This window comes from Halorubrum sp. Hd13, assembly GCF_002252755.1.
Lineage (GTDB): Archaea > Halobacteriota > Halobacteria > Halobacteriales > Haloferacaceae > Halorubrum.
In genome coordinates, this window is sequence record NZ_NHOY01000043.1 from 1 (window position 1) to 57,671 (window position 57,671).

44 protein-coding genes and 1 tRNA gene (1 of these 45 running past the window's edge) are annotated in these 57,671 nt (G+C 68.0%); 16 read left to right on the forward strand and 29 right to left on the reverse strand.

Annotation, left to right across the window (positions count from 1 at the left end; all coding sequences use genetic code 11):
• From DJ81_RS06005 to DJ81_RS06020, 5 genes are all read right to left on the reverse strand, one after another.
• The coding region (locus tag DJ81_RS06005; RefSeq protein WP_094588959.1) for a type II secretion system F family protein at positions 1-1,432 on the reverse strand (1,432 nt) is incomplete at its 3' end.
• Between the two features lie 27 nt (positions 1,433-1,459).
• Entirely contained in the window at positions 1,460-5,245 is a 3,786-nt protein-coding gene (locus DJ81_RS06010; protein WP_094588961.1) for an ATPase, T2SS/T4P/T4SS family, read from the reverse strand.
• 192 nt (positions 5,246-5,437) lie between these two features.
• Complete coding sequence (gene gdhB, locus DJ81_RS06015; RefSeq protein ID WP_394338289.1) at positions 5,438-6,781, reverse strand: glutamate dehydrogenase GdhB; 1,344 nt, start codon at positions 6,779-6,781, stop codon at positions 5,438-5,440.
• Positions 6,778-6,921: a rubrerythrin-like domain-containing protein gene (locus DJ81_RS18730; RefSeq protein ID WP_141212022.1), complete on the reverse strand. Its 144-nt coding sequence runs from the start codon at positions 6,919-6,921 to the stop codon at positions 6,778-6,780. The genes gdhB and DJ81_RS18730 overlap by 4 nt, the downstream gene beginning before the upstream one ends.
• 149 nt (positions 6,922-7,070) lie before the next feature.
• The gene (locus tag DJ81_RS06020; RefSeq protein ID WP_094588963.1) at positions 7,071-9,944 is read right to left on the reverse strand and encodes a bacterio-opsin activator domain-containing protein; all 2,874 of its coding nucleotides are present in this window, start codon (positions 9,942-9,944) and stop codon (positions 7,071-7,073) included.
• A gap of 197 nt (positions 9,945-10,141) precedes the next feature.
• Here DJ81_RS06020 and DJ81_RS06025 point away from each other — a divergent pair, with 197 nt between their 5' ends.
• Together DJ81_RS06025 and DJ81_RS06030 are read left to right on the forward strand one after the other, a co-directional pair.
• Complete coding sequence (locus DJ81_RS06025) at positions 10,142-10,846, forward strand: DUF1405 domain-containing protein (protein ID WP_094558485.1); 705 nt, start codon at positions 10,142-10,144, stop codon at positions 10,844-10,846.
• Positions 10,847-11,062: 216 nt separating this feature from the next.
• Positions 11,063-12,307, forward strand: a complete 1,245-nt coding sequence (locus DJ81_RS06030) for a nitrate/nitrite transporter (RefSeq protein ID WP_241881496.1) — start codon at positions 11,063-11,065, stop codon at positions 12,305-12,307.
• A gap of 415 nt (positions 12,308-12,722) precedes the next feature.
• Here the strand turns inward: DJ81_RS06030 and DJ81_RS06035 are convergent.
• Together DJ81_RS06035 and DJ81_RS06040 are read right to left on the reverse strand one after the other, a co-directional pair.
• Positions 12,723-12,795 (reverse strand) — tRNA-Arg (locus DJ81_RS06035).
• 53 nt (positions 12,796-12,848) lie between these two features.
• Positions 12,849-13,130: a twin-arginine translocase TatA/TatE family subunit gene (locus DJ81_RS06040; protein ID WP_094526592.1), complete on the reverse strand. Its 282-nt coding sequence runs from the start codon at positions 13,128-13,130 to the stop codon at positions 12,849-12,851.
• Between the two features lie 160 nt (positions 13,131-13,290).
• On the opposite strand from DJ81_RS06040, the gene DJ81_RS06045 reads away from it, so the two are divergent.
• Entirely contained in the window at positions 13,291-13,758 is a 468-nt protein-coding gene (locus DJ81_RS06045; protein ID WP_094526593.1) for a redoxin domain-containing protein, read from the forward strand.
• 6 nt (positions 13,759-13,764) lie between these two features.
• Here the strand turns inward: DJ81_RS06045 and DJ81_RS06050 are convergent, their stop codons facing one another.
• The 5 genes from DJ81_RS06050 to DJ81_RS06070 form a co-directional block, all read right to left on the reverse strand.
• Positions 13,765-15,843: an AMP-binding protein gene (locus tag DJ81_RS06050; protein WP_094588988.1), complete on the reverse strand. Its 2,079-nt coding sequence runs from the start codon at positions 15,841-15,843 to the stop codon at positions 13,765-13,767.
• Positions 15,844-16,099: 256 nt separating this feature from the next.
• The gene (gene gyrA / locus DJ81_RS06055; RefSeq protein WP_094524534.1) at positions 16,100-18,616 is read right to left on the reverse strand and encodes a DNA gyrase subunit A; all 2,517 of its coding nucleotides are present in this window, start codon (positions 18,614-18,616) and stop codon (positions 16,100-16,102) included.
• The gene (gyrB, locus tag DJ81_RS06060; RefSeq protein ID WP_094526594.1) at positions 18,613-21,852 is read right to left on the reverse strand and encodes a DNA topoisomerase (ATP-hydrolyzing) subunit B; all 3,240 of its coding nucleotides are present in this window, start codon (positions 21,850-21,852) and stop codon (positions 18,613-18,615) included. Before gyrB ends, gyrA begins: the two co-directional genes overlap by 4 nt.
• 199 nt (positions 21,853-22,051) lie before the next feature.
• Positions 22,052-23,377, reverse strand: a complete 1,326-nt coding sequence (locus DJ81_RS06065; protein ID WP_094588965.1) for an RNA-guided endonuclease TnpB family protein — start codon at positions 23,375-23,377, stop codon at positions 22,052-22,054.
• A gap of 252 nt (positions 23,378-23,629) precedes the next feature.
• Positions 23,630-24,580 carry a hypothetical protein gene (locus tag DJ81_RS06070; RefSeq protein ID WP_094588967.1) on the reverse strand — a complete coding sequence of 317 codons (951 nt, stop codon included), beginning with the start codon at positions 24,578-24,580 and terminating at the stop codon, positions 23,630-23,632.
• Between the two features lie 153 nt (positions 24,581-24,733).
• On the opposite strand from DJ81_RS06070, the gene DJ81_RS06075 reads away from it, so the two are divergent.
• On the forward strand, positions 24,734-25,945 hold the full coding sequence (locus DJ81_RS06075; protein ID WP_094526597.1) for an iron-containing alcohol dehydrogenase family protein: 1,212 nt from the start codon (positions 24,734-24,736) through the stop codon (positions 25,943-25,945).
• A gap of 66 nt (positions 25,946-26,011) precedes the next feature.
• On the opposite strand, the gene DJ81_RS06080 is transcribed toward DJ81_RS06075, so the two are convergent.
• On the reverse strand, positions 26,012-27,253 hold the full coding sequence (locus DJ81_RS06080) for a carboxypeptidase-like regulatory domain-containing protein (RefSeq protein ID WP_094588969.1): 1,242 nt from the start codon (positions 27,251-27,253) through the stop codon (positions 26,012-26,014).
• A 216-nt stretch (positions 27,254-27,469) separates the two neighbouring features.
• Here DJ81_RS06080 and ileS point away from each other — a divergent pair, with 216 nt between their 5' ends.
• The 3 genes from ileS (at position 27,470) to DJ81_RS06095 (ending at position 31,782) form a co-directional block, all read left to right on the forward strand.
• Positions 27,470-30,619, forward strand: a complete 3,150-nt coding sequence (ileS, locus tag DJ81_RS06085) for an isoleucine--tRNA ligase (RefSeq protein WP_094588971.1) — start codon at positions 27,470-27,472, stop codon at positions 30,617-30,619.
• A gap of 144 nt (positions 30,620-30,763) precedes the next feature.
• Positions 30,764-31,234, forward strand: a complete 471-nt coding sequence (locus tag DJ81_RS06090; protein ID WP_094524541.1) for a GNAT family N-acetyltransferase — start codon at positions 30,764-30,766, stop codon at positions 31,232-31,234.
• A gap of 53 nt (positions 31,235-31,287) precedes the next feature.
• Positions 31,288-31,782, forward strand: coding sequence for a hypothetical protein (locus tag DJ81_RS06095; RefSeq protein WP_094526600.1), 495 nt, complete (start codon positions 31,288-31,290; stop codon positions 31,780-31,782).
• Positions 31,783-31,820: 38 nt separating this feature from the next.
• Here DJ81_RS06095 and lrpA1 read toward each other — a convergent pair whose 3' ends face one another.
• From lrpA1 to DJ81_RS06110, 3 genes are all read right to left on the reverse strand, one after another.
• Positions 31,821-32,249 carry an HTH-type transcriptional regulator LrpA1 gene (lrpA1, locus tag DJ81_RS06100; protein ID WP_094524543.1) on the reverse strand — a complete coding sequence of 143 codons (429 nt, stop codon included), beginning with the start codon at positions 32,247-32,249 and terminating at the stop codon, positions 31,821-31,823.
• Between the two features lie 107 nt (positions 32,250-32,356).
• Positions 32,357-33,295, reverse strand: a complete 939-nt coding sequence (locus tag DJ81_RS06105; protein ID WP_094526601.1) for a thiamine pyrophosphate-dependent enzyme — start codon at positions 33,293-33,295, stop codon at positions 32,357-32,359.
• 3 nt (positions 33,296-33,298) lie between these two features.
• Positions 33,299-35,194: a 2-oxoacid:acceptor oxidoreductase subunit alpha gene (locus DJ81_RS06110; protein WP_094588973.1), complete on the reverse strand. Its 1,896-nt coding sequence runs from the start codon at positions 35,192-35,194 to the stop codon at positions 33,299-33,301.
• 172 nt (positions 35,195-35,366) lie between these two features.
• Here DJ81_RS06110 and dph5 point away from each other — a divergent pair, with 172 nt between their 5' ends.
• Both dph5 and DJ81_RS06120 read left to right on the forward strand, forming a co-directional pair.
• The gene (dph5, locus tag DJ81_RS06115) at positions 35,367-36,164 is read left to right on the forward strand and encodes a diphthine synthase (RefSeq protein WP_094526603.1); all 798 of its coding nucleotides are present in this window, start codon (positions 35,367-35,369) and stop codon (positions 36,162-36,164) included.
• 60 nt (positions 36,165-36,224) lie between these two features.
• Positions 36,225-36,608 (forward strand): CBS domain-containing protein, encoded by a 384-nt coding sequence (locus DJ81_RS06120; RefSeq protein ID WP_094526604.1) that lies wholly within the window; start codon positions 36,225-36,227, stop codon positions 36,606-36,608.
• Between the two features lie 81 nt (positions 36,609-36,689).
• Here DJ81_RS06120 and DJ81_RS06125 read toward each other — a convergent pair whose 3' ends face one another.
• Both DJ81_RS06125 and DJ81_RS06130 read right to left on the reverse strand, forming a co-directional pair.
• Positions 36,690-36,917, reverse strand: a complete 228-nt coding sequence (locus DJ81_RS06125) for a hypothetical protein (RefSeq protein ID WP_094524548.1) — start codon at positions 36,915-36,917, stop codon at positions 36,690-36,692.
• On the reverse strand, positions 36,907-37,164 hold the full coding sequence (locus tag DJ81_RS06130; protein WP_094524549.1) for a hypothetical protein: 258 nt from the start codon (positions 37,162-37,164) through the stop codon (positions 36,907-36,909). Before DJ81_RS06130 ends, DJ81_RS06125 begins: the two co-directional genes overlap by 11 nt.
• Positions 37,165-37,313: 149 nt before the next feature.
• Here DJ81_RS06130 and DJ81_RS06135 point away from each other — a divergent pair, with 149 nt between their 5' ends.
• On the forward strand, positions 37,314-37,688 hold the full coding sequence (locus tag DJ81_RS06135; protein WP_094524550.1) for a CBS domain-containing protein: 375 nt from the start codon (positions 37,314-37,316) through the stop codon (positions 37,686-37,688).
• Between the two features lie 34 nt (positions 37,689-37,722).
• Here the strand turns inward: DJ81_RS06135 and DJ81_RS06140 are convergent, their stop codons facing one another.
• The 9 genes from DJ81_RS06140 to DJ81_RS06180 form a co-directional block, all read right to left on the reverse strand.
• Positions 37,723-38,970 (reverse strand): MgtC/SapB family protein, encoded by a 1,248-nt coding sequence (locus tag DJ81_RS06140; RefSeq protein ID WP_094526605.1) that lies wholly within the window; start codon positions 38,968-38,970, stop codon positions 37,723-37,725.
• Between the two features lie 118 nt (positions 38,971-39,088).
• Positions 39,089-40,051 (reverse strand): archaeosortase A, encoded by a 963-nt coding sequence (gene artA / locus DJ81_RS06145; RefSeq protein ID WP_094526606.1) that lies wholly within the window; start codon positions 40,049-40,051, stop codon positions 39,089-39,091.
• 136 nt (positions 40,052-40,187) lie between these two features.
• Positions 40,188-40,640, reverse strand: a complete 453-nt coding sequence (locus DJ81_RS06150; RefSeq protein ID WP_094524553.1) for a transcription elongation factor Spt5 — start codon at positions 40,638-40,640, stop codon at positions 40,188-40,190.
• Positions 40,640-40,816 carry a protein translocase SEC61 complex subunit gamma gene (locus DJ81_RS06155; RefSeq protein WP_092566712.1) on the reverse strand — a complete coding sequence of 59 codons (177 nt, stop codon included), beginning with the start codon at positions 40,814-40,816 and terminating at the stop codon, positions 40,640-40,642. The genes DJ81_RS06150 and DJ81_RS06155 overlap by 1 nt, the downstream gene beginning before the upstream one ends.
• Positions 40,817-40,928: 112 nt before the next feature.
• A complete protein-coding gene (gene ftsZ / locus DJ81_RS06160) occupies positions 40,929-42,083 on the reverse strand; it encodes a cell division protein FtsZ (RefSeq protein ID WP_094524554.1) in 1,155 nt (384 codons plus the stop codon).
• 101 nt (positions 42,084-42,184) lie between these two features.
• On the reverse strand, positions 42,185-43,753 hold the full coding sequence (locus tag DJ81_RS06165) for a D-aminoacyl-tRNA deacylase (RefSeq protein ID WP_094588975.1): 1,569 nt from the start codon (positions 43,751-43,753) through the stop codon (positions 42,185-42,187).
• Between the two features lie 158 nt (positions 43,754-43,911).
• Positions 43,912-44,862, reverse strand: a complete 951-nt coding sequence (locus DJ81_RS06170) for a calcium/sodium antiporter (RefSeq protein ID WP_094588977.1) — start codon at positions 44,860-44,862, stop codon at positions 43,912-43,914.
• A 79-nt stretch (positions 44,863-44,941) separates the two neighbouring features.
• Positions 44,942-45,136 (reverse strand): hypothetical protein, encoded by a 195-nt coding sequence (locus tag DJ81_RS06175; RefSeq protein WP_094524557.1) that lies wholly within the window; start codon positions 45,134-45,136, stop codon positions 44,942-44,944.
• A 133-nt stretch (positions 45,137-45,269) separates the two neighbouring features.
• The gene (locus tag DJ81_RS06180; protein WP_094588979.1) at positions 45,270-46,187 is read right to left on the reverse strand and encodes a PhzF family phenazine biosynthesis protein; all 918 of its coding nucleotides are present in this window, start codon (positions 46,185-46,187) and stop codon (positions 45,270-45,272) included.
• A gap of 89 nt (positions 46,188-46,276) precedes the next feature.
• Here DJ81_RS06180 and DJ81_RS06185 point away from each other — a divergent pair, with 89 nt between their 5' ends.
• Together DJ81_RS06185 and DJ81_RS06190 are read left to right on the forward strand one after the other, a co-directional pair.
• Positions 46,277-47,623, forward strand: coding sequence for an alkaline phosphatase family protein (locus DJ81_RS06185; protein ID WP_094588981.1), 1,347 nt, complete (start codon positions 46,277-46,279; stop codon positions 47,621-47,623).
• A 1-nt stretch (position 47,624) separates the two neighbouring features.
• Positions 47,625-48,200 (forward strand): hypothetical protein, encoded by a 576-nt coding sequence (locus DJ81_RS06190; protein ID WP_094526609.1) that lies wholly within the window; start codon positions 47,625-47,627, stop codon positions 48,198-48,200.
• Between the two features lie 79 nt (positions 48,201-48,279).
• Here DJ81_RS06190 and DJ81_RS06195 read toward each other — a convergent pair whose 3' ends face one another.
• Positions 48,280-48,786, reverse strand: a complete 507-nt coding sequence (locus DJ81_RS06195) for a peroxiredoxin (RefSeq protein WP_094524561.1) — start codon at positions 48,784-48,786, stop codon at positions 48,280-48,282.
• A gap of 201 nt (positions 48,787-48,987) precedes the next feature.
• Positions 48,988-49,728 (reverse strand): hypothetical protein, encoded by a 741-nt coding sequence (locus DJ81_RS06200; RefSeq protein WP_094588991.1) that lies wholly within the window; start codon positions 49,726-49,728, stop codon positions 48,988-48,990.
• A gap of 198 nt (positions 49,729-49,926) precedes the next feature.
• Between DJ81_RS06200 and DJ81_RS06205 the strand changes: the two genes are divergently transcribed.
• From DJ81_RS06205 to gltB, 4 genes are all read left to right on the forward strand, one after another.
• Entirely contained in the window at positions 49,927-50,595 is a 669-nt protein-coding gene (locus DJ81_RS06205; RefSeq protein WP_094588983.1) for a DUF6517 family protein, read from the forward strand.
• A gap of 1,738 nt (positions 50,596-52,333) precedes the next feature.
• Positions 52,334-53,692, forward strand: coding sequence for a PGF-CTERM sorting domain-containing protein (locus DJ81_RS06210; protein ID WP_249269091.1), 1,359 nt, complete (start codon positions 52,334-52,336; stop codon positions 53,690-53,692).
• 61 nt (positions 53,693-53,753) lie between these two features.
• Complete coding sequence (locus tag DJ81_RS19115; protein ID WP_170938259.1) at positions 53,754-53,921, forward strand: HEWD family protein; 168 nt, start codon at positions 53,754-53,756, stop codon at positions 53,919-53,921.
• A gap of 286 nt (positions 53,922-54,207) precedes the next feature.
• On the forward strand, positions 54,208-57,671 hold the 5' portion of the coding sequence (gene gltB, locus DJ81_RS06215; RefSeq protein ID WP_094588986.1) for a glutamate synthase large subunit. The gene runs 1,201 nt beyond the window's last position; the window shows 3,464 of its 4,665 coding nt (coding positions 1-3,464); the start codon lies at positions 54,208-54,210; its stop codon lies off the right edge, out of view.

Sequence of the window (57,671 nt, forward strand, 5' to 3'; positions counted from 1 at the left end):
CGGTGTCGTTCGCCGACGAGAGCTTCCGGAGGCTCTCCGAGAGCTTCCCCGTGATCGCCCGCTTCGATCGCTGGCTCCACTCGTGGAACAATGCGAGCGGGCCCAGCACGAGGTACGCCGGGACGTAGACCCAGACGAACGCCGACCAGACGGGGCGGGCGACCCATCCGTCGAAGGTCGTCGGCGCGTTGCCCGTGAGCGCCGCGATGGCGACGATGGCGACCGCGGCCGGTACGGTCAGCGCCAGCGTGTACAGCGGGTTGTCGCGCAGGAAGAGGTGCGGCGCCGAGACGATCCGCTTCGTCTTGTACGTCCCCTCCCGGTCGCGGATCCGGTCGAAGACGCCGAATCGACCGACGAACCCTTCGATGAGTCCGAAGTGGAGCAGCCCTTCCTGGCTCGTCTGTCGGAGCCGCTCGCTGCCGCCGTCGGGGCGGAGGTAGCCGTCGCCGGGCTCGTCCTGCTTGACGGTCGAGACGAGCACGAGGAAGCCGATCCCGGTCAGCGGGATCAGGACGTACACCGTCGCGTACAGCAGCCGGTCGTCCGCCTCCCCCATCATCCCCATGATGACGAGGATGATGATCAGGAGGAGGGGGAAAAGCGAGAGCGTCATGTACATCTCGCCGAACAGCTCCAGCGTCTCCAGGGTCATCTCGCGCTCCTGTTTCGACGTGCGGAGGTGTTTCTCCTTTTTATCCTTCAGGAAGCTCTCCATGTCGCCGCCGGAGTTGACGATCGAGAGCATGTCGGCGAGGAACTGCGAGAGCTCGTCGGAGGGGGTCTCCATCGACTGCTGGCGGATCGCGTTCCGGTAGTCGGTGCCGAAGTACTCCGTCTCGTTGACGATGCTCTGGAACTCGCGGGAGACCTCGCCGTAGGTGTCCTCCGCCGTCGCCATCGCGCGCAGGATCTCGAGCTGATTGAGCCCGCCGACGGAGAGCGCGTACATGAACGAGACGGAGTCAGCGAGCAGGAGGTTGATCTCGCGCTTCCGCGACGACGCGCGCGAGTAGGGGACCGCGACGAGGGCGCCGAACCCGAGCGCGAAGCCGATCGACCCGAAGACGAGCCCGCTTATCAGCACCGCGGTCGGCACGACCAGCGACCGCAACAGCTCCTGGATCGCCGGCGTGGGCGCGGGCATCCCGAGCGAAAGCGTGTTCGGGTCGATCAGCCCGAGCGAGAACACGCCGTACCCGATCAGCGTGCCGAGCGCCCAGAGCAGCCCACCGGCGAGCAGCCCGGCGCCGAGCGCTCGGGAGACGTACATCTCGACCTGGTCCGGCATCCGCGCCTCCGCGAGCTTGCGCTCGACGTCGCCGACGAAGTCGCCGTCGGGGTCGAACAGCAGCTCGAAGACGGGGTAGAACAGCTCCGCGAGGACGTCGGCGTCGGCGGAGCCGTCGCCGACCCCCGCGTCGAGGCTCACGCGAGCCACCTCGTCGGGGTCACGGCGCTACCGCTCCTCCGGGGACTCGACCGTGCCGAACCCCCAGTCGTCGATGTCGTCAGCGCTCTCCCCGTCGTCGGTCTCCGCCTCCCCCGCCTCGCCGTCGCTCTCCGTCTCTTCCGATTCGCCGTCGCTCTCCGCCTCCCCCTCCTCGCCGTCGCTCTCCGCGTCGTCATCGGGCCCTGCCTCGCCGTCTTCCGCGGCCGGGTCCAACACGTCGATCCCCTCCTCGAACGGCTCGTCGAAGTCGATAGCGCCGCTTCCACCGCCCGAATCGGCGCCATTCGAGTCACGGACCCCGGTGCCCGACCCCGATCCATCCGCCGCCTCCGTCCCGTTCGCCGGTTCCTCCGACGACGGGGACCGATCGCTCGACTCGACGCCGGCACCGCCGTCGGCCGTCACCGCCTCCGGCGGCGTTCCGTCGATCGGTGCGCTCTCGGCTTCCGCGGCGATCTGGGGGAGTTCGGGGCCGGCCGCTTCCGGGTGGAGCGCCGCCGCCTCGCGGGCCGCCTCCGCGAGCGTCCCGTGGTCGTCGTCGGGCGTCGCCTCGACGTCGGCGGCGGGCGCGATGTCGAGCAGCGCGTCGGCGACGGAGTCGGGCATCCGTCCCCGGTACTCGGCGAACAGGTCCCCGGCGTCGGCGAGGATCCGCTCTACCTCCGCGCGGCCCGCCTCGTCCGGCTCGGGGCGGGGGATCATCTCCTCCTTGTCGCGGTCGACGTTGATGAGCACGGACTCCATCTCCCGGAGGTCCTCCAGCGAGCGCTCCAGCCCCTCGTTCGCCATCAGCGCGAGCACCGTCTCGGGGTCGTTGATGAACGCCTGGAACGTCGCCGCCACCTGCGCGTAGCTGTTGAGCCCGCGGTCGATGAGGTACGCTAACACGACCCGGCGTTTCCGGAGCTCCTCGTTCAGCGTCTCGCGGCTCCACCCGCGGTCGAACATGATGTCTTCGAGGGTGTTCGAGTCGCCCATCTGGAGGAACTCGTCCGTCTCCGCCTGCCACTGGAACACGTCCTGAACGTTGATCTCGTCGTTCTCGGCGTCGTAGTGGTTGATCTCGGTCAGCGACTTGTTTCGGCGCACCTTCTTTCCCTGCACCCGGGTCGACGTCTGAACGGAGACCAGGTCGAGGGCGGTGAACATCGTCTTCGAGACGTTGATCGGCTCCGTGGTGAACCGCTTGAGCACCTCGCCGACCGTGTCGGCGTGGAAGGTGGTGTACGTGGTGTGGCCGGTCGACATCACCTGGAAGGCGGTCCGGCCCTCCTCACCGCGGATCTCGCCCATCACGATGTAGTCGGGGCGCTGCCGGAGCGCGGCCTCCAGTAAGTCGAACTCGTCGATGTCGCCCTTGTCGTCGTCGGAGAAGGAGGGGCGGGTGACCGAGGCGATCCAGTTGCGCTGCGGCAGTTCGACCTCGCGGGTGTCCTCGATGGAGACGATCTTCGCGTTCGAGGGGATGAACAGCGAGACCGCGTTCAGGCTCGTCGTCTTCCCCGAGGCGGTGCCGCCCGCGAAGATCAGGCTCTTGTGGTTCTCGATCGAGAGCCAGAGGAACGCCATCTCGTCGAGCGAGAACGTCTTCCAGTTGATCAGGTCGATCGGGGTGAAGGGGACCTCGTTGAACTGTCGGATGGTGTAGTTGGTCCCGTGGTCCGACACCTCCCGGCCGAGCGTGAGCTGGGCGCGGGAGCCGTCGGGGAGGGTGGCGTCCACCTGCGGGCGCCGCTTCGAGATCCCCTTCCCGGAGCGCTGCGCGAGCTTCACGACGAAGTCGTCGAGCTCGTCGGTCTCGTGGTAGACGTTGGTGATGATCTGCTCGTAGTCGGAGTGGTAGACGAAGACGGGGGAGTTGTACCCGTCACAGGAGATGTCCTCCACGTTGATGTCGTACTTGATCGGGTCGATCCGCTCGTAGCCGATGAAGTCCCGCTTGAGGTAGTACAGCAGCTTCTCGACCTGGTGCTCCGACAGCGTCTCCGGGTCCTCGGCCAACACCGCGGGCTCGGGCCGGGCGAGGATCGTCGCCGGCGCCGACTCAGCCCCCGATTTCGTCGGGGGCACGTAGCCGAGCGACTCCGTGATCCGAGCGGCGATCCCTTCGGTGACGTCGAAGCCGAACCGGTCGACCACGTCGTCGACGAGGTCGTCGATCACCCCGCGGTCGCCGTCCTCGCGCTTGTAGAGGTCGTACCGGTCGAGCAGGGTGAGCGTCTCGTCGACGATAACGTCCTTTCGGAACGCCTCGTCCCCGCCCGCGATCGCCTCGTCGGCGTACTTGATCGAGGTGCGGAGCTTCCCCGTCAGGAACTCGACGAGGTCGGCCTCGATGTCGGTCCGGTACGGCTGGACCGCGTAGTACTTCACCTCGTTCTCCTTCGTCGAGCGGAACACGATGACGAACGCGTACGGCTTGTTCACCCAGTACCGCTCGATCTCTCGGAAGTGGACCTTCTTCGGCATCGGGACCGCCTTCTCGAGGTCGTACCGGTTCGCGAGGGTGGTGTCGCCGTCCGCCGTCGAGAAGAACTCGTCCTCGTCGACGTCGGGGTTCACGTTCACCGTGCGCTCGTCGACCAGGTCGGCGAGCTCGGCGGCGGCGCTCCCGCCCGCGCCGAGGAGCTCCTCCGTCCGGTCGGGGTCGAACCCGAGCGCTTCGGTCTTGTCCTCGTGGGTGAACGCCAGCGGCTCGTCGTCCTCGCCGGTCGGCGGGTTCCCGTCCTCGTCGAGGAAGAACTCGTCGCGGTAGTCGTCCCACGTGTAGTACCCCTTTAAGACCGGCACCGAATAGAGGTCGTACCGCGCCGAGCACAGGTCCCAGAGGACGTCGCCGACGGCCGCGGCCGCCCGGACTCGGTACGCCGTCTCCGACGGGTCGAAGCCGAGGAACTCGCCCGGGTCCACGCCGACGCGAGCCCACTCCTCAGCGGTCGGGACGCGCCGAGGGACCGATTCCACGTCGTTGCCCGCAGCGACCACGACCCCGGGAACGCCCGCGCCGTCGACCGCGATTCCGGAGCGTTCGTCCGGCTCGGTCGGCCCCTCTCGCTCGTCCGGTCCTTCCGATCCGTCCCCAGCGGCAGAGTCGGGTTCGGTCGGAACGACGGCCTCTTCGCCGTCGGTGTCGTCCTCCTCGCCGTCGCTGTCAGGATCATCCCCGCTGTCGGCATCGCCGTCGTCCCCGTCGCTGTCAGAATCATCCCCGCTGTCGGCATCGCCGTCGTCCCCGTCGCTGTCAGCATCGCCCTCGCTGTCGGCATCGCCGTCGCCGTCGGCTCCGTCGTCCCGCTCGCCGTCACCCTCTCTGTCGGCATCGGCGTCGTCTTCCTCGCCATCGCCCGCCTCGCCGTCTCCGTCGCCCCCCTCCGTCGTTCCGACCGACTCCGCTCTCGGGTCGGGAGGGTTCGCCGCGGTCGAGGTCCCGGCGGGGACGACGGCCGCGCCGCTGAGGACGACTCGGTCGGGGCCGATCACGAGGGCGCCCGCCTCGGGGGTTCCGTGTCCCGGGACGGCGGTGTCGCCGTCGGTCGTGTACGGCTCGTCGACGCCGGCGGCGCGGATGACTCGGTCGACGCCGTCCTCGAAGTGGGCGTCGACGGCGGTCGACGGGACGACCGGCCCCTCGCCGATGTCGGCGTACAGCTCGTCCGCGGCGTCGTCACGGCCGCGGTCGCGGAGGAACGAGCGCCACGAGTACCGTCCCACCGCGACCGGGGGATCGGACGCCGCGGAGTCCGCCGTCTCGTCGGGCGAGAGGGGCGAACGCTCGGCGTCCTCGGTTGCCATGCGTACGGGAACGCCGCAACCGTTGAAAAAGGTGTCTCGCAAAAACCCGCGACTGATAATCCCCGGAGGGGGTGACCGAAGCGGCGGACGAGCCGATCGACTGACGGCGATGGCGCGCGGCCGACCCTCCCTCCGACGGCGCCGCCGGTCACTTCCGACGGCGCGGGCTCGACCCGCGGCGGGAGCGACCCCTCAGGGCCAGAGCCCGCGCGCCTCGTGCGCCTCGGCGATCCGCGACAGGGCGACGATGTAGGCGGCGTCGCGCCACGTCACGTCCCGCGCTTCGAACTCGTCCCGGACGTCTCCCCAGGCGTCGAGCATCTCGGTCTCCAGCTCGTCGTTGACGCGGTCGAGCGACCACGCGCGGCGGTTGATGTCCTGAAGCCACTCGAAGTAGCTCACCGTCACCCCGCCGGCGTTGGCCAGAATGTCCGGGATCACCGGCACGTCGCGCTCGGCGAAGACCTCGCTCGCCGCGCTCGTCGTCGGACCGTTGGCCCCCTCGATAACGATGTCCGCGGCGACGTCGTCGGCGTTGTCGGCCGTCAGCACGTTCCCGATCGCCGCCGGGATCACCACGTCGACGTCGAGCTCCAGCAGGGCGTCGTTCGTCACCGTCCCCGGCGCCTCGTGGGTCATCACCGCTTCCGGCTCCTCGCGGTGGGAGGGGATCGCGCGCGTGTCGAGGCCGTCCGGGTCGTAGACGCCGCCGGTGACGTCGCTCACGGCGACGACGTTCGCCCCCCAGTCGTCGAGCAGCGTGGCGGCGTTCGCCCCGACGCTCCCGAACCCCTGCACCGCGACCGACGTCTCACCGATCGCCTTCCCGTAGTAATCGACGGCCTCGCGGGCGACGATAGCGACGCTCCGGCCCGGCGCCTCGTCGCGGCCCTCGCTCCCGCCGACGACGGGCGGCTTCCCCGTCACCACGCCGGGGATCGTTTCGCCCTCCTGCATGGAGTAGGCGTCCATCAGCCACGCCATCGTCTGCGGGTCCGTGCCCATGTCGGGCGCGGGGATATCCGTCGTGGGACCGATGACGGCCCGGATCTCGTCCGTGAACCGGCGCGTCAGCCGTTCCGTCTCCTCGTCGGTCAGGTCCTTCGGATTCACCGCGATACCGCCTTTCGCACCGCCGAACGGGATGTCCATCACGGCGCACTTCCACGTCATCCACATGCCGAGGCCGACGCACTCCTCGCGCGTCACGTCGGGGTGATACCGGAGCCCGCCCTTATACGGGCCGCGGACGCTGTCGTGTTGCGCGCGATACCCGGTGTACACCGCCACGTCCCCGTCCTCGCGTTCGATCGGGACGGTGACCTCGTGGACCCGCTTAGGGTGTTTGAGCCGTTCGACCACGTTCGGATCGATATCCAGGTGATCGGCGGCGTGCTGAAGCTGTCGGCGCGCCGTCTCCAGCGCCGATTCCGGCTCGTTCGGTTCAGAGTCGTTCGGTTCAGGGTCGTTCGGTTCCGATCGGGTCTCCGCTCGCGGCTCGTCGCCGGCCGTCGTCGATGTCGGACCCATCGTCACTCGAGCGGGGTGTGTCGGTTCCGTATCTCGCCCCCGCAGTCGGGACACTGACCGGGATTGTTCTCGGCGAGCACGACGTGTCCGCAGTCGAAACACTCGTAGGGCGATTCCTCGGCCGATTTCTGGTCGACGTCCCTCATTGGTGGTCGTGAGTTCCGGCGCGTCTGCGCGGGACTCTACAAGGGCATATTGGGGATATAAGGATATATTCAGTAGTTGCTCATCCAACCACGCCTCGAACGGGGTAGTTTATAATTAAACCTTACTGTGGCAGAGCAGGGGACCGGGATCAGCGGTCGACGTGGCCGGCGGCCACCGGCGCGTGGTCGTCGATCAGCGCCGCGAACAGCTTCCGCTGGGCCGTTCGGATGTGCTGGTAGAACGCCTGCGGAGAGATGTCGAGCGAGTTCGCGACGACCTCGCCGGTCGCCTTCCGCGGCGACTCGAAGAACCCGCTGTAGTACGCGGTCTCTAAGACCTCGAGCTGTCTGTCGGTCAGCCTGTCGAGCACCGACGCGTAGAACCCGTGTTCGGACGCCTGTTCGCGCGACTGCTTCGACGAGAGGTCGACGTCGGCGAACCGGTCGCGGACGAGCCGCGTGACGTGTCTGTGTTCGCCCCCGCCGGGAACGTCGATGACCAACTCCGCCCCTTCGGCCGTCGCCGTCGCGCTCCGGAGGACGGCGCCGTGTTCCGCCAGATCCGCGGCGAGGAAGGGTTCGGCCAGTCGGAGTCGCACCACCCCTCCGGCGTCGCCGCCCCGGATCCGCCGAACGGCCTCGACGGCCACGAGCTCCTCGGTCGCGTCGACGACCGCGTCGAGCGGCGCGTCCTCGACGGTGAGGAACACGTCGTTGCCGCTCACGGTCTGTCGAACGCCGCCCTCGTAAGAGACCGTGCAGCCGGCGGTCTCGGCCAGTTGCGAGAGCACGAACGACGGGTCGCGGACCGCGTACTCGACGCGGGTCATCGAGGTCGTGAGCAGCGCGCGCGTGCGCTCGCCGGCGCTGATCGCGGCGGCGATCGTCTCTCCGAGCTCCGCGAGCACGGCCTGTACGGTCTCGTCGAACGCGTCCGGCGCCTCCGCGTACACGGTCAACACGCCGTACGAGAGGTCGTTGTACACCAGCGGGACGCTCAACACCGAGAGCAGATCGCGGGAGATCGCGTCCGAACGCCACGGCGCCGCGCGGATGTCGGCCGCGACGTTCGAGACGTGGGTCACCTCCCCGGTCGCCGCCGTCCGGCCCGCCGGTTCGACGCTCTCGGGAGCGACAGGGAACGTCCGCGCGTCGAGGTAGCCCCGATCGGTCCCCGCCCACGCCCGCGGCGTCACCGCGTCGCCGGCGTCGTCGCGGGCGCCGATCCACGCGAGCCGGAAGCGCCCGTCCGCGGTGAGCCGTTCGCAGACGGTGTGGTCGATCTCCTCGCGGGTCTCGGCCTGCACGATCCCGTGGTCGATCTCGCGGATCGTCTCGTTGATCCGGTCGAGCGCCGAGAGCCGGTCGTTTCGGCGCTGGAGCTCGCGGTCCTGCTCGCGGAGCTGGGACTCCCGGTCGACCCGGTCGAGCGCCGCCTCGGCGGTCGCCGCGAGGAGGTCGGCCAGCTCCCGCCTGACGTCGTCGAAGGCGCCGACGTCGGTCGAGCCGGCGACGAACACGCCGTGGTTCCCGAGGGGGATGTACGCCGCGCTCCGGAGGCCCGTGGCGCGGTCCGTGAGGCGGTCCGAGTCGTGCACGTCGTCGAAGAACAGCGCCTCGTTCTCGACGAAGCTGTGACTCGTGAGGTCGCGACCGTCCGCGTGCACGGCCGGCAGCGGGCCGTAGACGTTCCGCATCGCCTGCGAGCGGGCGGCTGGCCGGAGTCGGGTGTCGTCGGCGTCGAAGAGGTAGACGGCGCCGGCGTCGAGACCGAGCACGTCCGGGGTGTCGTCGACGACGTGACGGGCGATCTCGCGGTGGGTCTCGGCGTAGAGGAAGTCCCGAGCGGTCTCTTGGAGGGTGGCGAGCGCCCGCTCGCGCTGCTTGCGCTTCGTGACGTCCCGGCAGCTGTACAGCAGCGTGCCGTCCTCGATGGACGCCTCGCGGACGTTCACCAACAGCGTGTGCTCGTGGCCGGCCTTGTCCGTGGCCGTGGTCTCGATGTTCTTCAGGACGCCCTCCTCGGCGAGCGCCTCTCGGTCGAAGAGGTCCTCCCCGAGCAGGTCCTCGATGGTTCCCAGCTCGCGGATCTCCTCGGCGGTGTACCCGAAGATGAAGTGAACGTTCGGGCAGACGTAGGTGTACTCCCCGTCCTCGTCGGTTATCAGGACGGTGTCGGTCATGTTGTTGAGCGTGACGCGGTGGAGCTTCTCCGACCGCCGGAGCTCCCGCTCGAGGGCGACCCGGTCGGTGATGTCCGCGCTGTCCACGACGATCGAAGAGAGGTCCCCGCGCTCGTCGGTGACCGGCCGGACGGAGAGCTCCAGCACCCGGTCGTCGGTCGCGTCCCGGACGACGACGGCGTGGGCGAACTCCCCGCCCCGCGCGGCGTCGACGAGCCGGCGGATGTCCTCGCGCGGACGGTCGCCCTCGGACCACCACGGGAGGGTCCAGAACGGGTCGCCGACGACGGCGTCCGCGTCGGCGTCGACCATATCCAGGGCGGCCTGGTTGACGCGCGTGAGCCGCCCGTCCGGGTCGAGCACCCACGTCGCCGACCTGGCGTCTCGGAAGGAGGCGTCGAACTGCCGCGCGCGCTCGCGTCGCGTCACCGACCGGCGGGCCTCCCGGACGGCCCGCTCCGTCCGCCGAATCGCGTCGTCGACCGCGTCCGGCAGCGGGTCGTCGATCGCGAGGTAGTCGGTCACGCCGGCGCCGATCGCCTCGCTGGCGATCGCCTCGCTCCCCGCGGTCGTTCCCAGGACGACCGGCAGCGAGGCCGTCCGGTCGCGTATCCGGCGAGCGAGTTCGACGCCCGTGGTCCCCGGGAGCTCGTAGTCGGTCACCACGCAGTCGACCGCCGACGCTCCGAGGGCGTCCAGCGCCGCCGCCGCCGTCGGGACGACCCGGACGCTCGCGTCGGACCGATCTCGGAGGGCGTCGACGTAGGCGTTCGACCACGCCGTCTCGCCGACCACAACGATATCGGCGGCGTCGAGAACGCCGCGGGATGTGGAACTCATGTGAAACGCGACGGCACCGGCCGCGTACCGGAACGCGACGCGGCGCGTCGATACCGCGGGCTACTCGTCGGACGAGCAAAATCCCTGTTGTTTACTATTCAACCCGGGGCGGTTCGTCGGCCGCCGCGCTCGGCCCGGACCCGGCCGCGGCCGAACGGAGAGCGGGCCTTTAGGTCGTCGGGGTCGAAGCGGACGGTGTGACACGCTCCGACGCCCCCGACGGGCTGCGGTCCCTCGGGCGGCTCCGACGGGCGCCCGTCCGGCGGCGCGTCCGCGAGGCGGTCGCCGAGGAGCTGCTCGGCACCCCCCGGAGCCTCGGCGTCGTGCTCGCGTTCGTCGCGTTCATGCTCGCGGTCGGCGCCGGCTACTACGCCCCGACGGCCGGCGACGTGCCGGTTCCGCTGTGGCCGCTGTACGCGGACTCGGCGGTCGCGGTCGCGCTCGGCGGGGCGGTCCTGCTGACGCTCGTGCCGACGGTGCTTTCCGGCGGGAGCGTGGCCGCCGACGCTCCCGCGTCGCGGCCGCTGGCGTACCTCCACACGCTCGCGTTCGTCTGGCTGGTCACGTTCGGCCTCTGGCCGCTGGTCTCACTGAACCTCGCCTTCTCGCAGTACGTCGCGGCCCCCGACGCGTGGATCTACTACTGGGGCGTGCTCGGCACGCACCTCTGTTTCGTCGGGCTCGCGCTGCTGTTCCCGGCGTTCGGGCGGACGAGCCGCGGGGCGCTCGGACTCGCGCTCGCGCTGGCCGTCGGGAACGTCGCGCTCGACTACGGGGTCGGCTACCACCCGCCCCTCCTGTACGAGCCCGGGCCGCTGCTGGCGGGCGCGACGCTCGCGATCGCCGTCTTCTCTGTGTGGCTCGCGTGGCGGTCGTTCCCGCGGCTGGACGAGACTGGGTAAGTGTCCCTCGTCGTCGGCTTTCGCGAATTCGCGGGGGGTCCGTCGATAACCGGTAGTGTCGAAGCGGTCGGCCTCCCCGGCCGATCCGGCGTCTGCGGGATACGACGCGAACGGTCTGCGCCGCAGACGGACACCGGCGGCTCAGCGACACCACCGCTCGACGCCTTGTATCACCACCAATAGGATTATTTCCAAACACTGTCAATCGGGACCGTCTTGCATACCAAGCTGACCGGAGGCGGTGACCTCGTCGGAGACTCGGCGTGGCGGGTCGTAACTATCGCGGCCGCGTGGTTGCTGCTCCTGTTCGTCGGTGCGTACCTGATCACCCCGGCCAGTATCCTCACGCTGATGATGACCGATCTCGATATCACCGAGACCACGGCCGCCGCACTCGTCTCGATGCCACAGGTGGCCGCGACGGTGATCGGTATTCCCGTTGGGATCTATCTCGATCGCGTCGAGACCCGTGCGGTTATCCCCGCGGCGGCGGCCGTCCTCCTCGTCGGCAGCGTCGGCGACTGGTTCGCCGCGAGCGAGGGGACCGTCTCGCTGCTGATCGCGTCGCGACTGTTCGCAGGCGTCGGAATGTTCGTTCTCTGGGTCGTCAGTATCAACGTCGGGTCGAGGACGTTCCCACCCGACAGGCGGGCGACGGCGACGTCGGTGATCATCTCGGGATATCCCGCCGGGTACGCGCTCGGACAACTCGGTGCGCCGCGCCTCGCCGAGGTCGTCGCCTGGCCGGGGGTGTTCCCCGTCTTCGGCGGCGCGGTCTTCGCGATGTCGCTCGCGCTCTCCGTCGCGGTCGGGCGGGTCGGCGGGTTCCGGGCGGCCACGGCCCCGGACCCGATAACACTGGTCGGCTTCAAGCGGGTGCTGAGAAACCGGAACGTGTGGATGATCGTCGCCGTCACGGGCCTCGGCTACTCGCTGTATATGGTGTTTAATTCGTGGATGCCGACGTACATCACCCGTCAGTTCGGTGTGTCGCTGGCGGAGAGCGGCGCGTTCGTCGCGCTGTTTCCCGCGGTCGGGATCCTCGCTCGGCCGACGGGCGGATGGCTGTCGGACACGGTGTTCGCCCGGCGACGGCGGCCCGTCTTCGCCGCCTCGTTCGTCGGCGCCACCGTGCTCTCGGTCCTCATGTACTACAGCACGACTATCGCGGTACTCGTCGCGACGCTCGTCCTCGCAGGGGTGTTCCTCCAACTGCAGATCGGGCTCATGTACCAGTCAATTCAGGAGTTCGTTGCCCCGAGCGCCGCCGGAACGGCCGTTTCGATCGCGAGCGTGGCCGGGTGGGCGGCGTCGTTCGTCGCGCCCGTCGTGGCCGGCAAACTGATCGCCACCGCGGGCACCGACGCCGTCCTGTTCGCGCTCGCGGTCGGCCTCGGCGTGACGGGAGCGCTCACCGTCTGGCGGATGGCCGAGTCCGGCACCGCCGCGACGCCGGTCTGATTACGTCCTTCGCGTTCGGCAGTCGATTTTGATCGGTTCCGAATCGGTCAGAACAGGGACCGCGAGATACGACGCGCGGAGACGAATCGTTCGATAGAATCCGCCTCCGCACCCGAAATCAGGGGGTTAACAAATGCGGACGATGCGTTTTGATCGGCAAAACGGCCCGATAATCGCCACATTGCGCCGGTGTAGGTGGAGCGGTATAGAGTGCTATCGAGTAGAATGTGGTGCGTTTCTCGTGGAGATCGAGGTCCGTCTTTCCGGCGTGCTTCGCCGCGACGTTGGCGGACGGGATCATGTGTACTCAGACACGGTCAAGCGAAGCGAAGGAACGGGCGCGACGGGATCCTCGCGAGCGAAACGAAGTGAGCGAGCGAGGGTCAGCCGTGCCCGTATCGGACGCAGTGAGATACGGGCACGGCGGGATTCGAACCCGCGATCGAGAGGTTAGGAACCTCTCGCCCTGTCCGCTAGGCCACGCGCCCAACGCGGCGGAGAAAACGTCGCAGCGGGGATCGGTCGGCGTCGCCGAGCAGGTCTACGCGCTCGTCTCTTTCTCGGTTTCGAGGTCCTCGAGGTCCTCGTCCTCGTCGACCGTCGAGTCCGCGCTAACGGTCGACTCCTCGTCGTCTCCCTGCATCTGTTTCAGTTCGTCCTCGACCTCCTCGCGTCCCTTCTTGAACTCGCCCATCGCTTGGCCGGTCGACCGAGCGAGCTTCGGAATCTTGTTCGCCCCGAACAGAAGGACCAGCACGAGCAGGATGATGAGGAGCTCCGGGCCCGCCGGGATGCCGCCGATCAGTGGAGTCGGAATTGCCATCTCTGTCCCGGAGTAACCCTCTTGCGACTATAGTCTTTTTGCCTCGGTGAGCCGACGCCGAGTCGTCGCTGGCCGGGCAACGCGCCCATAATCCCGCCTTCGCGGGAAGTCGGTCGACGAACGCCGAAACCGTGATACCCGCGCGGCGCAACCGGGAGGTATGACGACAGTCGGCGACGACGCCCCCGACTTCACCGCCCCGCTCGTTGACGGCGACATCGAATCGTTCCGGCTTGGCGACCGCCTCGGCGACGAGCCCGTGGTGCTCGCCTTCTTCCCGGCCGCCTTCTCGAACACCTGCACCGACGAGATGGAAGCGCTCCGGGACGGCTTCGACCGCGACGACTGCACCCTGCTCGGCGTGAGCACCGACCTCCCGCACGCGCTCGCGGCCTATCGGACGCAGTACGACCTCCCGTTCGCGCTCGTGGGCGACCCCGACCACCGCGCGATCGAGGCGTACGACGTGGTCGAGTCGTTCGACCGCTACGGCGTCGACGCGGTCGCGCAGCGGGCCGTCTTCGTGATCGACGGCGACGGCGTCGTGACCTACCGCTGGCTCGCGGAGCACGCGGGACAGGAGCCGGACTACGACGCGCTCGACGAGGCGGTCGCCGAGGCGGCGTAGGTTACCTCAGACCGCGTCGCGGAGGTCCGCCAGCGCCTCCGGGTTCTCCATCGAGGAGAGGTCGCCGGGGTCCTCGTCGTTATAAACCGACTCGATCGCGCGCCGGATGATCTTCCCGGACTGCGTCTTCGGGAAGGCGTCGACGAAGAGCAGTTCGCGCGGCCGGAACGGTTTCCCGTGTTCCTCGCCGACCAGCTCGCGAAGCTCCTCGCGGAGCCCGTCGCCCGGTTCGACGTCGGGTTCGAGGACGACGTAGGCGACCACCGCGGTGCCGGTCGTATCGTCCGGGACGCCCACCGCGGCCGCTTGATTGACGGCGTCGTGGTCGATGAGCACGCCCTCGATCTCGGCCGGGCCGACCTTCCGCCCGGCGACGTTCAGGGCGTCGTCGGCGCGGCCGTGGAGGAACCAGAACCCGTCGTCGTCCTTCTGCGCGAAGTCGCCGTGGTCCCAGAGGTCGTCCCACGTCGACCAGTACTCGTTCAGGTAGCGCTCGTCGCCGGACCACAGCGACTTCGTCATCGACGGGCAGGAGTCGCGGGCGACGAGGTAGCCGCGCTCCCCCTCGTCCCGGACCGACTCGCCGGTCTCGTCGACGATGTCGATGTCCATCCCGAGCCCCGGTCCCCCGAGCGTGCAGGGCTTCAGCGGCTGGTTCGGCATCGGCATCAGGAAGCAGCCGCAGATCTCGGTGCCGCCGGAGATGTTGATTATCGGGCAGTCGCCGCCGCCGACCGCGTCGTAGAACCACCGCCACGACTCCGGGTCCCACGGCTCGCCGGTGGAGCCTAAGATTCGGAGCGATGAGAGGTCGTGGCCCTCGACCCACTCGTCCCCGTGCTTGCGGAGCGCGCGGATCGCGGTCGGCGAGATGCCGAACTGCGTGATCGAGTGCCGGTCGATCAGCTCCCAGAAGCGGTCCGGCTCGGGATGGTCGGGCGCGCCCTCGTACATCACCACGGTCCCGCCGAACGCGTGGTTCCCGATCAGCGTCCACGGCCCCATCATCCAGCCGATGTCGGAGACCCAGAAGAACCGGTCCGCCGGCTTCTGGTCGAAGCCGAAGTGGATCTCCTTGGCGCACTGGGTGAGGACGCCCGCGTGGGTGTGAACGATCCCCTTCGGCTCGCCCGTCGTCCCCGAGGAGTACAGCAGCATGGACTCCTGGTCGCTCGGGAGCCGCTTCGTCTCGTAGTCGGTCGATCGCGACGCGACCGCCTCCCCCCAGGTGACGTCGCGGTCGGCGTCCCACGGGACCGGCTCGACGCCACCGCCGTCGCCCCCCGCCGACTCGGCCGCCGGCGTCGCGCCCAATCGGTCGTACACCACGGTGTGTTCGACGTGGCCCGCGTCCGCGATCGCCTCGTCGGCGGTCCCCTTCAGCCGGACCTCGCTCCCGCGGCGGTAGAAGCCGTCGCCGGTGAACAGGACCGACGGCTCCGCGTCGGCGATCCGGGTCGCCGTCGCCTCGGTCCCGAACCCGGAGAAGATCGGCACCGCGATCGCGCCGACTTTCAGGCAGCCGTAGAGGATCGAGACGACCTCGGGCACCATCGGCATGTACAGGGCCACGGTGTCCCCGGTCTCGACGCCGACCGACTCCAGGTAGTTGGCGACGCGGTCGGTCTGGCGGGCCAGCTCGTGGAAGGTGACCTCCCGGACGTCGCCGGGCTCGCCCTCCCAGATCAGCGCGACCCGGTTCCGGTTCGGCGAGTCGACCGCGGCGTGTCTGTCGACGACGTTGTGCGCGACGTTGATCTCGCCGCCGGGGTACCAGTCGGTGAACTGGGGGCCGTCGCTGTCGTCACCGGACTGCGTCCGGTTGCCCGCGGAGCTCCGCTCCGCGCTGTCACGAACCGCGTCGTACTCCGTGTAGAAGTCGATGTCGAGGTAGTCGACGACCTCGTCCCAGAACCAGTCGACGCCGGACGCCGGTGCGCCCGGGAGCTCCGAGGTGGTGCGTTCGATGAGCGCCTCGTAGTCGTCGATGTCGTACTCGCGCATGAACGCGGCGACGTTCGTCGACTCCGCGAACGCCTCGCTCGGCTCGTGCACGACCTCGTCTATCCCCTCGTACTCGTCCATCTCGTCCGGCCGTTTTCGCGGTAACGGTAAGTAATTTTCCTGAAATTCGCGCCACCGCGGTTCCACGCACTCGCCCGCGACCGCCGCCGTGGTCGCTGTCGCGGTCGTCGCCGCGAGGAGTTCGCGTCGGCGCATGAGAACGCGATCGGCGCCGCGAGAGTTGAACCCCGGACACGCGAGCGTCGGGAGGCCCTGCGGGCTCTGACAGAGGGAGAAGCGGTCGACCCCGGTCGACGCGGCCGGGAAGATCGGGGACCTACTCGGTCTCGACCGGGACGTCGGCGACGGGATCGGCCTCGTCCGCGGCGGCCTCCGCGTCGGCGTACACCGACTTGGGAACGATGTCCACGGAGGCGACCTCGTCGTCCGGGTCCAGGTTCATCACGATAACGCCCTTCGTGTTTCGGCTCACGGTGGATATCTCCTCGACGCGGGTCCGCATGATCTGGCCGTCGCCGCTCATCGCGACCAGGTGGTCGCCGTAGGTGACCGCCTCGATGGCGACGACCTCGCCGTTGCGGTCGCCGGTCTTGATGTCGATCAGCCCCTTCCCGTTGCGGGACTGGAGGCGGTACTCGTCGAGGTCGGAGCGCTTCCCGTAGCCGTTCTCCGTGACGGTGAGCACCCAGTTGTGGTACGCGTCGTCGATGGCGGCCACGCCGGCGACCGCGTCGCCCTCGCGGAGGTCGATCCCGATCACGCCGCGGGCGGTCCGGCCCATCGCCCGGGCCTCCGACTCGTCGAAGCGGATCGCCATCCCGTTCCGGCTCCCGATGACGATGTCCGTGTCGCCGTCGGTCACCTCGACGTCGACGAGCTCGTCGCCGTCCTCCAGCCGGATCGCGCGGATCCCCGTCGACCTGATGTTCCCGAACTCGTCGACGGCGGTCCGCTTGATGTACCCGTCGCGGGTGACCATCGTGAGGAACTCGTCGTCGTCGAGGTCGTCGGTGTTCACCACCGCCTCGATCTCCTCGCCGCCGTCGAGGTCGAGGAGGTTGACCGCGGACTTCCCCCGGGCGGTCCGGGACATCTCCGGGATTTCGTACGTCTTCAGCTCGTAGATCTGTCCGCGGTTGGTGAAGACGAGCAGGTAGTCGTGGGAGTTCGCGGCGAACACGGAGGAGACCCTGTCGCCCTCCTTCAGGCCGGTGCCGATGATCCCCTTACCCCCGCGGTTCTGCGCCCGGAAGGTGTCGAGCGACATGCGCTTGATGTAGTCGTCCTCGCTCATCACGACGACGCACTCCTCCTCCGGAATGAGGTCCTCGTGGGTGACGTCGCCGACGTCCTCGATGAAGCTCGTGCGGCGCTCGTCGCCGTACTCCGCCTTCATGTCGTTCAGCTCGTCGACGATCACGGCGTCGAGCTCGTCGGGGTCGGCGAGGATCGTCTCCAGCCGCTCGATGCGGGCGGTGACATCCTCGTACTCCGACTCGATCTCCTGCGTCTCCATCGAGGTGAGCGAGCCGAGCTGCATGCGGACGATGTGCGCCGCCTGGGCTTCGCTGAACTCGTACTCCGCCTCCAGCGCGGCCTTCGCGGCGTCGCGGTCGTCGGAGTTCTGGATCGTCTCGACCACGTCGTCGACCTGTTCGAGCGCCTTCAGTCGGCCTTCGAGGATGTGCGCGCGGTCCTCTCGCTCCGCGAGCTCGTGCTCTGAGCGGCGGCGCACCACCTCGCGGCGGTGCTCGACGTAGTGTTCGAGCGTCTCCTTCAGGTCCAGCACCTGCGGCGAGCCGTCGACCAGCGCGAGGTTGATGACGCCGAAGGTGCGTTCGAGGTGGCTCTCTAACAGCTGGTTCTTGACGACCTCCGCCATCGCGTCGCGCTTGAGCTCGACGACGATGCGCATCCCGTCGCGGTCGGACTCGTCGCGGAGGTCGCGGATCCCCTCGATCGCGCCCTCGTTGACGTCCTCGGCGATGCGCTCGACGAGCCGGGACTTGTTCTGCTGGAATGGGAGCTCCGAGATGACGATCCGGCCCTCCTCCTCCATGACCTCGAACTCGGCGCGGACGCGAACGCGACCGCGACCCGTCTTGTACGCCTTATGAACCGCGTTCCGCCCGACGATGTTCGCGCCGGTCGGGAAGTCCGGTCCCTTGACGTGTTCCATCAGGTCCTCGACGGCCGACTCCGGGTTCTCGATCAGTTCGACCGTCGCGTCGACGACCTCGCCGAGGTTGTGCGGCGGGATGTTCGTCGACATCCCCACCGCGATCCCCGAGGAGCCGTTGACGAGGAGGTGCGGCACCGCCGACGGCAGCACCTCCGGCTCTTCGAGCCGGTCGTCGTAGTTGGCGGTGAAGTCGACCGTGTCGCGCTCGATGTCGGCCAGCAGCTCCTCGGCGATGGGGGCCATCCGGGCCTCCGTGTACCGCATCGCCGCCGGCGGGTCGCCGTCGACGGAGCCGAAGTTCCCCTGCCCGTCGACGAGGGGGTACCGCATCGAGAAGTCCTGGGCCATCCGCGCGAGCGTGTCGTAGATGGCGCTGTCGCCGTGCGGGTGGTAGTCACCCATCGTCTCGCCGACGATGGAGGAGGACTTCCGGTGCGAGGAGTTGCTCGTGACGCCCGCCTCGTGCATCGCGAAGAGGATGCGCCGGTGGACGGGTTTGAGCCCGTCGCGGACGTCGGGGAGCGCGCGGCCGGCGATGACCGACATCGCGTAGTCGATGTACGACTGCTCCATCTCGTCCTCGATGCGGGCGTTCGTCACCTGTGCGGCGCGGACGTCGTCGGGGTTCGCGTCGGGTACGTCGGAGCTCATATGTCCACCCACTCGGCCTCTGTCGCGTGTTCCTTGATGAACTGCTTCCGCGGCTCGACCGCGTCGCCCATCAGCACGTTGAACATGCGGTCCGCCGCGGCCGCGTCGTCGATGTTGATCTGTTTGAGGATGCGATTTTCCGGGTCCATCGTCGTGTCCCACAGCTGGTCGGGGTTCATCTCGCCGAGGCCCTTGAACCGCTGGACCTGATCCGGGTCGCCGTCGCACTTCTCCTCGACGATCCGGTCGCGCTCCGCCTCCGTCATCGCGTCGTACGTCTCGCCGCGGTAGCGGACGCGGTAGAGGGGCGGCTGGGCGGCGTACACGTAGCCCGCCTCCAGCAGGGGCTTCATGTGGCGGTAGAGGAGCGTAAGGAGCAGGGTCCGGATGTGTGCGCCGTCGACGTCGGCGTCAGTCATCAGGATGATCTTGTTGTACCGCGCGTCCTCGATGTCGAACTCCTCGCCGATCCCCGCGCCGATCGCGGTGATCAGCGCGCGGATCTCGTCGTTCTCAAGAATGCGGTCGAGCCGGTGTTTCTCGACGTTGAGGATCTTCCCCTTGAGCGGGAGGATCGCCTGGTTCTCGCGGTTCCGGCCCTGTTTGGCGCTATTATGAACAAAGACCCCAGATTCGAGAGCAAAGTTGTGGGTACCGGGGACTTCGAGATCGTACACGTCTTCGGTCTCTTCGAGCGGTTCCACAGACGCAACCGAGTGGTTGTGTGTCTGTACGGCCTCGATCAACGCGGTTTCATCCTCGAAGAACTTCTCTATCGTCGTCGATTTCGTGAGGGTGTTCGGTCCTCCCTCTACCTGCCTACGTTCGTCGTAGTTCTCTAGGTCGCCCTCGTCTTCGAGAACCGTTTTCATGAACGGGATCGTGTGCTCGAAGTACGTCTGGTTGTACGCCTCCATGCGCTGTTCTCTGAACTCTTCGTCCCACTGTTCCTCCGTCTTCTTGCTCCGCCAGTCGCGTAGCTCCTCGTCATCCCACTGTTCGTTCGCGTCTTTTCGACGCGTTTCCACTGCCTCCGGGTTATTTTCATAATACTCTTCGACTCGCTCGGACTGTTCTTCTCGGTGAGATTCGTCTGCCCAGTACTGCCGAGCCTCCTCGGTGAGACGCTCACGAACCCGCTCCCTGTACTCGGGATGCGTCTCGTAGTACTCCCGCCACGCGTCCCGCATTTTCTCACGGTACTCTTCGTCTTCCCACTGCTTTTTCGCCTGCTCCCGGAGGACCTCTACTGTCCCCTCTCGCTGCATGCGATCGCTCATCTTCTCACGGAACTCCTCGGTCCGTTTGAGCTCCCGAAGTTTCTCGAACACCTCTTCCGTGTGCAGCGTTCGTTCCGCGTGTTCGCGGTGTAACTGCATGTGCTCGTCTTCCGGGAGCCGCTCGATGTTGTCCGGGCGGTTGTTTCGTTTGTCGAAGTCGACGTGGTGTTTGTGTTCTCCGTCAGCTTCGGCGTACCGACCGCGTTCCAGATTGTACCGATCTGCGAGGAGATGGGTGAATTCCCAGAAATCCCGCATTATCGGCTGTTTCACCATCTCGTAGCCGTCAATCGTGATATTCTCCTCGTCGGTATCCGATGTCTTTCGGTACAACGGCATAAGCGACTGTCCGTCTTCGAGATGCTGAGCCTCACGGTAGCTCCCATCTCTGAGCATGAACTGGTGGTCAGGCGTACACCGTATCGTCTCGCCGTTATCAAGGGTGACTCGAACGAGATTTGCGTCTCGTTTCGTAACCCGAGGATTCGTCACTTGCTGGATCTCTATCTTACCGTCAGGTCCAACCGTGTAACAGTAGTGCGTCTCCCCGTCTTCGTGTTCATCGACCAGCGTCTCGAATGTGATCGACCGACCGGATGCGAGTGCGACTTCCGTGTCACCGGTAAAGCAGCCGCCCGCGGAGTCGCCCTCGACCACGAACAGCTCGGCCTCGGTGGGGTCGCGGGTCTGGCAGTCGGCGAGCTTCCCGGGCAGCGCGGTCGACTCCAGCGCCGACTTCCGGCGGGTGAGCTCCTCGGCCTTCTTCGCCGCCTTGCGCGCCCGCGCGGCCTCCGCGGCCTTGTGGACGACCTTCCGGGCGGTGTCGGGGTTCTCCTCGAAGAACGTGCCGAGCTTCTCGTGGGTCGCGGACTCGACGATGCCGCGGACCTCGCTGTTGCCGAGCTTCGTCTTCGTCTGCCCCTCGAACTGCGGGTCGGGGTGTTTCACGGAGATGACCGCGGTGAGCCCCTCGCGGACGTCCTCGCCCTTGAGGTTCGCGTCGAGGTCGTTGACGAGCCCGTGCTCGTTGGCGTAGTCGTTGACGGTCCGGGTGAGGGCCGTCTTGAACCCGGTGAGGTGGGTGCCCCCCTCGCGGGTGTTGATGTTGTTCGCGAACGCGTGGACGGAACCCTGCAGCTCCTCGGTCGCCTGCATCGCGACCTCGACGTGGATGTCCTGGTCCTCGTCCGCGAAGTAGATAACCTCGTCGTGGATCGGCGTCCGCGCCTCGTTGAGGTAGCCGACGAACTCGCGGATGCCGCCGTCGTAGAGGAACGTCTGCTCGTCGCCCGCGTCGGCGGCGTCGCCGTCCGCGTCGCGCTCGTCCGCGAGCGTGATGGCGACGCCGGAGTTGAGGAACGCCAGCTCGCGCAGGCGGCTGGCGAGCGTCGAGAACTCGAAGTCGCCCGTCTCGAAGATGTCGCCGTCGGGCCAGAAGCGGATGTACGTCCCCGTGTCCTCGCCCTCGTCCATGTCGCGGACGCGCTCGAACGCGCCCTCGACGGGCTCGCCGCGGGCGAACTCGTGGCGGTAGACGCCGCCGTCGCGTTTTACCTCGACTTCCAGCCGCTCCGAGAGGGCGTTGACGACGCTGACGCCGACCCCGTGGAGGCCGCCGGAGACCTGGTAGGACTTGGAGTCGAACTTCCCGCCGGCGTGGAGGACGGTCATGATCACTTCGAGCGCCGGCCGGTCGTACTTCTCGTGGGTGTCGACGGGGATGCCCCGCCCGTCGTCGCTGACGCTGACGGAGCCGTCCCCGTGGATCGTGACGGTGATCTCGTCGCAGTAGCCCGCGAGGGCCTCGTCGATAGAGTTGTCGACGACCTCGTAGACGAGATGGTGCAATCCTCGACCGTCCGTGGATCCGATATACATCGCCGGACGTTTACGGACGGCCTGGAGGCCTTCGAGGACCTGTATCTGGCCGGCTCCGTATTCACTCTGCTCTGACATAGAACTTGCCTGATTTAGTCAGTGCCGGCTTATAAACCCGGCGCACGCGCACGCGGGCGTGCAGGAGGCGACGGGCGCGGACGAGAGTCAAGGCGGTCCGGTGCGTGCGCACGGGTCACTCCGCCCCGCCAGCCCCGCCGGGACGCGTTTGACTTCCTCCCCGCCCTGAAGGGCGAGGATTCCTCCGGTGGGATGTTGGCTATGCCGTACCCACGGAGGCAACTTTCCCGTTGCCGGTACTCTGGTTTGTGCGCTCCTCGTTGGGACTTTCCCTCTCGGGAGAGTGTGGTGTCTCTGACCAGTTGTGGTCGTCCCACTTGAGGCGCACGGGCCGAGCCATCGACCCAACTTCGAGTTCGCAAGCCTGCTGTTCGAGGAATGTCCGGGACGCACACAGATCGGCGTGTGCTTCGTGGCCGCACGGACATCGGAACACGTCGCCGTCGCGATCGGTACCCTCTTGTTCGCCACACACCGGGCACGTTCGGGTTGTATTGGCTTCTGACTGCACCTCAATACTGATGCCGTATTCCTCGGCTGTGTACGATAAGCGATCGATGAACGCCCGAAAGGCCCAGAACTGGTGAGTCTTTGCGTTCACTTCAGCACACCAGTGCGCCGAGAGAACATCCGTGAGGTCGCCGACGTACACTGTCTTGACACCGTCGGCGTAGAGCTGTTCCATCAGGTCCCGGGCTAGTGCCTCCTGTGCGTGGTCGCGCCGCCGTGTCCGTTTCTGATACAGCTGCCGAATTCGGTTGCTACTGTATCGCCCCTCACGGAGCTTCGACTGTAATCGGGCAATTTCGTCGGTCGTCTCGCGGAAGCGATCAAACAGGTCGCGGCCCTCGTAGAGGTACTGCTGGCCGGTCGTCGTTGTACAGGCGATGAGATTGTTTGCGCCCACGTCCAGTGCGGCTTCTTCCGAAGCCAGTGGTGAATCCTGTTGTGAATCAGGCAGGGTAACAGGCTGAAAGGCTCTGAACGTGTCGTCTATCTCGTCGTACTGTATCTCCAAACGACCTTGTTCGCCGTCCCACTTCGGGTCGCCAGCGACTTCAAGACGGAGGCGACCAGTGTGGTCGTATTCGTCCTTCAGAGCGGACCCGACTGGGATCTCGATGCGTGACCGATCGCCGGTTTCCAGTGTATACAAGTCGTTCCGGATGAACGTGCGTAGTTCTCGTCCATCATCTTCGTTGCCCCAGTATCCGGGGGGCGAGGGACGTTCATCACGGTCGCCGTTGTGCCAGTCGTCTAGGGCGGCAAAAAACGAGTTCCACGCAGACTTGTTTTTCCGGATCACTTGCTGTGCGGTTCCAGAGCCGGTCACATCGACATACTGCTTGCGGTAGTCAGCAGTGTCCCACACTGATTCGCCGTCGAAGAATTGCTGGCGACGCTCGTAATTGAGCTCGTTCCACAGGCTCGCAGAGGCGTCCAACAGATCCAACAGTAGCCGCTCGTCGTCGTCGGAGAGCGGGCGTACCGCGAACGTGTTGGTTCGCCTCACGACAACAGACATTTGTAGTCCTACGTCTATATGTCTTTTGGACACAAACAATGCGACCGAATATCAACATTTCACACACCCTGAACGGCCGCGTGAAAGACTACGCTGAAGATCAAGACGTGAGTCTTGAAGAAGCCTACCGAGAAATTATCGAAGCAGGATTGGAAGCGGTGGAACATCCAGACGAATCGTAGCACGTCGGTTGTGGCATTGTGCTGTCGCTTGGACCCCGCCCTGAAGGGCGAGGCTTCCGCTTGCTATCCGTCAGCGCTCGTCGAGGAACGCGCTCGCGCGCTCGACGACGGACGCGCGGAACCGGGCGACGTCGACTCCGGCCGGACCGCTCTCGCCGTCCCCGAACCGGAGGGGCGTCTCCCGGGCGACCGCCTCGACGGTCAGGTCCGCGAGCCGGTCGACCGTCGCCGGCTCTCCGCGCCGTTCGAGGGCCGCGACGACCCGGTCGAACCGCTCCCGTCCGGCGTGGACCGCGGCGAGTTCGTCGGGGTCGGGAGGGTCCGTGGCCCGGTCGTCTCTCGCGCGGCCGTCTCCCGCGCCGTCGCCGTCGTCGCTCGGCCCCCTCGAGATCTTCACGCGTCCGCCGCGCTTGTTCCGGACGACGACGCCGGCCGCCGGGCCGTCGCGCCACGCCGACGCCGGGACCGCGTATCCCTCGGGGTCGAAGTCGCGCGCGTTCACCTCGCGCGCCACCGCGTTTACCGGGGCGAGCCCGACCCCCTCGAAGATCGCCGCGGCGGCGTCCGGCGGCCGGAACGCCCCGTCCTCCTGACTCTCTCCGTTCCCCTCGCGCTCTCTGTCACCCCCACTCTCTCCGTTCCCCTCGCGCTCTCCGTCCGCGCCCGTCCACACGTCGGTGCCGAGGAACGGCGGGATCCGGTCCCAGTCGTAGTCGGTCCCGCAGCGGTGGGTGGCGACCCCGAAGAACGTCACGCCGGCGGGGTCGGCGACGGCCCGCCGGAGCGCCTCGCGGTCGAACCGATCGCGGGCGTGCCGGACCGCGGGTCGGACCGCGGGCGGGACCGCGTCGAGGTCGTCGTACACCGCCTCCGGACCGCCGAACCGGAGGAGTCCGGACTCGTCCATGCGGAACCGGAGCCCCGTTCCGTCGATCAGTTCGAGGAGCCAGAGGTGGCCCTCGAGGAGGCCGTCGGGCGGGTCCGCGTCGTCGAGGTCCGGGAGCGGTGGGAACCGGCGCATGGTGTGTCGGTCGGGCGACCGGCCTGAGACTCCGACCCGCAGCGGGTTGGCTCTTTGGGAGACCGCGAGGGGCGCCGTCGGTCCGTCGCCGACCCCGCCGGCGCGTCGCCCGGGCCCACAGCTACAAGCGGCCGCCTGCCGTACCGACTCGCGATGCTACCGATCGCGGACTCCTTCGAGCACGACTACCGCGGCTGTGAGATCCTGTACGGTCGCGGCCGCGCGAGCGAGCTGAGCGCGGTCCTCGCCGACCGTGGGCTGGGGGACGCGCTCGTCGTCTGCGGCGCCAACGTCGGCGCCAACGACGACCTGATGGACCGGATCCGCGGGGGGCTCGACGACCGACTCGCCGGCGTCTTCGACGGGACGACCCCCGACAAGCGCGTCGAGACGGCGTACGACCTCCTCGACAAGCGGGCCGAGGTGGGCGCGGATACCCTCGTCGCGGTCGGCGGCGGCAGCAGCCTCGATATCGCCCGGCAGGCGGCGCTACTCGACGTCGACGACCGCGACCTCGCCGAGCTCCGCGACGACGCGGCGGAAGGCCCCGACGCGCTCGGGTCGCTCGCGCCCGGGTCCGACCCCTCGCTCCCGGTCGTGGTGATCCCGACGACGTTCGCCGGCGCGGACCTCTCGACGGGCGGCTCGCTGGAGGTGCTCCCGGCCGACGAGTCGCCCACGGGCCAGCCGCTGACCGTCAGCGGCGACGGACCGATGCCGGTCGTCGACCTCGCCGACCCGGCGCTGTTCGAGACGACGCCGTCGTCGGCGCTCGCGGGGTCGGCGATGAACGGCTTCGACAAGGGGATCGAGACGCCGTACGCGCGGGACGCGACGCCCGTGAGCGACGCGGCCGCGGTCCACGGGCTACGGCTCCTCTCCGACTCGCTCCCGCGGGTCGCCGGCGATCGGCCGGAGACCGAGGCCGCCGCGGACCGGGCCGTGGTCGGCGCGCTGCTCGTCCAGCTCGACCGCCGGATCTCGGTGATACACGCGTTCGGCCACGGGTTCGCGCGCCGCTACGACGTCCAGCAGGGCGACGTCCACGCGGCCGTCGCCCCCCACGTCCTCGCGTACCTCTTCGACGAGGTCGACGCGAGCCGCCGAGCGCTCGCCGCCGGGCTCGGCGTCGACGTCGACGGGCGCGACGACGACGCGATCGCGGAGGACGTCGTCGACGCCGTCGCCGCGATCCGCGGCGCGCTACCGGTGCCCGAGCGCCTCCGCGATCTGCCGGCGACGGCGGAGGGCGATCTCCCCGCGATCGCCGAGTACGTCGCCGACGACTGGTGTATGGACCGGGCGCCCGAGGAACTCGACGCGACGCCGGAGGCGATCGAGGGCGTGTTGCGCTCGGCGTGGTGACCGGGCGGAGGGCCCGATTTCGGCCGGCCTGACCGCGGCCGGAGGGTTCGGCGTGTCTCTCCCCGCTCAGCGACCGCGATACCGACCCGCGGCGACGGCCGCGGCGAGGAGCGCGAGGACCGCGGCGACGACGCCGAAGCCGGGAGCGCCGTCGTCGGTGTCGCCGGAGCCGTCGTCTCCGGTATCGTTCGAACCGTTCGCGCTCGGATCGGCCTCGTCCGCGGTCTCGACGCCCTCGACCGTCGCCGGGTCGGACTCGACGCCCCCGTCGCTCGCGACGATCGTCCGGTCTCCGGCGGACGAGATCGGCACCTCGATCTCCCCGCGGGCGTCGGTCTCGCCGACGTCCTCGCCGTCGACCTCGACCGTGGCGCCGGCCACCGGCTCGTCGTACGCGTTCAGCACGGTCACGCGCGTCGTCTCGCCGACGAGCACGCGGTCGTTCGCCGGGGTGACGGACAGCGCGGGGGTCCGCTGGGCCGTGGCGTTCACGCTCCTCGGGGACTCTCGCACCCGGACTCGCTCGGGCGAGGGGTCGTACCCGTCCGTGACGACCTCGACCGTGTACGCCGCGTTCACGGGCACGTTGAGCGAGGCCGTTCCCTCGGTCACGGTCACCTCCCCTTCGAACACCGACGACGTCACCCGGACCGACCCGCTCTCGATCGGCTCGGGCGGGTCGAAGTGGTCGTCGAGGGCGCGGACGTCGAGCGTCACGGTCCCCCGCTCGATCGCGATCGTCGTCTCCGTGTTCAGCGACACCGTGACCTCGCGCTCCGTCTCGTAGTACCCCGGCTTCACGACCGTGACGTTGTACGTGCCCCGCTCGAGGCGAGCCGTCTCGTAGGTCCCGTCCGATCCGGTCTCGCCGCGGTCGACGGACCGCCCGTCCTCGCGGACGGTCACCCTCGCGTCGGCCTGCGATCGATTCTGGTCGTCGAGGACCGTCACCGTCGCGGTCCCGCTCCGGGTGACGCCGAGGTCGATCTCCGCCGCGCTCGCGTTCTCGACCTCGAGCGGCCTGTTTCTGACGTAGGTGTCGTCGTCCACGTCCAGCTCCACGCTCGATCCCTCGGGGACGTCGAGGAGCACGTTCCCGTTGCTCGCCGTCGTGCCCGTCGCGGTCCCCGTCTCTCCCGAGTCGGTCTCCCACTCGGCCTCGACGGTCACCCCGCTGACTGCGTCGCCGTCCTGGTCGGCGACCGAGACGGTGAGCGTCACCTGATCCTGACCGACCGCGCCGCCGGTGGCGACGACCGCGACGAGCAGTACCGCGGCTCCGACGAGGACCAAGCGTGCGACGTTCATGTGAGACATACTAAACATTGCCTTCATATATTGGTATGGGCCGCTTACCGGTTTCTGACCGCGGACGTGTGCCCGATTTCGAGGGGACTCCCCGCTTCTGACCGACGAGCGAGGTCGCGGTGCCTCGCGCCGGTCGAGCCGGGAGTGACGTCGCGGACGGACCGCCCGCGACCCCGACTCCGCCGTATTCAAATACGCGCGCGAAGACCAACGGATATGGAGCAGATCGACGACCAGTACGCGCCCGCGGACGTCGAGTCGGCGGTCGACGACTACTGGGACGACGTGGACGCCTACGAGGCGGCGAAGGAGGCGCACGCCGACGACCCGCCCTTCTTCTTCGTGGACGGGCCGCCGTACACCTCCGGGCAGATGCACCTCGGCACGGCGTGGAACAAGACGCTGAAGGACGCGATCATCCGCCACAAGCGGATGACCGGCCACCGCGTCACCGACCGACCGGGCTACGACATGCACGGGCTCCCGATCGAGGTGAAAGTCGAGGAGGAACTCGGCTTCGAGAACAAGCGGGACATCGAGGAGTACGGGATGGAGGCGTTCATCGAGAAGTGCAAGGAGTTCGCCTTAGAGAACCGCGCGGCGATGGACGAGGACTTCAAGTCCATCGGCGTCTGGATGGACTGGGAGGACCCGTACGAGACCATCTCGCCGGAGTACATGGAGGCCGCGTGGTGGGCGTTCTCCGAGGTCGCCGACAACGGGCTCGTCGAGCAGGGGAAACGCTCCATCTCGCAGTGCCCGCGGTGCGAGACCGGGCTCGCCAACAACGAGGTTGAGTACGAGGACGTCGAGGACCCCTCCGTCTACGTGAAGTTCCCGCTCGCCGACCGCGAGGGGAGCCTCGTCATCTGGACGACGACGCCGTGGACGATCCCCGCGAACACCTTCGTCGCCGTCGACGAGGAGCTCGCGTACAACGCCGTCCGCGCCGAGAAGGACGGCGAGGAGGAGCTGCTCTACGTCGCCGAAGAGTGCGTCGAGGACGTGCTCGGAGAGGGGCGCTACGAGGAGTACGAGGTCGAGGCCGAGCTGACGGGCGAGGATCTCGTCGGCTGGGCGTACGATCACCCGCTCGCCGACCACGTCGCCGAGTACCCCGACTCCGAGGGCGCCGGGCGGGTGTACGCCGCCGACTACGTGGAGGCCGACCGCACCGGGCTCGTCCACTCCGCGCCGGGCCACGGTGAGGAGGACTTCCACCGCGGCACGGAGCTGGGACTCGATATCTACTGTCCGGTCGGCCCCAACGGCGAGTTCACCGAGGCGGCCGGCGAGTACGCGGGCCAGTTCGTGCGCGACGCCAACGACGACATCGTCGAGGACCTCGTCGCCGACGGCCACATGCTCGCGCACGGCACCGTCGACCACAGCTACGGCCACTGCTGGCGCTGTGACACCGGGATCATCCAGCTGGTCACCGACCAGTGGTTCATCTCGATCACGGACGTGAAGGAGGACCTCCTCGACAACATGGAGGAGTCCGAGTGGCATCCGCAGTGGGCGCGGGACAACCGGTTCCGCGACTTCATCGAGGACGCCCCCGACTGGAACGTCTCCCGCCAGCGCTACTGGGGGGTCCCGATCCCCATCTGGGTGCCCGACGACGCCGAGGCGGGGAACCTCGACGAGGACATGATCGTGGTCGGCACCCGCGAGGAGCTCGCCGAGCGCGTCGAGGAGGACGTCGACCCCGGGGCGATCGACCTCCACCGCCCCGCTGTCGACGACCTGACCATCGTCGAGGACGGCGTCACGTACCGCCGCGTCGAGGACGTGTTCGACGTGTGGCTCGACTCGTCGGTCGCCAGCTGGGGCACGCTCGGCTACCCGTCCGAGGAGGAGGCCCACGACGAGCTGTGGCCCGCCGACCTCATCGTCGAGGCGCACGACCAGACCCGCGGCTGGTTCTGGTCGCAGCTCGGCATGGGCACCGCCGCGGTCGGCGAGATCCCCTACGAGGAGGTGCTGATGCACGGCTTCGCCAACGACGAGGACGGGCGCAAGATGTCGAAGTCGGTCGGCAACATCGTCACCCCGGAAGAGGCGATCGAGCGCGCCGGTCGCGACCCGCTCCGCACCTACCTGCTCTCCCACGACCAGCAGGGGGTCGACCTCGCGTTCGAGTGGGACGGGCTCGGCGAGCTGCAGGGGAAGCTCAACATCCTCTGGAACGTGTTCCGCTTCCCGCTGGAGTACATGGAGCTCGACGGCTACGACCCCGCCGAGGCCGACCTCGCCGACGGCGAGCTGGAGCTCGTCGACGAGTGGGTGCTCTCTCGGCTCCAGTCGGTCGAGACCGAGGTGACCGAGGCGTGGGCCGACTACCGCGTCAGCGACGCGGTCAACGCGGTGATCGAGTTCGTCACCCAAGACGTCTCGCGCTTCTACGTGAAGGCCGTCCGCGACCGGATGTGGGAGGAGGCGGACTCCGCCTCGAAGCGGGGCGCCTACGCGACGCTCGCGACCGTCCTCGACGAGGTGATCCGGCTGCTCGCGCCGATCGCGCCGTACCTGACCGAGCGGATGTACCAGACGCTCGACGGCTCGGCGACCACGGTCCACCAGCTCGACTACCCCGAGCCCGACGACGGGCTCCGCGACCCCGAGCTGGAGCGCGACGTGGCCGTCCTCCGCGACGTCGAGGAGGCCGCCGCGAACGCCCGCCAGCAGGCGGGCCGGAAGCTCCGCTGGCCCGTGCCGCGCGTCGTCGTCGAGAGCGGCGACGACGAGGTGACCGCCGCCGTCGAGCGTCTGTCCGACCTGATCGGCGAGCGCGTCAACGCCCGCGAGGTGACCGTCACCGACGCGTTCGACGAGCTCGTCGAGACCGCCGAGCCGCAGATGGCCGAGATCGGTCCCGCCTTCGGCGCCGACGCCCAGAAGGTGATGGACGCGGTGCAGGGCGCGACGCGCGCGGCGGTCGAGGGCGGCGCGGTGGCCGTCGACGGCGAGCCCGTCGACCTCGACGACGCGATGGTCGAGTACGTCGCCGAACCCCCGGAGAACGTCTCCGGCGTCGACTTCGACGGCGGCACCGTCTACGTCGACACCTCGCTCACCCCCGAGATCGAGTCGGAGGGGTACGCCCGCGACGTGATCCGTCGGATTCAGGAGATGCGCAAGGAGCTCGACCTCGACGTCGAGGCCCGGATCCGGGTCGGCGTCGCCGTCGACGACGACCGGATCGCCGGCTTCGTCGACGAGCACGCCGACCTGATCGCCGGCGAGGTGCGCGCCGACGAGTGGCTCGACGAGCCGAGCGACGCCGCCGAGACCGACGGGCTCGTCGAGGAGTGGGACGTCGAGGACGTCGTCGTGACGATCGGAATCGAGCCGGTCGCGTAGGGGAACTGCCGGTTTCGAGCCCGTCAGTCGCGCGGCAGACGGACCGGCCGCGGAACTGATCGCGCTTTTCGTTCGTCCCACCGTTGGCGTGGTATCAATTCACATCCCGAAACCTATAGGTGAGTTCTTTACTTATGGTTATCTATGCATGTCCGGGCGGCCCGGCCCGACGACGCGGAGGCGCTGCGAACGGCGGTCTCGCGAGCGCGCGAGGCGACCGTCTTCGACGACATCGGATCCCCGCTCTTGGACGTGTCCGCCGCCGGCGTCCGCGAGGCCGCCGCCGAGGCGGAGTGGTCGTTCCTGATGGAGAACGACGACGGCCCCGTCGGCGTCGCCATCGCGCACCCCGACGCGCAGGGGCCCGAAGCCGAGCTGCTCGCGCTGTGGGTCCACCCGAGCCACGCCGGAGAGGGCGTCGCCGCCGAGCTCCTTTCGCGGGTCGCGTCCTCGCTGGGTCGCCACGACGTCGACACGCTTCGGGCGAGCGTCCCCGCCGACAGCCCGGGCGCACAGGAGTTCTTCGCCGCCCACGGGTTCAGTCCCCGAGGCACTCGCCGCGGCCCCGCCGGCGACGAGTCGGTCGTCGTCGCCGACGCGGGCGAGCTGGCGTGACGCCGGCGGCGCGGAACTAAGTGGTCTCCGCACCCGTTTCGAGTCGTCACTGAATGCCCTCCGTCGACCCCGGTCTGATTACCCTCGCCGCGCTCGGTGTCGCGTTCGCGCTCGTCGCCCTCGCCAGCCTCCGGCCCGCGAGCCGGTTCCGTCGCCTGTACGGGGTGGACGACGCCGACAATGCGGGCGCGCGGGCCAACGCCGCCGTGCTCGGGGGCACCGGGGCGTTCCTCGTCGCCCTCGCCGCGGCGATCGCGCTGGGCGTTCCCGATCGGACCGTCGCGGTCGGCGCGCTCGGCGTCGCCGCCGTCGGAACGGTCGCGCTCGGGTGGCTCGTCCGCTACCGCGACCGGCGCGACCTCCTGACGACGCCGGACGTGAGCCGCGAGCGAGCCCGGCGGCTCGGCGGCGCGGCGATATGGGCCGGCCTCCTGCTCTGTCTCCCGCTCGTCGGGGTACTCCTCGGAGCCAGCGAGGCGTCGATCGTCGTCGCGGCGCTGGGCGGGAGCGTCGTAACGCTCCTTCTCGTCGCGCTCGCGTATCGGTAGCGTCGGCCGCGGTGCCGCGACGGCCGCCCGGTCCGGAGCTACTTCAGCCGTTCCTGCAGGAAGGAGGGGTGCGCGGCGGTGACGCCGTCGATCGCCAACAGCTTCTCGGAGATGACGTCGCCGAGCTCGTCGCCGTCGCGGGCGCGGACCTCGGCCATCAGCATGTGGTCACCGGAGGAGGTGTACAGCGCCTGCACCTCGTCGAGCTCTTTCAGCTCGCGGGTCGCGCCGACGTACTTGCCGGAGTCGACGTCCATCCCGACCATGGCGATCGACTGCGACGAGAGCTTCTTCGGGTCGATCTCCGCCGAGTAGCCGACGATCACGCCTTTCTCTTCGAGGCGGTCGATGTACTTCCGCACCGTCGGCTTCGAGACGTCGGCTCGGTCGGCGATCTCCGCGCAGGAGGCCTGTGCGTCCTCCTCTAACACCGACAGGATCCGTTCTTCGGTCGATACCGTACTCATACCCGACTCTTTGTCACCACGGAAAAAATACCTTGCGAACCGAAAAACGAGACGAACGGACGACGAACTACGGCCAAATCGGCCGTAGGAACCTGTCTACGGCCGATTTAGGCGTGCTTGTCGAGGAACTGGTCGTGCGAGCGCTCCCACTCGTACTCGTCGTCCCAGTAGCGCTCCGCCAGCGGCTCCTCGGGAATCTCGCCGATCGCCTGCTTCTCCGCGCCGTAGGACGGGCGGTCCTCGTCGACGTAGTAGCGGCCGGTGAGGACCTTCCCCTCGTACAGCGACTCCTCGGTCTCGCGCATCATCTCCGCGGCCTCGACGCGGTCCGTCGGGTCGAACTCGTAGTCGTCGGACTCGTTGACGTCGATGTACGGGACGTACTGGCGCGCGTCCTTGTTCCAGGTCGGACACTGGGTGAGGAAGTCGACGTGCGCGAAGCCGTCGTGCTCGATCGCCTCGATGATGATCTCCTTCGCCTGGTTGGGGTTGACCGCGGCCGTGCGGGCGACGTAGGAGGCGCCGGCGTTCAGCGACATCGAAAGCGGCTTGAGCGGCTCCTTGGCGCTGCCGGACGGCTGCGTCTTCGACTTGTGGCCCTTCGGGCTGGTGGGCGAGGTCTGGCCCTTCGTGAGCCCGAAGATCTCGTTGTTGAAGACGATGTACGTCATGTCGTGGTTCTCCCGGGCCGTGTGGATGAAGTGGTTCCCGCCGATCCCGTAGCCGTCGCCGTCGCCGCCGGCGGCGATGACTTCGAGGTCGGGGTTCGCGAGCTTCGCGGCGCGGGCCACGGGCAGGGAACGCCCGTGGATCGTGTGGAACCCGTACGTGTCGAGGTAGCTGTTCAGCTTGCCCGAACAGCCGATCCCGGTGCACAGCAGGGTCTCCTCGGGCGTGCGCCCGACCTCCGGAAGCGCCTGCTTGAGCGCCTTCAGGACGCTGAAGTCACCGCAGCCCGGACACCAGGTCGGCTGCGGCTCCACGCCGGGGGTGTACTCGTCGCGGTCGATCTCTCGCTCCTCTCCGATCGCTGAAAACGTGCTCATTGGTTAGTCACCTGCGGCTGGGACGAAGGTGGTCTGATGGCTGGACGCGTCGCCGTCGCCCTCGACGATCGCTGCCTCGAACCCGTCGACGATCTCCGCCGGCTCGAACGGGTTCCCGTTGTACTTCAGCAGGCTCGACAGCCGCTCGCCGTAGCGGCCGAGGTGCTTCTGGATGAGCCCGCGGAACTGTCCCGAGGCGGTCATCTCGACGACGAGCACCTCGTCGACGCTCTGGACGAACTCCTCGACCTGGTCGGTCGGGAACGGGAGCATGTCGGAGACGCCGTACGATTTCACCGATATTCCGGCGTCGTTGAGGCGACCGACGGCCTCCTCGACGGTGCCCTGCTGGCTCCCGAAGGTGAGGATGCCGTACTGGGCGTCGTCGGGGCCGGCGTACGAGCCCGTGTCGACCGTGTCGAGGTCGGCGCGGATCGCCTCCAGCTTCTGGGTCCGGCGGTCGATCTGCGCGACGCGGTTGTCCGGCGACTCGGCGATGTGCCCGGTCGGGTCGTGTTCGTTGCCGGTCGCGAGGAAGCGACCGCCCTTCTGGCCGGGGATCGACCGCGGGGAGACGCCGTCCTCGACGTCGTGCTGGAACCGGTGGAACTTCCCGTCGGCCGAGTGCGGCTCCTCCGCCAGCGCGTCCTCGCTCAGGGTCTTCCCGAGCGTCGGGTTCGGCTCGCGGTCGAAGTGGCTCTTGGGGACGTTCGTCATCTCGCCGCCGAGCTTCTGGTCGTACAGCAGGATCGACGGGATCTGGTACTCGTAGGCCAGCCGGAAGGCGATCCGCGACTGCTCGTACGCCTCCTCGACCGTCCCCGGCGCGAGGACGACGCGCTGGGAGTCGCCCTGCGAGGTGTACAGGACGTGTTCGAGGTCGGACTGCTCGGGCTTCGTCGGCATCCCGGTCGAGGGCCCGGCGCGCATGGCCTCGACGAGGACGACGGGCGTCTCCGTCATCTCAGCGAGCCCGAGGGGCTCGGACATCAGCGCGAACCCGCCGCCGGAGGAGCCGGACATGGCCTTCACGCCGGCGTGCGAGGCGCCGACCGCGAGCGCGGCCGCCGCGATCTCGTCTTCGACCTGCTCGGAGATCCCGCCGAGCTTCGGCAGGTTGTTGCTCATGATGGTGAACACTTCGGTCCACGGCGTCATCGGGTAGCCGGCGATGAACCGACAGCCCTCGTCGATGGCGCCGTAGGAGATGGCGTCCGACCCGGACATGAGCAGCTGCGTCTCGTCGTGTTCGCCGGTCGGGACGCTGACGTCGGGTGCGTCGACGTCGTACTCCTCTCGCACCTGGTCGTAGGCGGTCTGGAGGATCTCCAGGTTCGGGTCGAGGATCTTCTCCGGCATCGCGTCGCGCATGAGGTCCTGGACGTGGTCGAGGTCCATGCCGGTCAGCGCGCAGGTGGCGCCGACGCCGGCGGTGTTGCGCATGACCTCGCGACCCATGTCGCGGGCGAGCCCGCGGAGGTCGAGGGGGTATACGTGCCAGTTGTTCTCCTCGGCCCGCTCGTCGAAGTTCGGGATCTCGGAGGCGTCTAACAGCCCCTCGTCGTAGACGATGACGCCGCCCTCGCGGAGTTCGTCCAGGTTCTCCGAGAGCGGTTTGATCTCTTCGTTCCCGTAGACGGCCTCCTCCTGCGGGTTCCGGGCGAACGAGTCGCCGAGCGCCAGCAGGAAGTTATAGCCGTCGCCGCGGGACCGCACCGGGTCCGCCGACGCGCGGACCTCGGTGTACGTGTGGCCGCCGCGGATACGGGACGGATAGTGGCGATGCGTGAACACGTTGAGCCCCGATCGCATCAAGGCCTTTGCGAAGTTCTGGCTCGTCGAAGCGATCCCGTCGCCGGATCCCCCCGATATCCGCCAGATGAGTTCGTCGTCAGTCATAGTGGTATGGTAGCCCGTGAGGGCCTCGTGCTCTGTGGTTGTGGTGGTTACCTCTTAGGGCTTGCTATGGAATCACAAGCAACAATCATGAAAGACCTTTAGGTCGGGGGGAGGCGGACTCGCGAGACTTCGGTTCCGCGCCCTTTTACTCGCCGCCCGCCTGACGGCGGACATGCTCACGTTCATCGGGCTCGGACTCTACGACGAACGGTCGGTCACCGTCGAGGGGCGCGAGGCGCTGCGCGCCGCCGACCGCGTCTTCGCCGAGTTCTACACCAGCCGGCTGGTCGGCGCCGACGTCGATGAGTTGGAGGCGTACCACGACGTCGAGATCGAGGTCCGGCCGCGGGAGGGGGTCGAGCGCGACCCGGAGGCGATCCTCTCGGCCGCCGCCGAGGGCGACGTCGCCTTCTGTACCGCCGGCGACACGATGATCTCGACGACGCACACGGACCTCCGGCTGCGAGCCGAGGAGCGGGGGATCGAGACGCGCGTGATCCACGGGGTGACCGCTCAGTCGGCCGCGTCGAGTCTCACCGGGCTCCAGAACTACCGGTTCGGGAAGGCGACGACGCTCCCGTTCCCGTACGCTCACGGCGGCGACGACGTCCCCGGGAGCGTGGTCGAGACGATCGAGGCGAACCGCGAGCGCGGCCTCCACACCGTCGTCTACCTCGACATCAAGGTGGGCACCGGGCCGACCGGCCCCGACCCGGACCACGAGGAGTACATGACCGCCGACGTCGCCGCCGGGCTGCTCGCAGACGGCTGGCGCGACGAACTGGCCGTCGTCGTCGCTCGCGCGGGCTCGCCCGAACCGGTGGTCGCCGCCGACCGGCTGAGCGCGCTTTCCGAGCGGGAGTTCGGCGACCCGCTCCATCTCCTCGTGATCCCCGGCGACCTCCACCACGTCGAGGCCGACGCGCTGGCCGGGCTCGCCGGCGCCCCGTCGGAGCTCGTCGAGGAGTGAGCGGGGGTCGCCGTCCGTCGACCGGTCGTTTGATATTCCTGTCCCGCGTTATCAAAGATCATGACAGACGTGCCCGCCGAGCGGCTCATGTCGACCGAACTCGTCACGATCCCCCGAGGAGCGGCCGCCGCGGACGCGGCGAAGCGCATGTTGGAGACGGGAGTGAGCTCCGTGCTCGTCGTCGACGACGGGCGCCTCGCGGGGCTGATCACCGCGACTGACTTCGTCTCGCTCGTCCGTCGGAACGACCCGGAGGACGAGACCTCCGTTGAGACGTTCATGACGACGGACGTCGTCACCGTCTCGCCCGACGACTCCGTCGAGGAGCTCGCCGACCCGACGAGCCGGGGGTACACGCACTTACCGGTGGTCGACGGGGACGACCGGTTGGTCGGGATGCTCTCGACGACCGACCTCACGGCGTACCTTTCGGAACGACGGTGAGCCCCGAGGCGAGGCGTCGCTCGGTCAGTGAGCGACTCGGTGGCTCGGTCCAGTGAGCGGCTCGGCCGCTCGGCCGGCCGGCTAGCGACCCGACGCCTTCACCTGGTCGTCGTACGTCGCCCCCGCCGCGATCAGGAAGCCGATTATCGCGGTGACGAGCGCGACGCTCCCGATGGCGACGACGGCGACGGAGAACAGATCGCCCGGGAGGACCTGTGCGGACGTCAGCAGCGAGACCGCCGTGACGAACCCGATGAGCAACAGGAGACGCCCGAACCGCGCGGCGTCGATCCCGTCGTCACTTGACATAAGCTCTGATCTCGTTGATGACGCCGTCGTATCCGTCCTCGTTCGCCTCCGAGCCGAGCGAGTGGATCGACTGGCAGATCCACATTCCCGCGGTGAAGTTCAACAGCGCGACGAACGACACCAGCCCGAGCTGCGAGTCCACGGTGAGACCGATCAGGAACCCCACCGGGAGCGTCACCGACATGATGGCGTGGATAAGCAGCGACCGCGTCCCGAAGTCCCTCAACGAACTGAGAATACCCGACATATGATCAATATGGGCGCGAACGCGTATATATGCTCGTTCGAACGCGCTCGCGTTTCCCGGACGCGCCGACGCCCGTCCCGGAGACCGTCGAACGGGGGAGCGGAGATCGCACCGGAAGAGTAATCAGATCTGGTAGCACACGACACGGTATGGATCTGAACGACCGGACCCGCGTCAGTGAGGTCATGTCGACGCCGCTAGAGACGATCGGGGGGACCGAGCCGCTCCGTGAGGCCGCGCGCCGGATGGCGGACGACGACATCAGCGCGCTCGTCGTGACGACGGGGGGCGGCTGTATCATCACGCAGAGCGACATCGTCGGCGCCGTCGCGGCCGGCCGCGACCTAGACGAATCCGTCGTTCGCGACGTGATGACCGAGAACGTGGAAACGGTGACGCCGGACCTCATGATGGAGGAGGTCGCGGCGATGATGACGATGTACGGGGTCAAACACCTCCCCGTCGTCGACGACGACTACGTCGGCATGGTCTCGTCGACCGACGTGGCGGCGCAGCTCTCGTGAGTCGAGGGACGCTCGGAAACCGCCGCGCGCCGAGTTAAAACAGGAGCAGGGGAACACCGACCGCGACGCCGACCGCGATCAGCACGAGGTTCCAGATCAGCACCGGGCGGACCAGATCCCGGGCGATGCTCGCCGCGAACGCGGTCTTGACGAGGATGCTCGCGGCCGTGCCGGCGACGACCCCCGTGACCGCGGTGTCGACCGTTATCTGTCCGGTCCCGAGCAGCGAGACGGCGGTCGTCGTCGCGGTCCCGGAGGAGACGAGCCCGGCGAGGAACGAGGTGGCGACGAATCCGGCCGCGCCGAAGGCCCGTTCCGCGCCGGCGGAGGCGAGCAGCACCGCGAGGAACAGCGCGCCGAACGTCAGGGCGTTCCGCAGGCTGAAGGGGGAGGTGAGCTCCGCCTCCATCGTCGTCCGCCAGTCGCTGCGCCACACGGCGATCAGGACGCCGGCGACGGTGACCGCGCCGAGCGGCGCACCGACCACCAAAGCGGCCTCCGGGACGAAGGCGGCGACGACCGCGGCGTTCCGGAGCGCCATCGCGGCGTTCGCCAGCAGGATCGACCCGACCGCGAGGTCGAGCAGGTCCGCCCGCCCCTTCGCGCGCTTCGCCATCTCCGCGACCACCGCCGTCGAGTTCACGAGCCCGCCGAAGAAGCCGGTCACCGCGTAGCCGCGCCCCTGGTACCGCTTCACGAGCACGTAGTTGACGAAGCCGATGGCGCTGACCGCGACGACGAGCGACCAGATGAGTCGCGGCTGAACCGCCCCCCACGGGTCGATCGTCTCGGCCGGGAGCAGGGGGAAGACGACGAACGCGAGGATGGTGAACTCCACCGCGCTGCGGACCTCCTCGCGGGAGAGCCCCCACGCGAACTGGTGGAGCTCCCGCTTCAACACGAGCAGCAGCGACGAGAGCACCGCCACCGTCACCGCCTCGATGAAGAACTCCTCGGCGACGAGCGCCCCCACCCCGTAGGTGACGAGCATCGACACCGAGGTTGTGAGCGAGAGCCCGTCGACGTCCTCCTCGACGAAGCTCCGGACCGCCAGGAGGACCGCGCTGGCGACGATCAGCACGCCGCCGACGATCAGTAGTCCGTCGTCGTCGAGCAGCGAGAACACCGCCGACGCGAGGCCGATCAGCGCGAACGTCCGGATCCCCGCCGACTTCTGAGACCACTCCCGTTCGAGCCCGAGGAACATCCCGAGCGCGGTCGCCAAGACGAGCTTCGCGACGTTGCTCCGGAGGTAGACGAGGGGGTCGACCGTATCTATCACGGCCGACCACCCCGCCGACGGTGACGTCGTGGGTCCGACCGAGTCGTCGCGTGCATGACCCGGTGTATCGCACAACCGACCCTATACTTTGGCATGACGGCCGCGCCGTCCGCCGGCGTCACCGGTTCGTCGGCTCGCGCGGGAGGTCCAGCGACTCCGTCAGGTCGTGTTCCTCCCCCGTGATCAGGTAGAGGACGTCCTCGAGAATGACGGCCAGCTCCGGGAGCTCCCGCACCGCGAGGAACGTGATCCCGATCAGCGCGACGACGGCGAGGAGCTGGCTCATGATCCGGTCGGAGATGAGGAAGGAGACCCGGTACGGGTCGGTCGCGCCGAACATCGCGAGCACGAGGTCGGTCTGCCACTGCATGTACTGGTTGCCCGCCACGACGGAGATGAACGTCGTCCGGAGGATGTTGAGCACGTAGATGAGCGGGATCGACACCGCGAGCGCCCGGAGCTTGCGCGAGAGCGGCGCCCGCACGGCGGCGACGAGACCGCCGAAGATGGCCATGCTGCCGAGCCCCGTACACGCCAGGACGACGTGGATAGTGACCGTGTGACCGTCGGGGAGCGTCCACGCGTACGCCGCGTCGTACCCCTCGTAGCTCGTCACGCGCTCCGGCGCGTAGCCGAGGAGGTCGATGAGGAACCCGGTCTGGGTGGCGACGGCCTCGATGAGGACCCGACGCGGCTCGGGGAACGCGACGCCGGCGAGCGAGAACGCCGGGATGGTCTCGAACGGGAGGTAGATGAACAGCATGAGCGAGATGGCCCGCGTGAGCGTGAACAGCGAGGCGCGGCCGTTGTACAGCAGGTAGCCGGCGTAGATGCACGCCGGGACGCCGACGAGCGCCAGGATCGACTCGACGTAGCTCTGGTGCTCGAACGCGAAGTACGGCACCGTCGTCAGCCAGAAGAGCCCGAACAGCGCCCAGGTGCCCGCCGCGAGCGACCGACCGGCGGCCAGCCCGCGGCTGTCGAGCAGCCACGACGCGGCGAAGAGGATCGCGACGAGCCACGCGAACGCGAACGTGTCGGGGACCAGGCTCAGGATCGCCGGCACGCCGGGACCGAACATGACCGAACGGTCGGTCGTCGTCGAATAAAGCCCTTGTCGTTGCCGACGGACCGTCGGGAACTCGGGGACCGAAAAGGGGGAGGAGAGCGGCGAAGAGTGAGAGGAGAGCTGGGTAAAGCGAGCGCGACCCGGCCGGTCAGCGCTCGTCGGAGTCGAGCACCCGGATCTGGTCGCCGCGGACGGTGACCGGGATCGGGACCGTCGCCTCGTACAGCTCGACGGTCACCTGGTCTTTCCCCTCGTCGATGCGCTGGACGCGGGCCTTCTCGCCTTTAAACGGCCCGGCGATCAGCTCGACGATGTCGCCCTCGGCGATCCCCTCGACGTCGGGGGTCGGCGAGAGGAAGTGCTCCACCTCGGAGAAGGGGCTCTCTGCCGGTCCGTCGCCGCCCTGGATGACGCCGCGGGCGTGCGGGATCTCGTCGAGGATCCGGGCGAACACGCTGCCGTCCGTCGCCTCGACCATCACGTAGCTCGTGAGCTGGTCGGGAGCGATGACCGCCTGGATCTCCGGCATCTCCTTCTCCGCGAGCATGTCCGCGACGGTGCGCTCCTGACTCGCTGTGGTCTTGACCGAGAAGATCGGCATCAGACGCCGACCCCCGGCAGGAGGCTCATGATCGCGAACATCAGGAAGCCGATGAAGCCGACGAGGAGGATGCCGGCGCCGGCGATCTTCGACACCTGGAGGAACTCGTCGGTGCTCGGCGTGCTCGCGAGTTTCAGCACGCGAACGTAGCTGTTGAGGTCGTACGGAACGTCCATGTTACGACGGGGTTTGAGTCGAGACGGTTTTTACCTTTTGATGCGGGGCGATCCGCCGGGATCGCGGGAAACCGCGAGAAGGAACGCTATCGGGACTGGACGCGGCGGCGCGTCACTCCACGTAGTCGATGTCTTCCATCTCCGCCGCCGCTCCCTCCGGCGGCTCGCCGTTCCGACCGTAGATCTGCGGCGACTCGACGCCGGTCACGACGATCATGGTGCGCATCTCGCCCTCCAGCTCGTCGTCGACGGAGGTGCCCCAGATGATCCGCGCGTCGGGGTCGATCCGGTCGTAGATCTCCTCGACGACGCCCTCGGCCTCCTCGATGGACATGTCGGTGCCGCCCGTGACGTTGACCAGCGCGGAGTTCGCGCCGGAGATGTCGACGTCGAGCAGCGGCGACCGGAGCGCGGACTTCACGGAGTCCTGCGCCTTCGAGTCGGAGTCGGACTCGCCGAGGCCGATCATCGCGACGCCGCCCTTCTCCATGACCGTGCGGACGTCGGCGAAGTCGAGGTTGACCAGGCCGGGCATCGTGATGAGCTCCGTGATCCCCTTCACCGAGCGCATGAGGACCTCGTCGGACACCTTGAACGCCTGTCGGACCGGGAGCTTCCCGACCGCGTCGAGCAGGCGGTCGTTGGGGACGACGATGACCGTGTCACTCACGTCGCGGAGGCGTTCGAGGCCCGCCTCGGCGTTCGTCCGGCGGACTTCGCCCTCGGCGGTGAACGGGGTCGTGACGATGGCGATGGTGAGCGCGCCCGACTCGCGGGCGGCCTTCGCGACGACGGGGGCGGAGCCCGTGCCGGTGCCCCCGCCGAGCCCGGCGGTGACGAACACCATGTCGGAGCCGTCGATCGCGTCCTGGATCTCCTCTTGCGACTCGATAGCGGCCTCCTCGCCGACCTGCGGAAGGGAGCCGGCGCCGCGCCCCTGGGTCTTCTGCTGGCCCATCAGGATCTTCGTGTCCGCCTCGATGTTGACGAGGTGCTGGACGTCGGTGTTGGCCGCGACCAGCTTCGCCCCGTGGATCCCCTCCTCGGTCATTCGGTTGACCGTGTTGCCCCCGGCCCCACCGCAGCCGACGACCGTGATGTTCGTCTGGAGGTCCTGTAAGACGTCCTGCAGCTCGTCGTCGGTCATCGTTCCGGACTGCGGCGGAGCACCGGCGGTGGCATCGTTCGCGCCGGCGCCGGTCTCTCCGGCGTCGTCCGCCGGAGATTCCTCGGCTTCGTCGATGGCGTCCTCCACGATAGAATCCATTATGTGGTGTGGTTGCGACCCGGACGTATTTATTTTTGCCCGATCGTCTGACGCGAGTCAGACGGCGAGAGACCGGCGCGAGCGCGCGGGAGCCGTCGGCTTCACTCCTCTGCGTCCGCGAACTCTGCTACGTCCGCGACGTCGATCGGGAACCGCTCCGTCCGCGACCGCGACACCTCGTCCGGGGTCACCGTCTCGCCGTCGACCGCGACCGACTCGCCGTCGGCGAGCCGACCGAACGCCGGTCCCTCCGGGACGCCGCGGTCCCGCGCCAGTTCGGGGTCGAAGGCGGTCTCGCGGGCGACGACCGCGTCGTCCGCCACCTCGACGGCGTCGTACCCCTCCCCGAGCACCGCCGCGAGGTCGGCGACGAGGTCGGCGTAGGCGGGGGTGTCCGCGCGGTCGGCGAAGGCGGCCGCCCCCGCCGCGCGAGTGCCGGCCTGCTCCGTGTCGAAGGCGACGGCGTTCGCCGCCACGGCCTCTCGGGTCGCCTCCGGGTCGATCCCCTGCGCCCGCGACAGGAGCTCCGCGGGGAGCTCGCGGACCGAGACCGCGTCGGCGTCCGACGCCGCGGGGGAGACGTCCCCGAACCGGAGTCCCTCGTCGACGGTCGCGAGGTCGGTCTCCAACCGCTCGACCAGCGGGAGCGGGCGGTCCCCCACCTCCCGGACCCACGTCTCGCTCACGACGCGGTGTCCGAGCCCCTCCACGACGGCCGCGACCTCGGGCCTGTCGCCCTCGATCACGGCGCGGTCCGCGCGGCTACGCTCGAACGCCTGCTCGATCGTCTCGCGGTTCGCCTCGGGCGCGCCCATCTCGCCGAGCGCCCAGTCGGCGCCGACGTGGCCCACGGCCCACTCGGTCTCGCGGACGATCCGGGTGAACCGGGGCGCATAGTGGCCGCCGCCGAAGCCGACGACGTGGCGGGGCGGAGCGTCGGCCGGGTCGGCCGCGTCGGCCGCACCGTCGGTCGCATCAGCCGTACCGTCGATCACGTCAGCCGCACCGTCGCTCGCGCGGGCGTCATCGTCGCCCGTGAGGTCCGGCCCGGTCCCGCGGAGGTCGAGCACCGCCCGTGCGACCGCCTCTGCCGCCTCCCGGTCCTCCCACTGGGGCTCGTCGGAGCCGAGTTCGACGAACAGCGAGGGGACGGAGGCGCTCGTCGGCCCGTGGTGGGTGCACTCGATGCCGACGTCGTACCCCTCGGGGGCGTGCGCCGCCAGCGCCTCGACGACGCGCTTCTCCGCACCGGGGGCGGCGTTCGCGAGCGTCTCCGGCTCGCCGCCGTACGGCGCCGGCCCGAAGTTGCCGGTGACGTGGGCGGTCAGCAGCTCCCCCGTCTTCCCGGAGTGCCTAGAGACGAAGACGAGGAAGTCGGGATTGGCGTCGCCTGTGTCGCCCGCCTCGCCTTTGTCATCGGCATCATCGACATCGCCTGTGTCATCGGCGTCGTCGGCGTCGCTCCCGAACGCGGCGGCCGGGTCGTCCAGCTCGATGTGGAGGTCGTCGAACTCCCGGAGCTCGAACCCGTCGGTCCGGTAGTAGGTCCCGCCGCCCGCGGCGTCGGGGCGAGTCTCGTCCTCGCGCTCCTCCCAGTCGCCGACCGCGAGCAGGCGCTCGCCGATGTGTTCGGACGCGCTGTCGGCCCGGCTGACGACGATCGCTATCACGGGCGCGGCTCCGTGACGAGCGACCGAATAGGCGTCGGTTCCAGACGGTCATCGGGGGGATTCCCGACGGTGATGAGGCGATTTCCGAGAGTGTCGGGGGTATCTTCAACCGGCGTCGAGGCGATTCCGGGCGATCGCCGGGGCGAGTCCGTGGACGGTCACGGGAACAGCAGGTACGCGAACACGCCGTAGCCGGCGACGAGGACCGCGCCGTCGACCCGGGTGATCCGATCGCCGCGATACATGATCCCGACGAGCCCGACGGTGAACGCGAGCAGCGCGGGGAACTCGAAGCCGCGGACGCCGGGGCTCACGCCGATCGGCCGAATGACCGCGATGATCCCGATGACTGCGAGGATGTTGTAGATGTTCGATCCGACGATGTTGCCGACGCTGAACTCCGCCTCGCCGCGCACGGCGGCGACGACGCTCGCCGCCAGCTCGGGGAGCGAGGTACCCAGCGCGAGCACCGTGAGCCCGATGAAGATGTCGGAGAAGCCGGCCGCGGAGAGCAGCGACTCCCCGCCGTCGATCAGCCACCGCGACCCGAGCACCAGCGCGGCGATCCCGCCGACCACGGCGGTGACGTCGCGGAGGCTGGCGTCCGGCATCTCCGCGCGCTCCGCGGTGGAGATGCCGGACTGGGTCTGCCGGATCCGGCGCATGACCACGACGGTGAACGCCACGAGCGTCCCGAGCAGGAGGAGTCCGCCCGGTCGGCCGATGCGCCCGTTCCAGCCGAGCCCCACGAGCAGCAGCGCGGCGAGCAGCATGAAGGGAACGTGGCGCTCGAACACCGTCTCGGAGACGTTGAGGGGCCGGATCAGCGCGGAGACCCCCAACACGAGCCCGATGTTCGCGATGTTCGACCCGAGGATCGTCCCGAGCCCCACGTCCGTCGACACGGTGACGGCGCCGAGGAGGGAGACGAACAGCTCGGGGGCGGTCGTCGCGAACGCGATGACGGTGACCCCGACCGTCGACGCCTTCAGGCCGACGGCGAGCGCCAGGTCGCTGGCGCCCTTGACGAGGAGTTCGGCGCCAGCGTACAGGAGGGCGGCGCCCCCGACGAGGAGCAGCAGTTCCGTGAGCGGCGACCCGAGCAACACGGCTCTCGGTAGTCGGTCGCGTTTTAAAAAGCGCCGTGGTTCGGGGCGGCCGGGCCCGGACTCGGATCGGTCCGCCGGCTCAGGCCCGCGTCGCGCGGAACTCGCCGTGTTTCATTCCGACGACGAACGCGATGGCGCCGAAGACGAGCATCGACGGGAGAACCATCATCAGCGTCGTCTGGAACCCCATCGGCGTCCCGACGGCGACGCCGGCGGTGCCGAGGGCGACGATCAACACGACGATACCGGCCGCGCGGGGCAGGTCGAACTCCATGCCCGCGGTACGGTTCGCGCGAACCTAAGGGTTCGGCTCCCGGTCGGCCCGGCGTCGCCGGGCCGATCGCTCCGTCCGACGCCCCCGAAACGGATTCCCGGACCCGTTTCCCGGAACGGCGCCCCCTCGCGGCTCACGCCTCGATGATATCGTCCTCGCGTTCCGCCGGCAGCGTCAGCTCCCCCTCGGTCGAGACGACCGCGCGGCCGCCGACCCGGACCTCGTCGCCCTCGACTCGCACCCTGACGTGCCCGGGGCGGTCGACGAAGTGCCCCTGCTCGAACCGGAGCTCATCGGGGAAGTCGCCGTCGAACGCGTCGACGGACCGGAGGTACGCCCCGACCGCGCCGCTGGCCGTGCCCGTCACGGGGTCCTCGGCGACGCCGACGGCGGGCGCGAACGCCCGGCCGTGGAGGGTCGACGCCGCGTCGATCGCGTCGAACGTGAACGCGTAGATCCCGGCGGCGTCGTGGGCGTTCGAGATGTCCTCGACGGCGGCCGCGTCGGGCTCCGCCTCCCCGAGGCGTTCGAGGAAGTTGACGGGGACGACGAGCCACGGGAGCCCGGTCGAGGCGACGGCGACGGGGAGGTCGGCCCCCACGTCCCGGAGGGCCGCGGGGTCGATCCCGAGCGCGTCGCCGAGCCGGTCGGCGTCGAGTTCCGTCTCGTCCACCGCCTCGACAGTCGGCGGGTTCTGCCGCATCCAGACGGTGCCGTCGTCGTCGACGCGGATAGAGAGGTCGCCGACGTTCGTCCGGAGCGTTCGCTCGCCGGCGTCGATCTCCCCCGCGGCGTACAGCGCGGCGTAGCTCGCGATCGTGGCGTGGCCGCAGAGATCGACCTCCGTGGAGGGGGTGAAGTAGCGGAGCCGCTCGTCGGCGCCGTCGCCCGCCTCGAAGCGGAACGCGGTCTCGGAGGCGCCGAGCTCGGCGGCGACTCGCCCCATCCGATCGTCGCTCAGTCCCGCGGCGTCCGGGAGGACGCCGGCGACGTTCCCGGCAAGCGGTTCGTCCGTGAACGCGTCGACGAGCAGCGCGCGTCGCGTCTCCATGCGTCACCCTCGTGGGGCGGCCTCAAAAGGGTCCCGAGCCGACTGGGGGCGATGTCAACCCTTTTGCCCTCCACGCCGGATGTACCCCTATGGGCCTCTTCGACCGGTTACGCGGGAACGACACCCCGCGCGTGGCGTTCATCGGGATCGACGGTCTCCCGTACGGTCTCGTCGCCGACAACCCGGACACGTTCCCGACGCTGTCGGCGATCGCCGACGACGGCGACGGCGGAGCGATCGACAGCGCCGTGCCGCCGGAGTCGAGCGCGTGCTGGCCCGTCCTGACCAGCGGCCAGAACCCCGGCGAAACCGGCGTGTTCGGGTTTCAGGACCGAGAGATCGGGTCCTACGACACCTACGTGCCGATGGGCCGGGACGTCCAGTCGACCCGCGTGTGGGACCGCGCCACCGACGCCGGACTCGACACGACGGTGATGAACGTCCCCGTCACGTTCCCGCCCCAGCGGACGGTTCAGCGGATGGTGTCGGGCTACCTCTCGCCCGACGTGGACAAGGCCGCCCACCCCGACGAGCTCCGGGAGTACCTCACCGAGAGCGACTACCGGCTGTCGGTGAACGCGAAGCTGGGGCACAAGGCGGACAAATCGGAGTTCGTCGAGCACGCGCGGGAGACGCTCGACGCCCGCGCCGCCGCCTTCTCCCGGTACGTCGAGCGCGACGACTGGGACCTGTTCGTCGGCGTGTTCACGGCGCCGGACCGGATCAACCACTTCCTGTGGGGCGATTACGCGGAGGACGGGGCGTACCGCGAGGAGCTCCTGGAGTTCTACGCCGCGCTCGACGAGCACATCGGCGCGATCCGGAAGGCGATCCCCGACGACGTCCGCCTCGTCGTGGGCTCGACCCACGGGTTCGCGCGGCTCCGCTACGACGTCTACTGCAACGAGTGGCTGGAGCGAGAGGGCTGGCTCTCGTACGGCGACGCCGACCACGGCGCGTTGACCGACATCGACGAGGACACCCGCGCCTACTCGCTCGTTCCCGGTCGGTTCTACCTCAACTTGGAGGGGCGCGAACCGGAAGGAGTCGTGCCCGAGTCGGAGTACGAGTCCGTGCGCGCCGAGCTACAGGATGCTCTCAAGGCGTGGGAGGGTCCCGACGGGAAGCCGGTCGCGAAGCGCGTCGTCGAGCGCGAGACCGTCTTCCGCGGCGACCACGACGAAATCGCCCCGGACCTCGTCGTCATCCCGAACGAGGGGTTCGACCTCAAGTCCGGCTTCCGCTCCCACGACGAGGTGTTCGACCCGGACGGCCCGCGGACGGGGATGCACACGTTCGAGGACGCCGCCCTGTTCATCGACCACCCGGACTCGAACATCGAGGACGCGGACCTCCTCGACGTCGCGCCGACCCTCCTGCGGCTGCTCGACGTCGACTACGGACGGACCGACCTCGACGGCGCGAGCCTGATCTGAGATGGAACGGACGCCGGACGGGACCCCGGTCGGCGTCGACGACCCGTACGCGGTCGCCGGCGTCTGCGACCACCTGACCGACGACGGTCGCTGTCGGTTCGCGCTGACGCGCGCCGGCGACGACCCGGCGTTCGCCGCGGCCCGCCGCGCAGACGGCTACGCCTGCCACGTCGGTCCCGACGGCGCCTGGCGCCGATGTCCCCACTACCGCTCGACGACCGACGGTCGCGAGTGTCACCGCTGCGGGCTCGAAGAGGTGCGTATCGCCCACGACGACGAGCGACCGCTGGTTGAGGAACACCACCTCTCGTACGGGAGCGCGGGCGGCGGCGAGGCGGGTAACGGGAACGCCGACGGCGACGAGGAGGGCGAGGCCGGCCCCCACGAGATAACGGTCGCGTTGTGTCGCTGGTGCCACACGAAGGTCCACAAGTCGTTCGCGCGGATCGACGACGACGCGAGTCCGGATCCCGAGGCGATCGCGGAGCGAGAGAGCCGCAACGGTCGTCAACAGGAGGAACTCTCGTTCGGGACCGCCGCCGAACGGTTCGACCCCGACGCCGACGACGAGACCTGATCCGCGTGAACAAGCGCTTCCGGTTCCGAAGCGAGAGCGTGATCGCATCGTCCACCGCTCGAAAGGACCGATGTAGCAGTTACCCGTCGAACGGATCGGCGAAGTCCCCACGGATGAAGTAGCGCACGAAGTTACCGTAAGTCCGATCGCCCGGGTGGTCGGCGACCTGTTCGTACCGGACGTTACCGTCGCCGTCGATCACGTACGTCGCGGCGATTCCCGTGGTCCCCCTGCCGGTCTCTTCGGTCCCGCTGTACTGCGACGCGACCTCGCCGCCGGGGTCGCTAAGCAACTGAACGTCGAGATCGTACCGGTCGCGCATCTCTGTGAGCGGCCCGATCGAATCGGTCACGACAGGGAGGATGTCCACGCCGTCGTTGAACCAGAGGTCGTAGGAGACCTCGCTGAAGGTCTGGAGCTGTTCCGCACAGAAACTACACCAGTGCCCGCGGTTGATCAGCACGACACTCGGACCGTCCTCCAAAGTATCAGAAAGAGTTACTTTCTCGCCGGCCGTGGATTCGAGCGTGAAATCGGGTGCCTGAGAGCGTTCGAGTGACACGCCTGCGATTGAACGGTCACCCATTTTACTCTGGCGTGGACTGGTAGCGGCACCGCACGGTCGCCACGCGTGCCCACCTCGCGGGGGACCGGCGGCGCCGGTGTCGACGCCGGTCCGATTCCGGAGCCGATCTCGGGCGGCGGGAGCAACGAAAAGCACGCCTGAGGCGCCTTCGAGCGGACAAGTGGGCGCTTCGACCGCGACGGGTGTCGACCAGTGCGGGATTCAGGCGTCGGACCGCGGCCGGATCAGGTTCGCGAGCGAGACGAGCACGCCGAGGAACCACCCGAGCGGGACGGAGATGCCCAGCCACATCAGGACGTAGCCCAGGCCGGCGACGCCCCACTGCTCGCCGAACGTCTCCAAGTCGAAGGCGCCGCGGAGCGTCTCGTTGATCCCGCCGACGGCGAGGAACGTGTCGAGGATCCAGACCGCGAGGTCGTAGCTCGGATCGAGCACCAAGTTCGAGATAGAGGGCGTGAGGAGCCCGGCGACCACCGGCGGGAGGAAGATGGCCGTCATCGCGAACGGGTACGCGAGGAGGACGCTGACGAACCGTCCGCCGACCTTCGAGAACCCGGCGGCCGCGCCCGCGGAGACGACCGCGACGACGCTGGCGCCGCCGATCCCGAGCATCACCTCGGTCGGTAGTTGAAAGTGCGCGAGGAGTGTGAGCGACCCCCAGACCAGCGTCGCGACGAGGACGGCGCCGAGCACGCCGAAGCGGGCCACCGCCGAGTCGAGTTTCGCGGCGTAGAACCGCGTGGCGAATCCGACGAGCAGGAGCGGGTACGCGACCGCGACGAGCGGTCCGCCGAGTATCGCCCAGACGTAATAGCCGACCGTCTGGACGGCGGTCTCCGGTTTCCACTTCCCCAGCACCGCGCTCGGATCGAGCTGTCTCGGGAAGACGACCTCCATCCACGTCTCGTGGAGTCGAACCACGTCAAGGAGGAGCGCTTCCACCAGCCCTGTCTGTCCTCGGCGTTCCATTTGGCTCACCTCGCGCACGCCACACCGTGAACTTTGTGCCTTCGTTCGCGGGGCTGACACCAAACGCGGGTTCTTCGTTCGTTGGCCTGACACCAAACCTGCGCCGTCGATTATCAGACAGGAAACCTCACGCCGATACGCTTAAGCGTTACAGCGGGCCTAACACTGCTCATGCACAGACGTGGACTGCTCGCGGCGATTGCCGCATCGACGTCCGTCGCCGTCGCCGGCTGCGCCGGGGGCGAGGACGGGAGCTACGAGTACGACGCGGACCCGGCTCGGGTCCCGTCGGAAGCGGCCTCGGATGCGGGATACGAAGGCGAGGAGCCGGAGTCGTTCACCATCGAGCAGGAGTTCGACGTGGCCGGCGTGAACGCCCAGGTGTCGGCGACGACCTGGGTCGCCGGGTACGAGAACCAAGAGAACGGGTCGGCGCTGTTCGTGGCGAGTACGCCGGACGCGGCGGTCGGTGGCCAGTCGGTCAACCCTCTCGTCAGCGCGGACGACGCGGAGCTGATCCGCCGGCTGTTAGAACAGGCCGACCAGCGCGGAATCGGCGGCGAGGGCACCGACGTGGAGGCCGAGGACATCGAGAACCGCGGCTCCGAGACGCGGACCGTCCTCGGACAGGAGACCGAGGTGTCGGTCCTCGAAACCACGATAAACGCGGAGGTCGAGGCCGGGAACAACCAGAGCGGGAGTACCGAGGACGTCCCGGCGTTCCTCTACGTCGCGACCGTCCAACACGACGGGGACGTGGTCGCGCTCGTCGGCGTCCACCCGACCGCGGTCGACGCCCGGGACGCCGTCCTCTCGCTGATGGAACAGGTCGAACACTAGCCCGACCGCCAGCGCGCCAGTCCCGTCTTTTCGAGCGCTCTAGCGACGCAGAGCGGCCGCTCGGATCGCCGGAGTCGAAGCGATTATATCGTCGTTGTTTCCGCGATTAGAAGCTTCTACGTCCGTTAATCCTTTAATAAACAATCAACCGAGTGAGCGTGTTCCACGAAGACCAGCCGACGGCAGGGTTGCGAGCTCGTCGATTCCCACGACTCGGGCGCTCTCCTAGCCGCGGCTCTGTCGATTGTGGGTCGTTACGATGGATCCAAGAAACTCAATCCAACGCCGATTGACGGCACTCCTAGTCATCTGCGTTATCGGACTTTCGGCTGTCGCAGTTGGGGTGACTCTGGCGGCTGCGGAAACGAATGGGAGTCGGTCGCCCAATATATCAAATTCAGGAGATTTTGATTCTATTAATGGCTCTATCATCGTTCAAGATCAGGCAACAGTTTCTACGAATTTTGTTAGAAACAGCAGAACCGAATCTGGAGTGACAACCAGTAAAATTGATTCAGAAGTAAATTCAACTGTTGTTATTACTGACGGAGAAGATAGCGACATTGTTGGTTATAACTCCCTCACAGTGAGAGAGATAAACAGTAAAGACAAGATTTCACTCAATACATCAAATCTTGGTGGGGAGATTGAGGTGTACCTCATACCGAGTGAGAGAATTAGCATTGATCAGGACATGATCAATACAAAGCTATCTGATCAGGCGAAAGAGTCTGCAATTGATAAAGAAAGCGCGCACGTGTACTTAGGTACTGTTGAGTTTAAAAATCAAGAATATAGTGAAGGACGAGTAGCCAACATCTCTGTAGCAACATCTGAAGTACGAGACACGATCGGGATGAACACTCCATATATTATTTCTATCCATCCGATCACCGCTAATAATAAAATTATCTATGACGAATATGTTGGGTACTCAGATGTTCTTGTTGGTATGAACAGTGGGGTCAAAATCCCCGTTAGAGACGCTGATGGAAATAAAAGTAGAATTTGGCACAGTAATCAATACGTAGCAACTGTCCGGCTTGCGAAGGGACAAGAATTAGACAAACCTGTTAATTTGACCTCAACGAAACGATTACCAAATTCCGATATAAAAGGTCAATTTGTACAGGGAGATGTGTCAGACAGTGCGAATATACGCATTTCCAGTTTACCCTCACAAGTAAACAATGGTAGCAAGCTTGATCGTGAGTTCAATGACACGAATTACACTGGCAGGCAGTTGTATTCTGGAGAAGTTATTCTTTTCAACAATAACTCATCCTCAACAAGTTCTATTAAGTTACATAAGAGAGTAACAAATAACACTTCAAAAATAGTTGGATTAGGAACCTATCTGGATGACACAGAGGATGTGATTTTTAATACAACTGGCTTGCAGACAGGTGAGTATTCGCTCGCCGGCAGCGGATTTGAGAAGAAAAACCAGTTCAAGTTAATTGGAGGTAGTGATCAAAAAGTAGAATTTTCTGATATCAAGAAAGAAGCAAGAATCGGAGTACAATCCGATTATATGTTGTATCATCATACCCCCAAAGTCAGTTTAGAAATTTCTGACGCATATACGAACAACACACTCGCAACTGCTAATCTCTCCACACCGTCGTCCGGACGCACTTCGGTCGGTCTCAACACGTACGCGCTCGGTAACGAATCACTGACGGACAGCCTCGTCACCGCGGGACCGGGGGCGACCGTCGAATCGGTCGACACATCAGTGTCGAACGGGACGCTCCCGCCGGGAGAGTACCGGATCGAGGTCCGTTCCGCACAGGGGCTCGCCGAGACGAGCGACGAGGCGACTGTCACAGTCGGGAATCGGTCGACGAGCGGGCTGAACGCCTACGCGACGACCACCCTCGATCGGGACGCTCTCGGGACGGCCGGCGCGGTGCGCCGAGCGATCGAGGACGGAACGCTCTCGCCGACGTCGACCGTCACCGCGGACGACACCGTGGTGTACGCCGTCAACGCCACGGGACTGACCGGGTTGCCGGCCGCGCGGAACGCGACCACGGAGTCGGGCGCCGACCTAGCCCGGCTCGACGGACTCGCGTTCGGCGTGCGGTCGAACGCGTCGACGCTCTCGGCGGCGACGGGTGACGACCGAACCGGCGCGGTGGGAGCGGCTCCGAAGAACTCCTCCGTTCACATCGACGACGAGGGACTCTACCTCATCGCAGAGGGCGACGACGCCCTCGCGACCGACGAGACGCCCGCGGGCGGGGAGGACTTCACCGCGGAGTTCCGGGTGACCGACGAACGACTGCGCGAAGCCGCGTCGGACTCGGCGAGCGATCACAGCGCGTCGACGACGCTGACGTTCGAGGTACCGCCGCCGGACGAGGCGGACGGCGACTCAGAGGGTGGCGACTCGCTCGGAGGCGGTGGTAGCGCGGGCGGTGGTAGCGCGGGCGGGCCGGAGGGCGGAGGACCGGTCGGCGAACCGACCGGCGGCGGGACGTCCGGCGGGGGCCCATCGACAGGCGGAGGCGGAACTACCGGCGGCGGGCCGACCGGGTCGCCACCCGAGACGGGCTCCCAACCGAGCGGCGGCAAGGCGGAGGCGCCGGGGGACGCGACCGGTACCGGGCCGCGGCCCGATCTCCGAGTGAGCGGGGGCCAGTTCGGCGTCCGTCCGCTCGCCGACGTCCGGCCGATCGCGCGCGAGAATCATACCGGATCGCCCGCGTCCGTCTCGCGTACGTCGGTGCCCGTCGATACGGGCGCCGCCCCGTCGGGAGGTGAAATCGCGCGCTCCGAAACGGGCGCGGACCGCGGTGGCGCCGGCACGACCGGTGCGGACGCGGGGAGCGACGAGGCCGCCGGTACCGACGGGGTATCCGGTACCGACGAGGCCGCGGGGACGAATGCGGGCGACTCGCGATCGCGCGGGGGCTCAGATTCGACGGCGAAATCGGACGCGGCGGACGCGGAACCCCAGACCCCGACCTACGACGACGCGCCGATCCGGACGACCGCCGACGACGTCCCCGGGTTCGGTCCGCTCGTCACCGTGGTCGCGTTCCTGCTCGCCGGGCGGCTCGCCGCGCGCCGACGGGGTCGGGAGCCGTGAGGCGACGCCGCGACGCCCTCGCAGCGGTATCCTTTTGCTGGATCGCCTCCTCCCGTCGGGTATGAGCGTGACCATCACCCCGCCGCAGGAACGCGAGTGCGAGCTGTGCGGTCGCCGGGAGCGGTGGGACGATGAGGCCACCGGCTGGCAGATCGCCGACGAACCGGGCGAGGTCTACTGCATCCACGAGTGGGACATCAACGGGACGTTCACACCGCTTCGCGAGTGACCGCGCGTTTTGAGTCGACGACCGATCCGGTCACGGCCGGCGATGCCGCACCGTCGCCGATTGACGATAGCGGATCGATCTCCGGAAACTAACTCGGTCTCGGCGCGGTCAGCGTCGACTCGAACGGAGTTTCTCCCCTCAGTTCGGATATAAGTGATCGAACCGTGATCGTATCGAGTGTTATTCACCCCTGATGAATAATTACCTTATATTCCCTAATGTGTGTACGATGGATCCTACCCGTATCAGGGTTATACCTTTAAGTGATAATCTGTGAGTGGTGTGCATGACCGAGCCACGTAGTGACACCCGGGGGGAGTCGGAACCCTCGGGCCACGGTGGGGGGCTTGCGGACGTATCAGACGAACGGTCGAACTGCGGGATCGGCGGGATCGTCGACCTGGACGGAGACCCGAACCACGAGACCGTGACCGACGCGGTCCGGTTGCTGGAGAACCTCGAGCACCGCGGGACCACGGGCGCAGAGGAGAACACCGGCGACGGGGCCGGCATCATGGTCGCGCGCCCGGACGGCTTCTTCCGCGACGTCGTCGACGCCGACCTGCCCGACGAGTACGCGGTCGGCTCCGTCTTCATGCCGACCGAGGGGAGCGTCCAGGCCGAGATCCACGACGTCATCGCCGAGGTGTTCTCCGTCTACGGGCTGGAAGTGCTCGCGTGGCGCTCCGTGCCGACGGACAACGCGGACCTCGGCGCGACCGCGCTCGACTCCGAGCCGGAGATCGCCCAGCTGTTCGCCGCGCCCGTCGAGGGGGCCGGCCTCGCCGAGCGGTTCACCAGCGAGGAGACCCGCCCCGACGACGTCGACCCGGAGCTCCTCGGTTTCGACCGCGCGCTCTACGCCGCCCGACGCGAGATCGAGAACGCGGTCGCCGACGTCGACGGCGCCGGCCGGTTCTACGTCTGCTCGCTCGACCGCCAGCGCGTCGTCTACAAGGGCCTGCTGAAGGGCTCGCAGCTCGCCGGCTACTACCCGGACCTGACCGACGAGCGCTTCGCCAGCCACGTCGCCTTGGTCCACGCGCGGTTCTCGACGAACACGCTCGGGGCGTGGCACCTCGCGCACCCGTACCGTAACATCGTCCACAACGGCGAGTTCAACACGATCCGCGGGAACGTCAACTGGATGCGCGCCCGCGAGAACGACCTCGACCACCCGGCGTTCGGCGCCGAGCTCGACACGATCAAGCCGGTGATCGACGACCCGAACCAGTCCGACACCGCGAGCGTCGACAACGCGGTCGAACTCCTCCTGCAGGCCGGCCGGGACCTCCCGCACACCCTCCGGATGCTGATCCCGGAGGCGTTCCGCGACGACGACCTGATGGACGCGGCCCGCACCGACTTCTACGACTACCACGCCTCGCTCGTCGAGCCGTGGGACGGCCCCGCCCTCGTCATCGGCTTCGACGGCGACCGCGTGGCCGGCGTCCTCGACCGCAACGGGCTCCGCCCGTGCCGGTACGAGGTGACCGACGACAACCGGCTCGTCGTCGGGAGCGAGGTCGGCGCGCTGCCGACCGACCCCGCCGACGTCCGGCGCCGCGGGCGGCTCCAGCCCGGCGAAATCTTCGTCGCCGACCCCGAGGAGGGGCGGATCGTCCCGGACGACGAGGTGTTCGACGAGCTCACCGACGAGAAGTACGGCGAGTGGGTCGACGAGCGTCAGATCGGCCTCGACGAGGTCACGGCCGAGGTCGGTAGCGGAGACAACGTCGAGAGCGACGAGGGACGCGGAGTCGACGCCGAGAGCGACGACGAGATGACCGTCCGGTCCCACCAGGCCGCGTTCGGCTACACCACCGACTCGCTGAACCACCTCGTCGAGCCGATGGCGAAAGACGGGAAGGATCCGGTCGGGTCGATGGGCGACGACACGCCGCTGTCGGTGCTCGCCGACGTCGACCGCCCCCTGTTCACCTATTTCAAGCAGCTGTTCGCGCAGGTGTCGAACCCGCCGATCGACTACATCCGCGAGGAGCTCGTCACCTCGCTGGAGACCCGGATCGGGAACCAGCGGAACCTGCTCGACGAGACCCCCGAGCACGCCGAGCAGATCGTCTCGGAGTCGCCGATACTCACCGACGCCGACACGGCCGCGCTGAAGGCGTTGGACGGCGAGCCCGTCGACGGCGAGGGCCCGGCGTTCTCCTCGGCGACGGTCGATATCACGTACGATCGGGAGGCGTCGCTCGTCGACGCCGTGACGGAGATCCGCAACGAGGTCGCGGCCGCGATCAGAGACGGCACCGACGTGGTCGTCCTCTCGGACCGCGCGGTCGGCCCCGACCGGCTCGCCGTCCCGAGCCTGTTGGCAACCGGCGCGGCCCACCACCACCTCGTTCGGAACGGGCTGCGGAACCGCGCCGGCATCGTCGTCGAGTCGGGCGAGCCGCACGAGGTACACCACGTCGCGACGCTCGTCGGCTACGGCGCCGACGCGGTCGACCCGTACCTCGCGTACGACTCCATCTCCGACGTCGTCGCGGGGCCCGACGGGGCCGACGAGGCGGAGGCGCTCGCGGCGTACCGGGGCGCTCTGGAGGACGGGCTGCTCAAGACGATGGCGAAGATGGGCATCTCGACGATGGAGTCGTACCAGGGCGCCCAGATCTTCGAGGCGGTCGGACTCAGCTCCGAGTTCGTCGGCGAGTACTTCGAGGGGACCGAGATCCGCACCGAGGGGATCGGGATCGGGGAGATCGAAGACGACCTCCGGACGCGCCACGCGATGGCGTTCGGCGCCGACCCCGAACTGGAGACCACCGGCGAGTACGAGCACCGCTCGTCGGGGATCAAACACGGCTGGAACCCGCAGACGGTCGGGACGCTCCAGCAGGCGGTCCGGGGCGGCGACTACGAGCAGTATCAGGAGTTCGCGGAGCTGGTGAACGACCAGTCCGAAGCGCTGCAGACGCTTCGCGGACTCCTCGAGTTCGAGTCGGACCGCGACCCGGTGCCGGTCGACGAGGTCGAGCCGGTCGAGTCGGTCGTCGAGCGCTTCTCGACGGCCGCGATGAGCCTCGGGAGCATCTCGCCGGAGGCCCACGAGAACAACGCGATCGCGATGAACCGGATCGGTGCGAAGTCGAACACCGGCGAGGGCGGCGAGCCGCCGGAGCGGTTCGGCACCGAGAAGGCGTGTTCGGTCAAGCAGGTCGCCTCCGGCCGGTTCGGCGTCACCGCCGACTACCTCGCGAGCGCGGACGAGCTGCAGATCAAGATGGCGCAGGGGTCCAAGCCCGGCGAGGGCGGCCACCTCCCCGGCGAGAAGGTCAACGAGATGATCGCGCACGTCCGGTGTTCGACGCCGGGCGTCGGGCTCATCTCGCCGCCGCCGCAACACGACATCTACTCGATCGAGGACCTCAAGCAGCTCATCTTCGACTTGAAGGCCGCGAGCCCCGACGCCGACGTCAACGTGAAGCTGGTGTCTGAGGCCGGCATCGGCACCATCGCGGCGGGCGTCGCGAAGGCGAACGCGGACGTCGTCCACGTCTCCGGGCACTCCGGCGGGACGGGCGCGTCCCCGAAGACCTCCATCAAGAACGCGGGGCTCCCGTGGGAGCTCGGGCTCGCCGAGACGAACCAGATGCTCCGCGCGACGGGCCTGCGCGACCGCATCCGCGTCACCGCGGACGGCGGGCTCAAGACCGGCCGCGACGTCGCGGTCGCGGCCGCGCTGGGCGCAGAGGAGTACGTGTTCGGCACGGCGTCGCTCGTCACGTC

Coding starts and splice junctions, on each gene's coding strand:
- DJ81_RS06050 (WP_094588988.1), bottom strand. CDS start 15,843: ATGGACGAGTACGAGGGGATAGACGAGGTCGTGCACGAGCCGAGCGAG.
- DJ81_RS06190 (WP_094526609.1), top strand. CDS start 47,625: ATGGAACGGACGCCGGACGGGACCCCGGTCGGCGTCGACGACCCGTAC.
- DJ81_RS06045 (WP_094526593.1), top strand. CDS start 13,291: ATGACGACAGTCGGCGACGACGCCCCCGACTTCACCGCCCCGCTCGTT.
- DJ81_RS06020 (WP_094588963.1), bottom strand. CDS start 9,944: ATGAGTTCCACATCCCGCGGCGTTCTCGACGCCGCCGATATCGTTGTG.
- DJ81_RS06105 (WP_094526601.1), bottom strand. CDS start 33,295: ATGAGCACGTTTTCAGCGATCGGAGAGGAGCGAGAGATCGACCGCGAC.
- lrpA1 (WP_094524543.1), bottom strand. CDS start 32,249: ATGAGTACGGTATCGACCGAAGAACGGATCCTGTCGGTGTTAGAGGAG.
- DJ81_RS06185 (WP_094588981.1), top strand. CDS start 46,277: ATGGGCCTCTTCGACCGGTTACGCGGGAACGACACCCCGCGCGTGGCG.
- ftsZ (WP_094524554.1), bottom strand. CDS start 42,083: ATGGATTCTATCGTGGAGGACGCCATCGACGAAGCCGAGGAATCTCCG.
- DJ81_RS06095 (WP_094526600.1), top strand. CDS start 31,288: ATGCCCTCCGTCGACCCCGGTCTGATTACCCTCGCCGCGCTCGGTGTC.
- DJ81_RS06010 (WP_094588961.1), bottom strand. CDS start 5,245: ATGGCAACCGAGGACGCCGAGCGTTCGCCCCTCTCGCCCGACGAGACG.
- DJ81_RS06080 (WP_094588969.1), bottom strand. CDS start 27,253: ATGAACGTCGCACGCTTGGTCCTCGTCGGAGCCGCGGTACTGCTCGTC.
- artA (WP_094526606.1), bottom strand. CDS start 40,051: ATGTTCGGTCCCGGCGTGCCGGCGATCCTGAGCCTGGTCCCCGACACG.
- DJ81_RS06155 (WP_092566712.1), bottom strand. CDS start 40,816: ATGGACGTTCCGTACGACCTCAACAGCTACGTTCGCGTGCTGAAACTC.
- DJ81_RS06195 (WP_094524561.1), bottom strand. CDS start 48,786: ATGGGTGACCGTTCAATCGCAGGCGTGTCACTCGAACGCTCTCAGGCA.
- DJ81_RS06175 (WP_094524557.1), bottom strand. CDS start 45,136: ATGGAGTTCGACCTGCCCCGCGCGGCCGGTATCGTCGTGTTGATCGTC.
- DJ81_RS06135 (WP_094524550.1), top strand. CDS start 37,314: ATGGATCTGAACGACCGGACCCGCGTCAGTGAGGTCATGTCGACGCCG.
- DJ81_RS18730 (WP_141212022.1), bottom strand. CDS start 6,921: ATGAGGGACGTCGACCAGAAATCGGCCGAGGAATCGCCCTACGAGTGT.
- DJ81_RS06070 (WP_094588967.1), bottom strand. CDS start 24,580: ATGCGCCGGTTCCCACCGCTCCCGGACCTCGACGACGCGGACCCGCCC.
- DJ81_RS06075 (WP_094526597.1), top strand. CDS start 24,734: ATGCTACCGATCGCGGACTCCTTCGAGCACGACTACCGCGGCTGTGAG.
- dph5 (WP_094526603.1), top strand. CDS start 35,367: ATGCTCACGTTCATCGGGCTCGGACTCTACGACGAACGGTCGGTCACC.
- DJ81_RS06120 (WP_094526604.1), top strand. CDS start 36,225: ATGACAGACGTGCCCGCCGAGCGGCTCATGTCGACCGAACTCGTCACG.
- DJ81_RS06110 (WP_094588973.1), bottom strand. CDS start 35,194: ATGACTGACGACGAACTCATCTGGCGGATATCGGGGGGATCCGGCGAC.
- gyrB (WP_094526594.1), bottom strand. CDS start 21,852: ATGTCAGAGCAGAGTGAATACGGAGCCGGCCAGATACAGGTCCTCGAA.
- DJ81_RS06040 (WP_094526592.1), bottom strand. CDS start 13,130: ATGGCAATTCCGACTCCACTGATCGGCGGCATCCCGGCGGGCCCGGAG.
- DJ81_RS19115 (WP_170938259.1), top strand. CDS start 53,754: ATGAGCGTGACCATCACCCCGCCGCAGGAACGCGAGTGCGAGCTGTGC.
- DJ81_RS06150 (WP_094524553.1), bottom strand. CDS start 40,640: ATGCCGATCTTCTCGGTCAAGACCACAGCGAGTCAGGAGCGCACCGTC.
- gyrA (WP_094524534.1), bottom strand. CDS start 18,616: ATGAGCTCCGACGTACCCGACGCGAACCCCGACGACGTCCGCGCCGCA.
- ileS (WP_094588971.1), top strand. CDS start 27,470: ATGGAGCAGATCGACGACCAGTACGCGCCCGCGGACGTCGAGTCGGCG.
- DJ81_RS06125 (WP_094524548.1), bottom strand. CDS start 36,917: ATGTCAAGTGACGACGGGATCGACGCCGCGCGGTTCGGGCGTCTCCTG.
- DJ81_RS06180 (WP_094588979.1), bottom strand. CDS start 46,187: ATGGAGACGCGACGCGCGCTGCTCGTCGACGCGTTCACGGACGAACCG.
- DJ81_RS06090 (WP_094524541.1), top strand. CDS start 30,764: ATGCATGTCCGGGCGGCCCGGCCCGACGACGCGGAGGCGCTGCGAACG.
- DJ81_RS06130 (WP_094524549.1), bottom strand. CDS start 37,164: ATGTCGGGTATTCTCAGTTCGTTGAGGGACTTCGGGACGCGGTCGCTG.
- DJ81_RS06205 (WP_094588983.1), top strand. CDS start 49,927: ATGCACAGACGTGGACTGCTCGCGGCGATTGCCGCATCGACGTCCGTC.
- DJ81_RS06065 (WP_094588965.1), bottom strand. CDS start 23,377: ATGTCTGTTGTCGTGAGGCGAACCAACACGTTCGCGGTACGCCCGCTC.